Origin of the sequence: Nocardia rosealba (genome assembly GCF_020216065.1) — a bacterium.
GTDB lineage: Bacteria > Actinomycetota > Actinomycetes > Mycobacteriales > Mycobacteriaceae > Nocardia > Nocardia rosealba.
Window position 1 is genome coordinate 1 of sequence record NZ_JAIWNA010000008.1, and the last position, 57,671, is coordinate 57,671.

General features: G+C 66.1%; 49 protein-coding genes (1 of these 49 running past the window's edge). 23 read left to right on the plus strand and 26 right to left on the minus strand.

All coding sequences use genetic code 11. The features are described from left to right. From LDL21_RS24535 to LDL21_RS24550, 4 genes are all read right to left on the minus strand, one after another. A partial coding sequence (locus LDL21_RS24535) for a WXG100-like domain-containing protein (RefSeq protein ID WP_443678055.1) occupies positions 1 to 236 on the minus strand: 236 nt, incomplete at its 3' end. Between the two features lie 279 nt (positions 237 to 515). Next, positions 516 to 3,494 (minus strand): hypothetical protein, encoded by a 2,979-nt coding sequence (locus LDL21_RS24540; RefSeq protein ID WP_225281938.1) that lies wholly within the window; start codon positions 3,492 to 3,494, stop codon positions 516 to 518. Between the two features lie 187 nt (positions 3,495 to 3,681). Further along, positions 3,682 to 4,275 (minus strand): GNAT family N-acetyltransferase, encoded by a 594-nt coding sequence (locus tag LDL21_RS24545; RefSeq protein WP_181701399.1) that lies wholly within the window; start codon positions 4,273 to 4,275, stop codon positions 3,682 to 3,684. Continuing rightward, positions 4,272 to 5,081, minus strand: a complete 810-nt coding sequence (locus LDL21_RS24550; RefSeq protein ID WP_225281939.1) for a GntR family transcriptional regulator — start codon at positions 5,079 to 5,081, stop codon at positions 4,272 to 4,274. The genes LDL21_RS24545 and LDL21_RS24550 overlap by 4 nt, the downstream gene beginning before the upstream one ends. Before the next feature lie 281 nt (positions 5,082 to 5,362). Between LDL21_RS24550 and LDL21_RS24555 the strand changes: the two genes are divergently transcribed. Further along, positions 5,363 to 5,755, plus strand: coding sequence for a DUF4254 domain-containing protein (locus LDL21_RS24555; protein WP_084457280.1), 393 nt, complete (start codon positions 5,363 to 5,365; stop codon positions 5,753 to 5,755). A 4-nt stretch (positions 5,756 to 5,759) separates the two neighbouring features. Here LDL21_RS24555 and LDL21_RS24560 read toward each other — a convergent pair whose 3' ends face one another. Next, positions 5,760 to 7,463, minus strand: a complete 1,704-nt coding sequence (locus LDL21_RS24560) for a MinD/ParA family ATP-binding protein (RefSeq protein WP_225281940.1) — start codon at positions 7,461 to 7,463, stop codon at positions 5,760 to 5,762. A gap of 442 nt (positions 7,464 to 7,905) precedes the next feature. On the opposite strand from LDL21_RS24560, the gene LDL21_RS24565 reads away from it, so the two are divergent. From LDL21_RS24565 to LDL21_RS24625, 13 genes are all read left to right on the plus strand, one after another. Beyond that, positions 7,906 to 8,379, plus strand: a complete 474-nt coding sequence (locus LDL21_RS24565; RefSeq protein WP_225281941.1) for a hypothetical protein — start codon at positions 7,906 to 7,908, stop codon at positions 8,377 to 8,379. Between the two features lie 1,083 nt (positions 8,380 to 9,462). After that, positions 9,463 to 9,684 (plus strand): translation initiation factor IF-1, encoded by a 222-nt coding sequence (gene infA, locus LDL21_RS24570; RefSeq protein WP_003418601.1) that lies wholly within the window; start codon positions 9,463 to 9,465, stop codon positions 9,682 to 9,684. 148 nt (positions 9,685 to 9,832) lie between these two features. Beyond that, a complete protein-coding gene (gene rpmJ / locus LDL21_RS24575; protein ID WP_011207363.1) occupies positions 9,833 to 9,946 on the plus strand; it encodes a 50S ribosomal protein L36 in 114 nt (37 codons plus the stop codon). 179 nt (positions 9,947 to 10,125) lie between these two features. Further along, positions 10,126 to 10,497, plus strand: coding sequence for a 30S ribosomal protein S13 (gene rpsM, locus LDL21_RS24580; protein ID WP_067491000.1), 372 nt, complete (start codon positions 10,126 to 10,128; stop codon positions 10,495 to 10,497). Positions 10,498 to 10,506: 9 nt separating this feature from the next. Next, complete coding sequence (gene rpsK, locus LDL21_RS24585) at positions 10,507 to 10,920, plus strand: 30S ribosomal protein S11 (protein WP_019045110.1); 414 nt, start codon at positions 10,507 to 10,509, stop codon at positions 10,918 to 10,920. Between the two features lie 22 nt (positions 10,921 to 10,942). After that, positions 10,943 to 11,548 (plus strand): 30S ribosomal protein S4, encoded by a 606-nt coding sequence (gene rpsD / locus LDL21_RS24590; RefSeq protein ID WP_181700707.1) that lies wholly within the window; start codon positions 10,943 to 10,945, stop codon positions 11,546 to 11,548. A 91-nt stretch (positions 11,549 to 11,639) separates the two neighbouring features. Further along, complete coding sequence (locus LDL21_RS24595) at positions 11,640 to 12,698, plus strand: DNA-directed RNA polymerase subunit alpha (RefSeq protein ID WP_022567324.1); 1,059 nt, start codon at positions 11,640 to 11,642, stop codon at positions 12,696 to 12,698. Positions 12,699 to 12,743: 45 nt separating this feature from the next. Then, positions 12,744 to 13,250: a 50S ribosomal protein L17 gene (gene rplQ / locus LDL21_RS24600; RefSeq protein WP_181700705.1), complete on the plus strand. Its 507-nt coding sequence runs from the start codon at positions 12,744 to 12,746 to the stop codon at positions 13,248 to 13,250. Positions 13,251 to 13,335: 85 nt separating this feature from the next. Continuing rightward, complete coding sequence (gene truA / locus LDL21_RS24605; protein WP_225281942.1) at positions 13,336 to 14,175, plus strand: tRNA pseudouridine(38-40) synthase TruA; 840 nt, start codon at positions 13,336 to 13,338, stop codon at positions 14,173 to 14,175. Between the two features lie 130 nt (positions 14,176 to 14,305). Beyond that, positions 14,306 to 14,947 carry an AraC family transcriptional regulator gene (locus LDL21_RS24610; protein WP_225281943.1) on the plus strand — a complete coding sequence of 214 codons (642 nt, stop codon included), beginning with the start codon at positions 14,306 to 14,308 and terminating at the stop codon, positions 14,945 to 14,947. Between the two features lie 83 nt (positions 14,948 to 15,030). Beyond that, positions 15,031 to 16,014, plus strand: a complete 984-nt coding sequence (locus LDL21_RS24615) for a helix-turn-helix domain-containing protein (RefSeq protein ID WP_225281944.1) — start codon at positions 15,031 to 15,033, stop codon at positions 16,012 to 16,014. Between the two features lies 1 nt (position 16,015). Next, positions 16,016 to 17,026, plus strand: coding sequence for a helix-turn-helix domain-containing protein (locus tag LDL21_RS24620; protein ID WP_225281945.1), 1,011 nt, complete (start codon positions 16,016 to 16,018; stop codon positions 17,024 to 17,026). A 72-nt stretch (positions 17,027 to 17,098) separates the two neighbouring features. Then, positions 17,099 to 18,349 carry a cytochrome P450 family protein gene (locus LDL21_RS24625; RefSeq protein ID WP_225281946.1) on the plus strand — a complete coding sequence of 417 codons (1,251 nt, stop codon included), beginning with the start codon at positions 17,099 to 17,101 and terminating at the stop codon, positions 18,347 to 18,349. Positions 18,350 to 18,356: 7 nt separating this feature from the next. Here LDL21_RS24625 and LDL21_RS24630 read toward each other — a convergent pair whose 3' ends face one another. After that, the gene (locus tag LDL21_RS24630; protein ID WP_225281947.1) at positions 18,357 to 20,036 is read right to left on the minus strand and encodes an acyl-CoA dehydrogenase family protein; all 1,680 of its coding nucleotides are present in this window, start codon (positions 20,034 to 20,036) and stop codon (positions 18,357 to 18,359) included. A 220-nt stretch (positions 20,037 to 20,256) separates the two neighbouring features. Further along, on the minus strand, positions 20,257 to 20,592 hold the full coding sequence (locus tag LDL21_RS24635) for a metal-sensitive transcriptional regulator (protein ID WP_067641208.1): 336 nt from the start codon (positions 20,590 to 20,592) through the stop codon (positions 20,257 to 20,259). Between the two features lie 130 nt (positions 20,593 to 20,722). On the opposite strand from LDL21_RS24635, the gene LDL21_RS24640 reads away from it, so the two are divergent. Further along, the gene (locus LDL21_RS24640; protein WP_225281948.1) at positions 20,723 to 21,535 is read left to right on the plus strand and encodes an S-methyl-5'-thioadenosine phosphorylase; all 813 of its coding nucleotides are present in this window, start codon (positions 20,723 to 20,725) and stop codon (positions 21,533 to 21,535) included. A 17-nt stretch (positions 21,536 to 21,552) separates the two neighbouring features. On the opposite strand, the gene LDL21_RS24645 is transcribed toward LDL21_RS24640, so the two are convergent. After that, entirely contained in the window at positions 21,553 to 22,536 is a 984-nt protein-coding gene (locus tag LDL21_RS24645; protein ID WP_225281949.1) for a GAF domain-containing protein, read from the minus strand. Between the two features lie 107 nt (positions 22,537 to 22,643). Between LDL21_RS24645 and LDL21_RS24650 the strand changes: the two genes are divergently transcribed. Then, complete coding sequence (locus tag LDL21_RS24650; protein WP_181700692.1) at positions 22,644 to 23,186, plus strand: NADPH-dependent FMN reductase; 543 nt, start codon at positions 22,644 to 22,646, stop codon at positions 23,184 to 23,186. On the opposite strand, the gene eccE is transcribed toward LDL21_RS24650, so the two are convergent. Then, on the minus strand, positions 23,174 to 24,823 hold the full coding sequence (gene eccE / locus LDL21_RS24655) for a type VII secretion protein EccE (RefSeq protein ID WP_181700690.1): 1,650 nt from the start codon (positions 24,821 to 24,823) through the stop codon (positions 23,174 to 23,176). The genes LDL21_RS24650 and eccE overlap by 13 nt on opposite strands. 113 nt (positions 24,824 to 24,936) lie before the next feature. Between eccE and eccB the strand changes: the two genes are divergently transcribed. Beyond that, positions 24,937 to 26,415, plus strand: coding sequence for a type VII secretion protein EccB (gene eccB, locus LDL21_RS24660; protein ID WP_225281950.1), 1,479 nt, complete (start codon positions 24,937 to 24,939; stop codon positions 26,413 to 26,415). Here the strand turns inward: eccB and LDL21_RS24665 are convergent. Then, positions 26,412 to 27,167 carry a potassium channel family protein gene (locus tag LDL21_RS24665; protein WP_225281951.1) on the minus strand — a complete coding sequence of 252 codons (756 nt, stop codon included), beginning with the start codon at positions 27,165 to 27,167 and terminating at the stop codon, positions 26,412 to 26,414. The genes eccB and LDL21_RS24665 overlap by 4 nt on opposite strands. Positions 27,168 to 27,311: 144 nt before the next feature. Then, the gene (gene eccD / locus LDL21_RS24670; protein ID WP_181700682.1) at positions 27,312 to 28,778 is read right to left on the minus strand and encodes a type VII secretion integral membrane protein EccD; all 1,467 of its coding nucleotides are present in this window, start codon (positions 28,776 to 28,778) and stop codon (positions 27,312 to 27,314) included. 184 nt (positions 28,779 to 28,962) lie between these two features. Between eccD and eccCa the strand changes: the two genes are divergently transcribed. The 4 genes from eccCa to LDL21_RS24690 all read left to right on the plus strand — a co-directional run bounded on the left by eccCa (position 28,963) and on the right by LDL21_RS24690 (position 35,431). After that, positions 28,963 to 33,000, plus strand: coding sequence for a type VII secretion protein EccCa (eccCa, locus tag LDL21_RS24675; RefSeq protein WP_225281952.1), 4,038 nt, complete (start codon positions 28,963 to 28,965; stop codon positions 32,998 to 33,000). Further along, on the plus strand, positions 32,997 to 34,442 hold the full coding sequence (locus LDL21_RS24680) for a type VII secretion-associated protein (RefSeq protein WP_225281953.1): 1,446 nt from the start codon (positions 32,997 to 32,999) through the stop codon (positions 34,440 to 34,442). Before eccCa ends, LDL21_RS24680 begins: the two co-directional genes overlap by 4 nt. A gap of 350 nt (positions 34,443 to 34,792) precedes the next feature. After that, positions 34,793 to 35,110: a WXG100 family type VII secretion target gene (locus LDL21_RS24685; RefSeq protein WP_067490968.1), complete on the plus strand. Its 318-nt coding sequence runs from the start codon at positions 34,793 to 34,795 to the stop codon at positions 35,108 to 35,110. Positions 35,111 to 35,143: 33 nt separating this feature from the next. After that, entirely contained in the window at positions 35,144 to 35,431 is a 288-nt protein-coding gene (locus tag LDL21_RS24690) for a hypothetical protein (RefSeq protein ID WP_133733972.1), read from the plus strand. Between the two features lie 73 nt (positions 35,432 to 35,504). On the opposite strand, the gene LDL21_RS24695 is transcribed toward LDL21_RS24690, so the two are convergent. The 14 genes from LDL21_RS24695 to LDL21_RS24760 all read right to left on the minus strand — a co-directional run bounded on the left by LDL21_RS24695 (position 35,505) and on the right by LDL21_RS24760 (position 53,668). Beyond that, complete coding sequence (locus LDL21_RS24695) at positions 35,505 to 36,659, minus strand: DUF7373 family lipoprotein (RefSeq protein WP_225281954.1); 1,155 nt, start codon at positions 36,657 to 36,659, stop codon at positions 35,505 to 35,507. Continuing rightward, positions 36,656 to 37,909 carry a DUF7373 family lipoprotein gene (locus LDL21_RS24700; RefSeq protein WP_225281955.1) on the minus strand — a complete coding sequence of 418 codons (1,254 nt, stop codon included), beginning with the start codon at positions 37,907 to 37,909 and terminating at the stop codon, positions 36,656 to 36,658. The genes LDL21_RS24695 and LDL21_RS24700 overlap by 4 nt, the downstream gene beginning before the upstream one ends. Before the next feature lie 10 nt (positions 37,910 to 37,919). Then, complete coding sequence (locus tag LDL21_RS24705) at positions 37,920 to 39,119, minus strand: DUF7373 family lipoprotein (RefSeq protein ID WP_225281956.1); 1,200 nt, start codon at positions 39,117 to 39,119, stop codon at positions 37,920 to 37,922. A gap of 10 nt (positions 39,120 to 39,129) precedes the next feature. Further along, a complete protein-coding gene (locus tag LDL21_RS24710) occupies positions 39,130 to 40,335 on the minus strand; it encodes a DUF7373 family lipoprotein (RefSeq protein ID WP_225281957.1) in 1,206 nt (401 codons plus the stop codon). A gap of 96 nt (positions 40,336 to 40,431) precedes the next feature. Further along, positions 40,432 to 41,994: a serine/threonine-protein kinase gene (locus LDL21_RS24715; RefSeq protein WP_372462222.1), complete on the minus strand. Its 1,563-nt coding sequence runs from the start codon at positions 41,992 to 41,994 to the stop codon at positions 40,432 to 40,434. 131 nt (positions 41,995 to 42,125) lie between these two features. Next, positions 42,126 to 43,322 (minus strand): DUF7373 family lipoprotein, encoded by a 1,197-nt coding sequence (locus LDL21_RS24720; RefSeq protein WP_225281958.1) that lies wholly within the window; start codon positions 43,320 to 43,322, stop codon positions 42,126 to 42,128. Positions 43,323 to 43,328: 6 nt separating this feature from the next. Further along, on the minus strand, positions 43,329 to 44,552 hold the full coding sequence (locus tag LDL21_RS24725) for a DUF7373 family lipoprotein (protein WP_225281959.1): 1,224 nt from the start codon (positions 44,550 to 44,552) through the stop codon (positions 43,329 to 43,331). A gap of 10 nt (positions 44,553 to 44,562) precedes the next feature. Next, complete coding sequence (locus LDL21_RS24730; RefSeq protein ID WP_220139712.1) at positions 44,563 to 45,702, minus strand: DUF7373 family lipoprotein; 1,140 nt, start codon at positions 45,700 to 45,702, stop codon at positions 44,563 to 44,565. 220 nt (positions 45,703 to 45,922) lie between these two features. After that, positions 45,923 to 47,119 carry a DUF7373 family lipoprotein gene (locus LDL21_RS24735; protein WP_225281960.1) on the minus strand — a complete coding sequence of 399 codons (1,197 nt, stop codon included), beginning with the start codon at positions 47,117 to 47,119 and terminating at the stop codon, positions 45,923 to 45,925. Further along, positions 47,119 to 48,336 (minus strand): DUF7373 family lipoprotein, encoded by a 1,218-nt coding sequence (locus LDL21_RS24740; protein WP_225281961.1) that lies wholly within the window; start codon positions 48,334 to 48,336, stop codon positions 47,119 to 47,121. The genes LDL21_RS24735 and LDL21_RS24740 overlap by 1 nt, the downstream gene beginning before the upstream one ends. 74 nt (positions 48,337 to 48,410) lie before the next feature. After that, on the minus strand, positions 48,411 to 49,922 hold the full coding sequence (locus LDL21_RS24745) for a serine/threonine-protein kinase (RefSeq protein WP_225281962.1): 1,512 nt from the start codon (positions 49,920 to 49,922) through the stop codon (positions 48,411 to 48,413). A gap of 76 nt (positions 49,923 to 49,998) precedes the next feature. Further along, entirely contained in the window at positions 49,999 to 51,234 is a 1,236-nt protein-coding gene (locus tag LDL21_RS24750) for a DUF7373 family lipoprotein (protein ID WP_225281963.1), read from the minus strand. Beyond that, positions 51,231 to 52,430, minus strand: coding sequence for a DUF7373 family lipoprotein (locus LDL21_RS24755; protein ID WP_372462223.1), 1,200 nt, complete (start codon positions 52,428 to 52,430; stop codon positions 51,231 to 51,233). Before LDL21_RS24755 ends, LDL21_RS24750 begins: the two co-directional genes overlap by 4 nt. 47 nt (positions 52,431 to 52,477) lie before the next feature. Next, positions 52,478 to 53,668, minus strand: coding sequence for a DUF7373 family lipoprotein (locus tag LDL21_RS24760; protein WP_225281965.1), 1,191 nt, complete (start codon positions 53,666 to 53,668; stop codon positions 52,478 to 52,480). A 167-nt stretch (positions 53,669 to 53,835) separates the two neighbouring features. Here LDL21_RS24760 and LDL21_RS24765 point away from each other — a divergent pair, with 167 nt between their 5' ends. Next, positions 53,836 to 55,113: an FHA domain-containing protein gene (locus tag LDL21_RS24765; protein ID WP_225281966.1), complete on the plus strand. Its 1,278-nt coding sequence runs from the start codon at positions 53,836 to 53,838 to the stop codon at positions 55,111 to 55,113. A gap of 1 nt (position 55,114) precedes the next feature. Here LDL21_RS24765 and LDL21_RS24770 read toward each other — a convergent pair whose 3' ends face one another. Beyond that, positions 55,115 to 56,560 (minus strand): neutral zinc metallopeptidase, encoded by a 1,446-nt coding sequence (locus tag LDL21_RS24770; protein WP_225281967.1) that lies wholly within the window; start codon positions 56,558 to 56,560, stop codon positions 55,115 to 55,117. Between the two features lie 107 nt (positions 56,561 to 56,667). Here LDL21_RS24770 and LDL21_RS24775 point away from each other — a divergent pair, with 107 nt between their 5' ends. Then, positions 56,668 to 57,671, plus strand: the start of a protein-coding gene (locus LDL21_RS24775; protein ID WP_225281968.1) for an FHA domain-containing protein. Its footprint extends 1,534 nt past the window's final position; 1,004 of the gene's 2,538 nt are visible here — the first part of the coding sequence; its start codon is at positions 56,668 to 56,670; the stop codon falls past the right edge of the window.

The window sequence follows — 57,671 nt, forward strand, 5'->3', positions numbered from 1 at the left end:
CCGTCGATGAGGGGTTGGATCCATTCGAGGATGGATTCGCCGCCGCGGCCTTGGGGGTAGGCGGCGTTGACGGTGCCGACAACGGCTTCGAGTTCGGGAACGAGGGCCTTGGCGTCATCGGCGGCGGCTTGGAGGTCTTTGCCCATTCGCCACATGAGGTCTTCGTTGCCGTGTGGCCAGTCGGCTCCGACGAGCCATTCCACGGGTTCGAGCCAGGACGGGAATCCGAGTGCCACAGCGGGTTACCGGTACTCGATGCGGGCAACACACCGATCGACCGGTCTGTCCCACCCGGGATACAGGTCGGCAACAGCCTTTGACATCCGAGCCCCCCACGGCTGATGTAGCGAATGTTCACGTTGCCGACGCCAACACGTCGTCACCGCCCCCACAATTGCCTTTCGGCTTGCTGCGCCGCAGCTCAAAAATCCTCTGCCACAACCGATTCAGCCTCAGTAGAGGGTTTTACAACGCCATGTCTTTCGGCCGAAACATACGATAATGGGAGGTGAACACTACGGAACGAGATCCTGTGCGGCCCAGTGTTCGGGGCTCGGGTCGAGTTCACCGGCCCATTCCCATGCACCGAATTCAGGTAGCGCACACCAGTACTGGGTGACATCCACCGAATCGATTCTTTCGCTGACGACTCCACGCCCATGTGGCTCCACGACGACGGCCCGAGCCAAGCCGTCGAGCCTGACCTCGAAAGTCGCGAGCAGCGTGTACTCCGGTGTTTCCCGTGGTGACGGACCGGCATAGATCAGCCGTTGCTGGGCTTGATGCAGAAAGCGATCCTCGACCCACCGGAAAGTGTGGATCGCACGGAAGCGCTTGGCATCGTCGAAGAAGTGAACGGCGAAGGCGTTGTCGTTGCGGCAGACGGTGATGAGAACCCGCGGATCGTCTTGCGGTCCGAGGATCACACAGTATTGCAGGCCCTCGGCATCACGTCGGTGCGCCTGACCGGCGGAGATCACGGCTCGCGGTGTCGCTCGGACCGGGTCCCAGGCGAGGCTGTAGTGCACCTGTGGTCGGTCGGCGGCGCGCGGCCAGGTGAGCGGATTCAGATCGCGTAGCGGTTCCCAGTCGCCGAACTGGGGGGCGGTCAGCCAAAGCCGTTCCATCCTGGTGATTTCCGCTACCGATTCTTCCCGCGTCGACCGGCCGGCTTCCACGGTGACCCGCGTTGCGGTGCCGCCCGGTTCGAAGCTGTATTGCTCGGCGCGCACACCGCCGAGCCCGTCGCCGTCGTATCGATACAGGGTCAGCTGCGCCAAGAACAGCTTGGTCGGACTCTTACGCTCGAACTCGAACGACAGTCGTGGTCGCCCCTGCTCGTCGACCTTCGTGACTCGCAGTTCTTCGGCTGCCCGATACATATCGATGATGGTGTCGGGGGAGTGGGCTTCGCCGAACACCACGCTGTAAGGCGCACCGGCACGATCGCGTTCGCGGGCCTCGGCTTCGCTGAGGTGGCCGCGCGGGCCTGGCTGCTCGGACTCCCGATCCCAGCTGCGGTAGTAGCCGACCAAGGCACGCGCGAGGATGCGTCGTCCGAGTTGTGCCGTGATCGCCGCGAGCGGTTCGACGTCATCGGATTGCCGCGCGGCGCCGGCGCCCTTCAATCGAGTGGCGAGCTCGCCGAGTGCTTTGCCCACATAGGGGGCGAGGTTGTCCGGCACAAGGATCGGATCGGGATCGGTGTCCGCCCCGCGCAACAACCTGGCGATATCGGCTGCTTCGGCGGTGAGCTCGACCGGACCGGCAGTCGCATTGCCGGACTGCCGGCGAAGGTGTCGAGCGGGGTCGCGAACGGGGGGTGTCGGGGTGCGCGCGGGCCGGTCTTGCGCGAGCAGATAAAGGTTGATGGTCGCGTCGCGCCATACCGGGTCGCTGGGAACTCGCCAGCCGTCGCGGCCGTCGGCAACGATGTCGAGCCAGTGGATCGCCGCGTCCCGCAATCGCCCGAGCTTGGTCCGGGAATTCGACGTCGTCGCGGCGATGGCCGACCGCCTTGTACTCGATAGATCCCGCAGGCGGGCAGCCATTTCCGTGTACTCGCCACTCGATTCGGCCAGGTCACCGCTAGGACCGAAGGCCGCGTCGGGGCCGATGCGGGTGGCGAGTTCGTCGAGCAGATCGGCGGCGATCACGACCTCCGCGTGGGAAAGCTCCACAGCGCGCCACTGCTGGTGGACTACCTCGGCCGGCTGATTCTTCGGTTCGGCAATCGAATCCTCGGGTGTGCCCATGATCGCCGAATGCAGCTGCCGCGCCACCTGGGCAAAGTGATCGTCTCGAGCGGTCTTGTCGTCGAGTAGGCGGCTCAGATCGAGCGCTGCCGCGCGGATCCGCTCGTACTCGCCGAAAGTCTCGCCCTTCGAGGAATCCACGGTGGGGATCAGGAGCTCGGCGGGCATGAGATGGTCGACCGGGTCGATGACGTCGGGTGCGGTGCCATCCGACTGCAACCGGTCGCTCGCGGTTATCCACATCCGTGTCGGACCCGGGTAGAAGAACGGACGGCCGTAACGGGTTTGCGCCAACAGCTCGGCCGCGAGGTCGTCGGCGAGGATGCCGAGATCGGAACGGACGCCGAGCAGCCCGTACGAGATACCCGGTAGCAACCGCGAGGCCAATTCGCGCAGCAGTAATCCGGTGACGATGGCGGTCTCGGCACCGATGGTGACCAATGGTGGCTCGGGCGACGAGACGGCTTCCGCTGCCAGCAGTTCGCGCAGCGCGTTGGCCTCGTCGAAAATCGGGCGCCCGTCGACCGACCGAAGGAAAAGGCCGGGGTCGTCCGGTCCTACGACGGCCGGTGCAGGCCCACCGTGGGTTGCCCGTGCCAAAGCCGCCATCGCGGCTTGACCCGCGCCGGATCCGAGTACGTCCGACAACGGCGGCGGATTCGCAGGTTGCCCGGCATGGGCGATTCCCACTACATCGAGGACACGGATGACAGCATTACGCAGGTCGGGTCGATACACGGACATGGCATGGGTGAGCCATTCGGCACGCTCGACCGGATCGAACTCGCGCGCAAGCGGGCGGCGGACCGGAGTCGACTCGGTCAGGGTGTCGGCGAGCTTTCGGGTCCGCTCGCCCAGGGCGAGACCGTTGGTGCCGACACCGAACGCCGCACCCGGCCGCAGGCGGGCGGCGAGCTCGCGCAACAGGTCGGCGACCAGCACCACCTGCAGGCCGGTCATTGTCACCTCGCCTGCTGAGCCATCGGCGAAACGAGACAGGAGATCGCTGTCGAGTCCGAGCGGGGAGCCCCCGTGCGCCGTGCTCAACAGATAGAGCTCCGGGTCGGGTACGCCGTCGACGCGAGGTTTGGCGAACATCACCTTGCCGCGGAATTTCTGGGCAAGAGCGGTTACCGCCCCGTCGAGCAGATCCTGATTCGAATCAGGTGCGGACGCGGCATCGACGAGTGCGGTCGCCGCCCGCAGAATTCCTGGCGTGGCCAACTCGTCGTCGGTCATGACCAATGCCTCATCCCCCGCTCGAACCTCGGATCACGCCTGCACATCGACCCCCGATTGTCGTGAATGCTACCCCCGCGGCCGTGCTGGTGAATATCTCAGCCGTACCGATCTCCGCAGGTAGACCCTGTGTGAATATTTGCCGAATACGTTGTCGTCCAAGAGATATCGCACCATCGAAGACCATCTAATCGAGGGTCGTGGTGGTCGACAGTCGCCGCTGCGCATCGGCGACGACGGGCCGGGTTCCCGATCGGATCGCCCAGGCGCTGGTTCGGCGTTGGAACAGGGCACATGACGGTCCACTTGTCGTCTGCGCGATGCGTGCGAGGCGGAAACCTGCACGCCGGTAGTAGTCGTGCAGGCCCAGGTTGGTGGTCCACGCGTCCAGGCGGACCCAGTCCCGGCGGTCCAGTTCGGCGAGTTCGGCCGCGTGCGCGAGCATGTGGTGGCCGACGCGGCGTCCGGCGAAGTTCAGGTCCACGATCATGAAATGCACGATCATCGACTCGGCAAGCTCCCAGGGCGACCACAGGCCGGGATCGGAACGCTGATTCACCGTGATCGTGCCCGCGGGTCGGTCTTCGACCTCGGCGATCCAGGTCTGGCCGGCGTCCAAGGCGCGCCCGACGGCGTCGGCGAAGATCTCGATCGGGCGGCCACGGCCCGCGACGGTCCATTGGTCCGAACCGCGCGCGGTGAGCCAGGCAGTGCGTTGCACGCGCAGGCGGCAGATCAGCGACAGGTCGCCCAGGGTGGCCCGGCGCATCCGTACCGTCATGGCAACGGCACGGCAGGCCCGGGTGCGATGCCGAGGGTTCGGGCGATGACGTCGGTGCCCGCCGCGTCGCCGAATTGGTAGGCCAGCCGGTTGCGTCCGGCCAGGGAACGGTGGCGGGTGGCGCGGGTGACCCGCTCGTGATTGGCGCCGATGCGAAGATGGTCGAGCAGGATGGTGCCGGTGGCGACGCCGAGCACGGCGGCCTCCTCCGCCGTGGCCGCGCGGGCGAGCACGGTGTCGCGATGCGCGGTCTCGCCGTGGCCACGGTCGGCGAGCCGGCGCGTAGTGCCCTCGGGGATGTCGTGCGGGGAGTCGATACCCGCCGACTCGGCCAGATCGCGCGGGTAGAAGCTCACCTCCCACGACCACGGCTCGTTGTCCAGATACTGCACCACGGTGCGGGCCAGCACCCACGAGTCGACCGGCACGCCGAGCCAGAGCGCCACTTGTTCGTCGGCCGGCTCCATCCTGGTGCTGAATTCCTTGGCGGGTTCCCGGTTCGCCGCGCGCGCGATCTCCTCGAAGATGTCGTGCGCCGAGCGCGGACGATCACGCCGGATGTGGTCGGTGACCACGGATTCGAGCACTTCCTGGTTTCGAACGATGGTTCCGCGGGAAGTCGCTGTATAGACCAGGTTTTCGGCGACGAGTACCTGGATGGCGTTGCGCGCGGTGGTGATCGAGACCTGCATCTGCTCGGCCAGCTCGGAATGACTGGGCAGCCGGTCGCCCGGTTTCCAGGTACCCGCGCGGATCTCCTCGCGGAGGAGGTTCGCGATCCGCAGATAGGTCGGACCGTCCGCCATCATGCTCCTCGGTAGGTCGTGCAGGTAACGAAGTGTACTCGTCTGGGTTACCTACGGCCGAGTAATGCTTGACAGTGAGCTTGCGAGGTTTATTGTAATGAACGTCCTGATCCGGTGCTGTGCGGCGACGACGGCGAGGCAACGTGGCTGGTGCGGAGAGTTCTACGGTTGTAATGGCTTTCCCCGACACATTGCGATGTGTCGATTCCGCAGGTTCTCAGGCTGATACCGGTTTACTGCCCTTTTCCGACCTACTGGTCCGGGCATGTCGCGGGCACCGGGTGGTCGGTGGGCCGCTGCTGTGGTTCGCGCGCGACCTCGCGGTGCTGCACGAGAAGCGGGTGGTCGGCCGTGGCGGCCGCGTCGAGACCGACGCCGTGGTGTTGCGTGAGATCGATTGCCGACGAAGCGAATTGGTCCTCGCCATCGACGACTGGGTGTTGCGCGGCGTGCCGCAACACCGACTGGGCGCCACGCTGCACACCGAAACCATCGGCGCGGTCATCGACCGGTTGGCGGAGTCCTCGGTGCGGGCTCACCACGCGCTGATGACGCTGGACGCCAACGACGAGCTGCTGCACAGCGCCTGGCACCACCTGGCCGAATTGGCCGACGCCTACGACGATCTGGTGCGCGATGTGCTCGCCGGGCGGCGTCGGCTGCCCGAATGGTGACCGCTCAGCGGTAGCGGTTGTGTTCGGCGCCGAACTCGTCGGCGACCGTCGCGGCCAGCTCCACATACGCGCGCTTGGTGGACTTGTGCAGGCGGTGCAGGTCGATCTCGGCGCCCTCGGACAGGTGCTCGTCGAACGGGATGATGTGCACGGCACGGCAGCGCGACAGGAAGTACTCCCGCAACTGCTGCACACCGACATTCGGGGAACCCTCACGCGGGAGGTTGATCACGACCACCGCATTGCGCACGAGGTGGTCGTGCCCGTGCAGCGACAGCCAGTCGAGCGTGGCGGCGGCGCTGCGGGCACCGTCGATGGCCGCCGACGAGATCAGCACCAGCGAATGCGCCAGGTCGAGCACGCCGTTCATCGCCGAGTGCATCAGGCCGGTGCCGCAGTCGGTGAGGATGATGTTGTAGAACCGCTGCAGGATGCGGGCGACGGCCCGGTACTCCTCGTCGTTGAACGACTCCGAGGCTGCCGGATCGCGTTCGCTGGCAAGCACTTCCAGCCTGCTCGAACTCTGCGAGGTGTGCCTGCGCACATCCGAGTACCGTTCGATCGCCGGATCGAGCAGCAGGTCGCGCACGGTCGAGCGGGTCTGGATGGCTACGCGCTGGGACAGGGTGCCGAAGTCCGGGTTGGCGTCGACCGCGATCACTCGGTCACCACGGATCGACGCGAAGATCGACCCGAGACCGGTGGTGGTCGTCGTCTTGCCGACACCACCCTTGAGCGAGAGCACCGCGATCCGGTAATCACCACGCACCGGCTGCCGGATACGGGCGACCAGTTCCTGCAGGCGCCGCTCCTCGGCCGACATTCCCGGGTTGATCGCACCACCGGAAACATGGTGCACGGCCTTACGCCATCCACTGCCCGGTGCCTTCTTGACCCGCTTGACCGGCACATTGTCCAGTGACGGAGGTTGGTAGCCGGGGTTACCCCAGCCCGGCTGACCGTAGGCGGGCTGCTGGTACTGCGGTGCCACATGCTGCGGGGCAACGTTGTTCGGGGCTTGGTACGGCTGCGCCGGTCCGCCGTGCGGGGCGCCGTCCGGCGCGTGGAAGGGCTGAACCGGGGCACTGTTGGGTGCTTGGGACCAGGTGCCGTCCGGCGCCTGGAACTGCTGGGGCGCCGCCGCCTGGTACGGCTGGGCCGGTGCGCCATCGGGTGCGTGGAGCGGCCCCGGGTACGGCTGCGCCTGGGAGCCGTCGGGCGCCTGGTACGGCTGAACCGGCGCGGCAGTGCCCTGTGAGTACTGCTGGGTCTGAGCAGCATTCGGGCCCGCCTGCGCGGCGTTTCCGTGGGGATAGGTGCCGTCCGGCTGCACTCGCATGCCGTCAGGGCGGTACTGGGGGAGCCCATCGCTCTGGTTGGGATGGGCAACGGCCGTGTCGGGTGTCTGCGGGTAGCCGCCGTGCATGGGGTGCTGTGCCGGATAGGCGGTCGCACCACCGCTCTGCGCGGTCGGGGCGGGGATCGCCTGCTGCGCGACGTCGGGCTGTGCGGGCGCGGCGTCGGGCGTCAGTTGATGCCGTGGAGGTGTTCCCTCGGGGCGGGAAGGCGGCCCGGGCTGTGCGAATTCGCCTGAGCGGTAAGCAGTTTCAGACGGGCCGCCCTGCGCGACGCCGGCGCTGGGCAACCCGCCCTGCAGTCGAGGGTCGTCGGCCCGGAACATCTCGGTCTGCGCATCAGGTGCGTGCACGGAAGTGCCGTGCGACAGATCTCCGGGAATCGAATCGTATTGCGACGCAGAGAAAGCCGGTCCCTGCGGTACCTCGCCGGACGCATAGGGCGAAACAGGCGCCGCTGAAGCCGCGACGTCACCAGCGCTGTACGGCGACCCCTGCGCGACCCCACCTTGTTCGGCCTGGGCTTGGTCGGCGCCGCCCTCGTTCCGTGTCGACGAAGGGTTGGCCGAATATCCGGCGTCGGCCGACTCGGCTGCGACGGAAGCCGCCGATGCGCCAGTGGTCGATCCGGATGCCGGTGCACTCGATGTGTTGTGAGAGGACGCGTCCGGCCCGGAAACGCTGGGCTGCGGCGCTTCCGGTTGTGCGTTCTGGATCGCCGGATCCGGCTGGCCGCTGGTGGGCGGCGCAGGTTCGCCTATCGGGCGCGAAGGCGTCGAGAGCGCCTCGAGCGGAGTGGCCGATGACAACGGGTCGACACCCGACGAAACCGCTTCGCCGACCGACGCCTGCGGCTGCGCGGGGGAAGGCGACGAGACCGGCACGGCGGGCGGTGCGAGCGGGTCTGCGGGTGAAGGCGACGACGTCGGATCAGCGGGCGGTGCCGGCGGGTCCGCGGGTGAAGGCGACGACACCGGCACGGCGGGCGACGCCAACGAGTCCGCGGGTGAAGACGACGACACCGGAACGGCGGGCGACGCCAGCGGGTCCGAGGGAGACGGCGGGGTGGGTGCGAGCAAGCGTGGCGGCGCCTGGGTCGGGCGCGCCGGGGGATCGGGCAGCGGGGGAGGCGGCGGGAGGTCGGGCAGGCTGCGCTGGTTCGAGGGCCCGAGCGGTGTGAAGCCCTCGGACGGGGGAGCGGGGGTCCGCGTCGGGAGGGCCGCCGCGGCCTGCTCGGCAGGTGTCGGGGGCAGTGAAGGGCCCGAATGAGCTGGCGGAACGGCCGTATTCGGGACCGAGTGCGACGGCGAACTGGTGTGCGCCGGCGCGGCCGGGAACCGGGCCGGTGTAGAGGGCTGCCCGGTGTTCCACGGGGAGAATGCATCCGGCCCGGTCTGCGGCGGCATGAGCCGGTCAGGTGCGCCCTGTTCCTGGGGTCGAGCGGCGCCGGCCGAGGACCGCGAACCGGCGGCATGCTGGGCGGAGTCGCCCGCCGCGCCGGAGTCGAGCCTCGGTGGAGCGAGTGGGTCGGGGCCTTGCTCCCACGCGCCTGCCTGGGCTTGCTGGGCGGAGTCGCCCGAGGCCGACCGCGGTGGCGGAGCGAGTGGGTTCGGGGCGCCCTGAGCCTGCGGCCAAGGCGCGCCGGTCGAGGCCGGTGGCCAGGAGGAGTCGGCGCCCTGAGTCGGTGCGGGCGCGCTCGATGTCGACGGATTCGGACCGGGCATCAGCGGGCTCGCGGTCGACGGCGCATGCGGATCGTGGAAAGCAGGGCCGTGGCCCGCGGTGCCGGTGACCTGGCTCGGCGGTGCGGTCTGTTCGGGCTCGCGCTCCTTGCGGCGGCGGCCGCCCTTCTTCTCCTTGCGCGCGCTGTCGTCACCGCGCAGGAAACGGCGACGCTTGGGTGCCTCGTCGATCGGTTCGTCCTGTGGCAGGTTCTCGACCGGTGCCTCGTACCCGACCTGGGTGACTTCGCTCTCCGACAGCCATGGCGGCAACATGGGGAGGCTGTCGTTGTTGCGGCTCACCGGTGCGCTCCGCTCACCAGGGTCCCCCGATCTGATCGACCCACTACTTGCGACGCCGGTGAGTTTACGCGACAACCCGATCGGCGTGGCGGGCGCCTCATGCCTGCCCGCGTGCCCACCGTCGACGCCTCCATTGTGCGACGTGCGCCACGTTCAGGGTGTACCGTCGGGGTCTTTTTGCCTCAGCGCACACGGCCCGGTAAGCTTGAGCGGCGGTGCACCTAGGCGCCGACTGTTCGCGTGCAAACCCGGGAAGTTCGTCGGGCCTGTGGGTGAGCAGCTACGAGGTAACCACTCAAGGTTGAGCATAACCGGGATCGCGGAGGATATGGCGAAGAAAGACGGGGCCATCGAGGTCGAGGGTCGAGTTGTCGAGCCGCTGCCCAATGCGATGTTCCGGATCGAGCTCGAGAACGGTCACAAGGTTCTCGCGCACATCAGCGGAAAGATGCGGCAGCACTACATTCGCATCCTTCCGGAAGACCGCGTGGTCGTCGAGCTCTCGCCGTACGACCTGTCCCGCGGCCGGATCGTCTACCGCTACAAGTGATGCCTGCCTGACGCCGCGAGCCTGAGGCACGCGGCGTCACACGGTGTTCCGGTCCAGGCCGGAACACGACAAGAGACTTCCCCAGTCGTCGGCTGGGGAAAAACTGTGTTCACAGACCCTTGTGAACCCACGAAAAGATTGGACGGACGTGAAGGTTCAGCCGAGCGTCAAGAAGATCTGCGAGAAGTGCAAGGTGATCCGCCGTCACGGTCGGGTCATGGTGATCTGCGACAACCTGCGCCACAAGCAGCGTCAGGGCTGATCCAGCCTCACCGCCGGGCACCGATCGTCTGATCGGACTGACCGAAAAGAAGAACTCCCAGCTCCAGCGCGTACGCACGTGTGCGCGCCAACCACCGGTACGGAGGCCGGTGCCCCCATTTGCAAAGACGGGGGGACGGACAGGGAGCAGACCTCCGCAACCATTAAGGAACCTGCCACATGGCACGTCTGATGGGCGTTGATCTCCCGCGCGAAAAGCGCATGGAGATCGCGCTGACCTACATTTTCGGAATCGGGCGCACCCGCGCCACCGAGATCCTGGCTCAGACCGGCGTCAGCCCGGACCTGCGCTCGAAGGATCTCAGCGACGACGACCTGAGCAAGCTGCGCGACTACATCGAAGCGTCGGAGTTCAAGGTCGAAGGTGACCTGCGCCGCGAGGTCCAGGCCGATATTCGCCGCAAGATCGAGATCGGCTGCTACCAGGGCATCCGCCACCGTCGTGGCCTGCCTGTGCGTGGTCAGCGCACCAAGACCAACGCGCGTACGCGCAAGGGTCCGAAGAAGACCGTCGCCGGCAAGAAGAAGTAGGGATAGCGTATGCCTCCGAAGAGCCGGGCCGCTGGCCCGAAGAAGACTCAGAAGTCGCGTCGCCGGGATAAGAAGAACATCCCGCACGGCCACGCGCACATCAAGAGCACGTTCAACAACACCATCGTCTCGATCACCGACCCCGAGGGCAATGTCATCTCGTGGGCGTCGTCGGGCCACGTCGGTTTCAAGGGTTCGCGTAAGAGCACCCCGTTCGCCGCGCAGCTCGCTGCCGAGAACGCTGCCCGCAAGGCGCAGGAGAACGGCGTCAAGAAGGTCGACGTGTTCGTGAAGGGCCCGGGTTCGGGCCGCGAGACCGCGATCCGTTCGCTTCAGGCCGCTGGCCTCGAGGTCGGCTCGATCTCCGATGTCACTCCTCAGCCGCACAACGGCTGCCGGCCGCCCAAGCGCCGTCGCGTCTAGCGGGAAAGGAAACAGCTAAAAAATGGCTCGTTATACAGGCCCCATCACCCGCAAGTCGCGTCGTCTGCGCGTCGACCTCGTCGGAGGCGACCAGGCGTTCGAGCGTCGTCCTTACCCGCCCGGCCAGCACGGCCGCGCGCGGATCAAGGAATCCGAGTACCTGATGCAGCTGCAGGAGAAGCAGAAGGCTCGCTTCTCCTACGGCGTCATGGAAAAGCAGTTCCGTCGCTACTACGAAGAGGCCAACCGCCTCAAGGGCAAGACCGGCGACAACCTGCTGCGTCTGCTCGAGTCGCGTCTGGACAACGTCGTGTACCGCGCCGGTCTGGCTCGTACCCGTCGTCAGGCCCGTCAGCTCGTCAGCCACGGCCACTTCCTGGTCAACGGCGTCAAGGTCGACGTGCCCAGCTACCAGGTCTCCCAGTACGACATCATCGATGTCAAGGAGAAGTCGCTGCCGACCCTGCCGTTCCAGGTGGCGCGTGAGACCGTCGGCGACCGTCAGGTCCCGGGCTGGCTGCAGGTCGTCCCCGGCCGCCTGCGCATCCTGGTGCACCAGCTCCCCGAGCGTGCCCAGATCGATGTGCCGCTGCAGGAACAGCTCATCGTCGAGTACTACTCGAAGTAAGCGCTTTTGGTGGGGGCCGTTCCTACGACGGCCCCCGCAATCACTGATTAGGCGTCAAATAGCGGACGCCCTGAACAGGAAGTAGATCCTCATGCTGATTTCCCAGCGTCCGACACTGACCGAAGAGGTTGTGGCGGAGAACCGCTCGAAGTTCACCATCGAACCCCTCGAGCCGGGCTTCGGTTACACCCTCGGCAACTCGCTGCGTCGTACCCTGCTGTCCTCCATCCCGGGGGCCGCGGTCACGAGCATCCGCATCGACGGTGTCCTGCACGAGTTCACCACCGTTCCCGGTGTGAAGGAAGACGTCACCGACATCATCCTGAACCTCAAGGGTCTGGTCGTGTCCTCCGAAGAGGACGAGCCGGTCACCATGTACGTGCGTAAGCAGGGCCCGGGCACCGTCACCGCCGGTGACATCGTCCCGCCGGCCGGCGTCGTCGTGCACAACCCGGACATGCACATCGCCACCCTGAACGACAAGGGCAAGCTCGAGATCGAGCTCGTCGTCGAGCGGGGCCGCGGTTACGTGCCCGCCGTGCAGAACAAGGCGACCGGCGCGGAAATCGGCCGGATCCCCGTGGATTCGATCTACTCCCCGGTGCTCAAGGTGACCTACAAGGTCGAGGCCACCCGTGTCGAGCAGCGCACCGACTTCGACCGTCTCATCCTCGACGTGGAGACCAAGAACTCCATCACGGCCCGGGACGCGCTGGCTTCGGCCGGTAAGACCCTGGTCGAGCTCTTCGGCCTGGCCCGTGAGCTCAACGTCGAAGCCGAGGGCATCGAGATCGGCCCCAGCCCGGCCGAGGCGGACCACATCGCCTCGTTCGGTCTGCCGATCGAGGACCTGGACCTCACCGTCCGGTCCTACAACTGCCTCAAGCGCGAGGGTGTGCACACGGTGGGCGAGCTCGTCGCCCGCACCGAGTCGGACCTGCTCGATATCCGCAACTTCGGCCAGAAGTCCATCGACGAGGTGAAGGTCAAGCTGCACGCGCTCGGCCTCTCGCTGAAGGACTCGCCCGCTTCGTTCGACCCGTCCTCCGTGGTGGGTTACGACGCGAGCACCGGCACCTGGAGCGATTCCGGCACCTTCAGTGACACCGACGGCGGCGAGCAGGACTACGCCGAGACCGAACAGCTCTAGGCCATCGGGGGGCACCCCGGCTGCGCCTTTCACAAGGAGAATCCAATGCCCAAGCCCAAGAAGGGTGCCCGCTTCGGCGGGTCGGCGTCGCACCAGAAGGCGATCTTCGCCAACCTGGCCACGGCGCTTTTCGAGCACGGTCGGATCACGACCACCGAGTCGAAGGCCAAGGCGGTCCGCCCCTACGCCGAGAAGCTCATCACCCGCGCGAAGGCCGGCACCCTTGCCGACCGTCGCGAGGTCATGAAGGTCATCCGCAACAAGGACATCGTGCACGCGCTGTTCGCGGAGATCGGCCCCTCGTTCGAGGGTCGCGAGGGTGGCTACACCCGCATCACCAAGGCGCTGCCGCGCAAGGGTGACAACGCGCCGATGGCCATCATCGAGCTGGTCCGCGAGAAGACCGTCACCAACGAGGCCGACCGCGCCCGTCGCGTCGCCGCTTCGCAGAAGACCGAGGCGCCCGCCGCCGAGGCTGCCGAAGCCAAGGCCGACGAGGTCGTCGAGGCTCCGGCCGCCGACGAGGCCGCTGAGGACAAGAAGGACGCCTGATTCTCAGGAGTTCGACCGAGCCCGTCACCCCTTCGAGGGTGGCGGGCTCGTTCTTTTGCCAGTGTTGGTGAGGCAGGGAGGTTCGATGGACGAGATCGGGCAAGGTCGGTCGCGCGTGCGGCTCGGAATCAGTTACGACGGCACCGATTTCATCGGCTGGGCGCGTCAGCCCGGGTTGCGCACCGTGCAGGGCGTGCTGGAGGAATCGCTGTCGAAGGTGTTCCGTGAGCCGATCGTGCTCACCGTCGCCGGGCGGACCGACGCGGGTGTGCACGCCGAGGGGCAGGTGGCGCATTTCGACACCTCCGGCGAATTCGATGCCGGCAAGCTGATGTACCGGATGGCCCGTTTCCTGCCCAAGGACGTCCGCATCACCGATATCCGGACGGCGCCACCGGAATTCGACGCGCGGTTCTCGGCGATGCGTCGCCACTACGCCTACCGCCTCACCACCGCCCCCTACGGTGCCGAGCCGTTGCGCGCGCGCAGCGTGGTCGCGTGTAAGCCGGGTGTGGATCTGGAAGCCATGCGCGCCGCCTCCGGAAAGTTGTTGGGACTGCACGACTTCGCCGCCTTCTGCCGTCGCCGCGAGGGCGCGACCACCGTGCGCGAACTGCAGCGTTTCGACTGGGAGCGTGAGGGCGACCTGCTCACCGCGTACGTGAGCGCTGATGCGTTCTGCTGGTCGATGGTTCGCAGCTTGGTCGGCGCGGTGCTCGCCGTCGGTGAGGGACGACGGACACCGGAATGGGTCGGGTCGCTGCTGTCGGAAACGGGACGCTCCAGCTCCGTGACCGTCGCTCCCGCACACGGCCTGAGCCTGATCGCCGTCGACTATCCCGCCGACGCCGACCTGGCCGCCCGCAACGCCCAGACCCGCGAGACCCGCACCGTCCCCGCCGCCGAGGGCTGCTGCGGCGACTGACTGCCGAAGAGGTTTGCACAGCGAGGTTTTCGCAGGTCATTCGCTACGTGATCCACAGATCCTGTGACTGAGCCGGGCTATTCTCGGGTTGGAGCCGTAGAGGCGGATATGCGTGTGCCGGAGGCAACCCATGGTGAACGGACCGACGACAATCGAATTCTCGACGCCGGAATCGCGCGGCGAGGAAGTCGACCGGTGGGCCGCGCTGATGGAGCAAACCTACTTCCCGCTCGCCTTCGGCCCCATCCGCGACGCACCTGTTTACGGCAAGGTGACCAGTGGTGCGCTGCCCGGCGCGGCCGACTTCTCCCTCACCGTGCTGGCCGGCCATAACCATCAGTACCTCCGGACGAAGACGCATGTGGCTCGCGCTGCCGAGGAGTACGTGCTGGTCAGCCAGGTGGCCGGTGAAGCCCGCCTCACCCAAAGCGGCCGTTCCGTGTTGCTCGAACCCGGGCAGATGACGATCCTCGACGGCTCGCTGCCCTCGCTGTGGGACGAAGCCGTGGCCTTCGAGCAGGTGCTCGTCCAGATTCCGGTAGGGACGCTGCGGGAGCGGCCGGGACTGAGCGCAGTGCCCATCCCCGCCGCCGTCGCGATCGAACCGGACAGCCCGGCAGGCGTTGTCGCCACCTACCCCGCCCGCTCCTGCGCCGCGATCGCCTTCGAATCCGGTTTCGCCTCCGAACGCCACTTCTATCGGGTATTCGCCCGGGAAACCGGTATGACACCGGGCGAATACCGCCTCGCCTATGGCCCGGCTCGCCATTGACAGAGACGGCGCCGGGTTTCCGGTGTCCAGGGCCTTGCCGACAGGGAATTCATCGTCGTTACCAGACACTCGGAGGCTGACGGATGTCCATCGAACCGATCACGTTCGAGTACTCCTCGGCGACGCCGCGCGGTGGTGCGCGCGAGGAATGGGAAGCGTTGCTGTCACAGAACTATGCGCCCGTCGCCTGCGACGCCCATCCCGAACTGCCCTTCTACGGGCGGGTGACGGCAAGCTCGCTGTCCGGCCACCACGACTTCACCTTGGCGACCATGGCGGGCAGCTACCAGACGTTCCGGCATTCCCGGACCCACGTCGCCCGTTCCGAGGCATATCTGCTGGTGAGCATCCACATCGAGGGCGACCTGGTGATGAACCAAGGTGGCCGTTCCGCGCAGATCACCGCGGGCGACATGGTCTTCTTCGACACCTCAGCGCCCTACCACTGGACCAACGGCTCGGATCACTGGACCGGCGGGTCGGGGTTCGAGCAGGTCGTCGTGCAGGTGCCGATGGACCTGCTGCGCGCCCAACCCGGCCTCCGGCAACTGGCGATGCCCACCGCGGTGACCGTGCCCGGCGCCGGCGCGGCAGGCGTGGTGGCGCGCTTCTTCCGTGACCTGGCAGCCATCCAGCGCAAGGACCCGGCACACGCCGCCGTACTCGCGGACAACGCACTCGGCTTGATCGCGTCCGCCGTACTGCTCACAGCGGGTGAGCGCCCGGTCGACACCCCCGCCGAGACATTGCGACGCGAACACGTCATGACCTTCCTGCGCGACAACTACACCGCCCCCGACCTCACCGCCGACGACATCGCCGCCGCCTGCCACATCTCCCGCCGCACCCTCTTCCGCCTCTTCGCCGGACCAGGCGACAGCCTGAACACCACACTGCGCACCCTCCGCCTACGTCACGCCACCCACCTGCTCACGAACAACCACCACCTCCCCACCGCCGCAGTAGCATTCGCCTCGGGCTTTTCCTCTGAACGCCACTTCTACCGCGTCTTCCACCACGAAACCGGAACAACACCAGGTGAATACCGCCACTTATGCAACCCCTGACATGAGGGCCTACGAGCCGGTCGCCTTCCAGTTCGCGGCACCGAAACCACGCAGCCCCGAATTCGAGGAGTGGCGGGCGCGATGGGCCCGCACGTCGTTTCCGCTGAATCTCGAGCCGCTACGTGATGCACCCGCCTTCGGTCGGCTGAGCACCAGCCCGCTACCGGGTGCCAACGACTTCTGGCTGTCGAGCTTCGTGGGGAGCAATCAGCAGTTCCGGCGGACGAGGACGCACGCGGCCCTTGACACCGACGAGTATTCGGTGGCCGTCGTCCAGCTTTCCGGTCGAACTTCTCTGACCCAGGGTGATCGTTCGGTGACCCTGCGGCCAGGCCAGATGACCTTCATCGACAGCGTCGCTCCGTCGCTGTGGATCGACAGTTCACCACGCGCCACGCTGTTCGAGCAGGTACTGGTGCGCGTGCGGACCGACTTGCTTCGCAGCCGATCGGGTCTGCGGACCGTCCCGACGGTCACTCCCTTCGGCAGTGACACTGCCGTCGGCGTAGTCGCGAACTACTTCGGAAACCTCGCCCGGGTGCGTGAACGTGCCCCTCGCCAGGTCGAAATCCTGGGGCGCAGTGCGCTCGAACTGCTGAGTTCCGCGGTGCTGCTCGCTGCGGGATCCACCGGGGCAGCGGAGTCCGGCGACGCCTTGCGCGGCGAACAGGTCATGGCCTACCTGCGAAAGAACTTCGCGGAACCCACATTGAGTGTGGACGAGGTCGCGGGGGCTTGTCATATGTCGCGGCGGACGTTGTTCCGGGTATTCGACGGCGACGGGGAGAGTTTCGGCACAGCGTTGCGACAGCTGCGGGTACGACAGGCACAGAAGTTGTTGGTGAGCAACAGCGCCCGGCCGATCGCCGGGGTGGCATTCGAGGTGGGGTTCGCTTCGGAACGGCAGTTCTATCGCGCGTTTCAGGAGGTTGTCGGGATGTCGCCGGGGCATTTCCGGCGATCGCATCGGCAACTCGGGAACTGGCGGGCGCGGGGGCATACGCGCTGGTAGGCTCTGGCCGGTTACGAGTCGAGCGGTCCGTCTGGACTACCATTGCGCCGCAGTCGATTTCAGGGAGTTATTGTGAATCCGCAGGACACGAATCAGGGTGCCATCCGCAACTCGCCGTTGTCCGCGGCGGTGCCCGAGCACCGGATTCCGCTCTACGACGAGGCGTTCGCGGCCGATCCGCACGGTGCCTACCGCCGGATGCGTGACCAGTACGAATCGCTGGTGCCCGTCGAGCTGTGGCCGGGCGTGCCCGCCACGCTGGTCATCAAATTCAGTACCGCGGTGCGAATTCTCAACGACCCCGCGAACTTCTCCGCCGATCCGCGGGCGTGGCAGGCGACCGTGCCACGCGATATCCCGATCATGCCGATGATCGAGTACCGGCCGAACGCGCTGCGTACCACCGGCAAAGGGCACACCCGCTACCGCGACGCCGTGAACGACGCGCTCGCCGGGATGGACCTCAATGTCATGCGCACCAGCGTTGAGCGATCGGCCATCCCGATCATCAACTCGTTCTGCACGGACGGGCACGCGGATGTGCTGCACCAGTACATCTTCCCGATGGTGTTCTCGGTGCTGTGCGAATTCCTCGGCTGCCCGCCCGAGATCGGCGCGGAGGTCGCCAGGGCCAATGCCGCGATGTTCGACGGCGTGGACACCGACAAGGTGAACACCATCATGACCAACGCCCTGCTCGACCTCACCGCACTGAAGCGGTCGCAGCCGGGCGACGACATCACCACCCGCCTCGTCCAGCATCCGGCGCGGCTGACCGACGACGAGATGGTGCATCAGCTGGTGCTGCTGTTCGCGGCAGGCGTCGAGCCGCCGATGAACCTCATCGCCAACACTCTGCTGCTGATGCTGACCGATCCCCGCTTCACCGGCGAAGGCAACTCGATGCCGTTGTCGACCAAGATGGCGATCGACGAGCGCCTCGCCACCGACCCGCCGATGGCGAACTACTGCATCACCTACCCGCGCCAGTCCGTGCCGATCGACGGTGTACTGCTGCCCGCTCAGCAGCCGGTCATCATCAGCATGGCCGCCTGCAATACCGATCCGACGATCAACACCGGCGATTTCCTCGGCAACGGCTGGAATCTGGCGTTCAGTGCGGGCGAACACGCCTGCCCCGCGCATGCGCGCCCGTATGGCGTGCTCCTGGCGCAGGACGTCATCGACCAGCTCTTCGATGTCCTGCCGGAGCTGAAGCTCGGAGTGGCCCAGGACGACCTCGTGTGGCGTCCCGGGCCATTCCACCGAGCGTTGTCAGCGTTGCCGGTCGTGTTCCCACGAACGGCACCGCTGTCGCTGTAACCGCATATCAGCCGTTGATGCGGCTCTCCCACGCGCCGGGTAGATCGTCGAACAGCACCGGCGCGCCGAGGATCTCGTCGTCGAAGCCGAAGGAATCGAGCAGGGCCGGAACGTTGTCGGCGAGAGTGTCGATGGCTTCCCGGAGCTGCTGCTTGACGCCTTCGACAGCGGCAACGTCCAGGTAACCGCGGGTGAGGTACCACGCGGCATTCTGATCGAGGTAGTGCAGCGCGAAAACGTCACGCACGGCGGCGATTTCGGGCAGGTGCTCGTACCGGTGGAGCAGCTGCAACGCTTCCTCCGCGCTGTAGGCCTCGGCGAGTTCGAGTGCTTCCGGAATGACGGCGAGCCGATCCGCGAGTTCTCCCGATTCCAGATGCCGCTGAGCTTCCTGCACGATCGTGAGGGTGCGCGCGGTGAACAGACCGAGGCGGTCGGTGGTGACGGCGGGATCGTGCAGACCGGTCTGCGGCGGTACCTTGCCCGCGAGATGCCTGGCCAGGACGCGACCGGCGACCGAGCCGAGCACATGGCAGTCGCCTTCGCCGGTGATGGCCGCGTGGCAGACGCCGATGTAGTCGGCGACCCGGTTGGCGCTGAACATGCCCTGCGCACCCATCTTGATGCGACAGTGGGTCACCGTGTCCAGGGCGTGTAGCTGGATGAAGTGCTTGGCCAGCATCACCGAGACGACGGTGTCGCGATCGGTGAGGTCGCTGTTGGCGAGGGAGGTCTTGACCGCGTTGCCGAAGATGGTGCGCGCGACCGTGCCGGCCAGATCGGTGAGCAGGGTGTTGCGCACGTGCGGGATGTCGGCCATCACCGTCGTGGCGGTCGGCGTCAACGGCACCCCGCGCTTGGCGGCGTAGCGCAGCGCGATGTAGAGCGAGGCTCGCGCGGTGGCGTTCAGGCAGGACGCGAGGGCCAGGCGGCCGACCGTCAGCTGGCTGATCGCGGAGGCGAACGAGCGGCGCTGGCTGTCCTCGTCGTTCCAGGTCAGGACACCGTTGTCGTCGATGGTCGCCAGGTTTCCACCCAGCCAGGCGCTGCGGTCGACGCGGAGATTGTCGAAGCTGATGACCGAGTTGTCCATGATGACCAGCGGCTGCCGGTCGAGCTGGGTGATCGTGACACCGGGTGCTGCCGTGCCGTCGGCCACCCGCAGACGCGCGGTGAACAGGTGCACACCCTGATCGACACCCGCTGAGTCGATGAAGCGGGCACCGACGACGCACACGCGCGAGACCGGGATTCCGACGCTCGGCATGAACTTGCGGGCCCTCGGGTTCGGGGTGTTGATGACGAACCCGCCGTCTTCCCAGGTCGCGGTGGTCTGCATGAAGCCGATGTTGGAGCCGCAACCGTACTCGGTGAGCAGCATGACGCCGATCGCGGTGGCGTCGTCGAGGTCGTGCAGGTACGGCGCCGCCGAGTCGGAGTCGGTGAGTGTGGACAGCGAGCCCGACGCAAGGTTGAAGTGGCCCGAGATCAACGGGATGAGGTCGGTTGCCAGCACCGCGGACCAGTCGAACAAGGCGAACAGCTGGGGGAGGTTGGTCGCGACATCGCTGGCCTTACCGAGTTCCTTGACCAGGTCACGCAGCTGGGCGTAGGCGTTCTCGCGCCGCTGCGCTTGGCCCTGGTGCACGGTGATGGCGTAGTCCGGGTCGATCAGCAGTTGCTGCAACCGTTCCTGAAAATCTCGTTCACCGTGGCGGAGAAGTTCCGAAAGAGGGGTGTCTGCCGTGTTGCTTTGCGCCGTCATCATCGATCCTGCTCTCGCGTGGGCGCCACGACGAACAGGTTCACGGCGCCCCTGAATACCGAAAATGCATTGTTGCACAGCGGATTACGCCAATTCTGTGAATCGTCACTTCACAACGGTCGGTGCAGGCAGACGCGGTCTTTCAGGATCGGACGAGTCGCGCGATGGCGTCGGTGGCTTCCTTGATCTTCGCCTCGGCTTCGGGTCCGCCCGCGACGGCGGCGTCGACGACGCAGTGGCTGATGTGGTCTTCGAGCAGCCCCATCGCGACGGCCTGCAGGGCCTTGGTCATGGCCGAGACCTGGGTGAGGATGTCGATGCAGTACTTCTCCTCCTCGACCATGCGCTGCAGGCCGCGGGCCTGGCCCTCGATGCGGCGCAGGCGCTTGAGGTAGTCGTCCTTGGCGGTGATGTAGCCGTGGCCGTGGTGGCCGGCGTGCTCGTCGGCGGGCGCGGTGTCGGGGGTGGGTGTGGTCACCGTGGTCTCCTCTTGCGTCGTGCCCGCCGGGGTGCGAGCTGATACCCCCCTAGGGTACAGTTTCGCGCCGGACTTGTCAGATATGGTCCCGGTGCTCCTCGCTACCAGGCCGGACGGGAGAATCAGCGGTATGAGTTCGCATCCCCGGCCCGCCCTCGCCGTCATCGGCGGCAGCGGTTTCTATGACTTCTTCGACAACGACGCGGTGCACGTCGACGTCGACACACCGTACGGCACGCCGAGCGCCCCGGTCGCGATCGGCGAGGTGGAAGGCCGCCACGTCGCCTTCCTCCCGCGCCACGGCAAGCAGCACGAATACGCCCCGCACACCCTGCCCTACCAGGCCAACATGTGGGCGCTGCGCTCGCTCGGCGTGCGCCGGGTGTTCGCGCCGTGCGCGGTCGGCAGCCTGCGCGCCGACTGGGGGCCGGGGACCGTCGCGGTACCGGATCAGCTCGTCGACCGGACCTCGGGCCGTCCGCAGACCTACTTCGACGGCGGCGGTATCCACGTCTCCTTCGCCGACCCCTACTGCGACGACCTGCGCGGCGCGGCGGTGAAGGCGGCCGGTGCAGGCCAGTTGCGCGTCGAACCCTCGGGCACGATGGTGGTGGTGCAGGGCCCGCGCTTCTCGACAAGGGCCGAGAGCCGCTGGTTCGCCGGGCAGGGCTGGGACCTGGTGAATATGACCGGCCACCCCGAGGCCGTCCTGGCTCGGGAACTCGAAATGTGCTACGCCGCAGTCGCTCTGGTCACCGATCTGGACGCGGGCCTGGAGGAGGGGCAGGGCGTGCACGCGGTCGACGTGTTCGCGGAGTTCAAGAAGAACCTCGGCCCGTTCAAGGATCTCATGCGCAGCGCCGTGGCGGCCGTCGACGGCACCGACACCTGCGAGCGCTGCCAGGTGCACGCCGGGGTGTCACTGCCCTTCGAACTGCCCTGAGAACAACCGGCTCAGCCTTAGAACTGCCCGGGGGTGAGCCGCACCTGAGCCAGGACGAACAACGGCGTGCCGTCACCCGGCGCGCCGGGCAGGGGTGACACCTCGACGTCGGCCACCAGCCACTCACCCGACTCGGTGGCCAGCCGCAACCCCGGCAGTGTCGCGTTCGTCGCCCCCGCCAGGATCTGCTCGCGCACCTCGAGGATCCTTACCCGGTCCTCGGGGTGCGGGATGTCGCGGTCGTCGACCAGGTGCCAGCGCACTCCGGGCAGCGGCTCGGTCACCCACCGCACCGGACGCGCCTGTACGGTGTCGATGACGGCCAGATACAGCCCGGGCTGGGTGTCGCGCAGCAATTCGAGGGTGGTCGCCTCGAGTGACTTCGGTTGTGGCGCAATACTGTCGGTGACATCGATCGATACACCACGCCACTGGAACCGGTCTTCGGTCTCGTTGCGGGTGGCGATCAGCATCGACCGAGGCCCGATCCCGGAACGTATCGTGGCGATTCCCGACCAGCGACTGCCCGGCTCCGAGCGATTCAGCGCGGCAACGAGATCGAGCGCGGCGTCGAAGCGCTCCACCAGCTGGTACGGCTCGGCGCCACGGTATTCCCTGGGTTCGGCACCGAAATGGGCGCCGAGGCCGCCGGGCCTGCTGCTCACCCGCCGGGTGCGCGCATCGATGCGGAACGGCGAGACACCCAGTTCCTCGGTGGGCGCCTGTCTGCCCACCCACACTTTCACCGCATGCGGCGCCGAGCCCGGCCATACCACGGGGACCGCGCGAAACCGGTGCTCCGACCACGGTTTCCGCGATTTCGGCAGCACCTTGTCGACCGGTTCGCCCGTGTCGTAGGCGGCCACAACCAAGGGCCGCAACTGCGCCGAGATCGCCCGCTCGTAGGACGTCCACTCGCGCGGCGTCGTGCCCGAAGTGAGCATCGACCAGGTATGCGCTTCCCCCAGGGTTTCCACCAACTGCCAGCGGTCGAGAATCATGAGCGTCCCCCTTCGTCACACGTCGCCGGAACATGAACGAACGGTGACCATCGTGCCTGATCCGCCCGCCCGCATCGGCGCCGGGGCAGCATCGATAGGCTCAGGGTATGGATGAACCACTGCGGTTGGAGGTCATCGTCGCCAGCACCCGGCCGGGCCGGTTCGCGCCCGTGGTGGCCGACTGGTTCCTCGGGGCGCTGGCCGACCGGCCCGAATTCGAGCTGGGGGTGCTGGATCTGATCGATCACCCGATGCCGACCGAGCTCACCGAAACCCCGCAGGTCGCGGCATTCCGGGAACGGCTCGGCGCCGCCGATGCCTTCGTGGTCGTCACCTCCGAGTACAACCACGGCTATCCGGCCTCGCTCAAGGCCGCGCTCGACAGCGCCAAACACGAATGGCGGGCCAAGCCGATCGGTTTCGTGTCCTACGGCGGGCTGTCGGGCGGATTGCGCGCGGTCGAGCAGTTGCGGCAGGTGGTCGCCGAACTGCACATGGTCTCGGTGCGCGAATCGGTGAGCTTCGCCCAGGCCAAACGTCACTTCGACCCGACCGACGGCGCGGCGGTCGATGCCCGCGAGCGCATGCTTCGCCAATTGGCCTGGTGGGGAACGGTGCTGCGGGAAGCGCGGCCGACCTATCCCGGCTGAGACGCCATCGCCCGCTGACCGCGCGGCTGACCGATGTAGGTCGACTCGCGCGGAATGGAGACCAGCGTGAGGTTCACCCTTGTCGTGCCCGTACGCAGCACCACCCGGTTACCGACCGCACCCGGCTGGTAGATCTCCAGGTCGGGGCGGGAAGCGGGCCAGCCGTTGGGGTCGGCGGTGAGGTAGATCGTGGTGACACCGGCGTGCGGGGCGGGCGCGAGCACACCGTCGACGATGGTCGCGGTGAATCCCGCGTCGGACTGGTGTGTTTCGACCGCGATCGTCAACCGCTCGGGGTTGCCGACGGTGGTCACCAGCTGCTCCCAGGCCTGGGCCCGATCGGTGCGGATCAGCACCCGCTCACCGACGGCGAGCGCACGGAATACCAGCTGCTGGGCCAGGTACAGCTCACCGGCGACGTAGACGGTGGAGATACCGGCGCCGATGATGCGCGTCGCCACACCGTTGCCCTCCTCGTCGGAACCGAGCAGCTGCCCGCACCCGGCTGAGGGCAGGTGCAGCGCGCCGATCACATCGATCGGGTACTCGGTGGTCGGCACCGTGTCGTCGACGCCGGGCACCGCGATCGGCAGGTGCGCGAGCAGCGCGTCGCGGTGGCGCCCGTTCATCGAGATCATGCCCTTGGTCTTGGCCTTCTCGGGCAGCTCACGCGCGGTCAGGCGCCAGGCCGCGCCCACGCTCACCGATTCGGCATCGCTACCCGGGCGCAGCCGCACGGCGACGGTCGTGCCGCGCGACGGCGCCACCCACAGCTGGGCGAGCAGGTCCGAACCGAGCTGCGCGGGGTCGACGGCGCTGCCGATATTGACCGCGTTGCCGATCTCGGCGTACTTCCAGCGCTGGGTGAGGGTGCGCGGATCGAGCCCGACGGTGATCTGCTGCACGGCTTTCCGGATTTCGGGAGCGGTGAGGATGCGGGCGTTGCAGTCGGCGTCTTCCAGCGTGCGCATGATGCGCTGGGTGGCGATGGTGACCGCGCGGGAGGCGCCTTCGGTGCCGCCGCCGCGTCGTGCCGCGGCCTCGGGACACTGCACCGCGTCGAAGCTGATCGCCAGCCACACCGTGCGATGCGCAGTGGCGGGCAGCGGGCCGAGCAGCGACTCGTAGATGGCGCCCGCGGGTGTGCCGGAGCGGCTGCGGTGGCCGTGGCTGATGATGTCGATGCCGCTGAGCAGGATGTCGTGCTGGGTGAGGCAGGCGGCGAGTTCGGGCAGCGGCAGCAGGTGCGAGGCGTGCACAGCGGTGCGCGCGATCCGGGTGAGTCCGCCCTTGGGCGGCAGGACCTCGACCACGGTGACCACCCGGCTGCCGTCCCAGTACAGTCCGAGCGAACGGCCGTCGGCGCCACGGAAATCCACGGTGTCGCCGAGGGTGTAATCCCGCTTGCTCGCATAACCGCGGATGGTGGAGAGCCAGTCGAGGATCGTGCGCTTGCCGATCGGGATCAGCGGAACGAGCATCACCGCAACCGCCACCCCGAGCGACGGCAACGCGCCGAGGCCGACCACCAGCGCGACAAGCCCCGCGATCAGACCGAGGACCTGCGCGATGAGCAGATGCGGCAGCGAAATCCGACCGAACAGCGGACGCGGACCCGCACCGGTGAAGTCGGCCATTCGTTCCTCCCCCAAGTACCCGATTACCGATCGACCGATGGCCGAATGCGAACAAGTGCTGCCGGGAACTGTACTGTGTTGCCCGGACAAGAGCACTGTTCGGGGGAGGAACCATGCCTTCAAAACCCACTACGCGCTGGCAGGTCAGCGGTTACCGCTTCCTGGTGCGGCGGATGGAGCACGCCCTTGTACGGCGCGACGTGCGCATGCTGCACGATCCGATGCGCGCCCAAACCCGTGCCTACGTGGTCGGATTGGTTCTCGGCATCGTCGTCCTGGCCGGTTGCGGCGTGCTCGCCCTGCTCAAACCGCAGGACAAGATCGGCGACAACAAGATCCTGATCGGTAAGGAATCCGGCGGCGTCTACGTGGTGATCGACAATGTCGTCCACCCCGCGCTCAATCTGGCCTCCGCCCGCCTGGCCGCGGGTGAGGCGGCCAAAGCGGTGATCGTCAAGGAGTCCGAACTCGGCAAGAAGCCGCGCGGTCAGCTCGTCGGTATCCCCGGCGCCCCCTCGTCGATCCAGTACGACAAGGACGGCAAGGGCAGGCCCTGGTCGGTGTGCGACCGGCTCAAGGCCGACGGCAGCACCGACCTCACCACCTCCGTCCTCGCCGGCACACCCGAACTCGGCGACAAGGCGTCCAAGGTCGACACCGGTAAGGCGATGCTCGTCAAGGGCAAGGACGCCACCTACCTGATCTACGACGGCAAGCGGGCCCGCGTGAAGATGGACGACCCACCGGTCACCCAGGCGCTCGGCATCAGCGGTGAAACGCCGCGCCCGATCAGCGAGGGACTGCTCAACGCGATTCCCGAGATGCTGCCGATCATCACCCCGGTCATCGACAACCCGGGCGGCACCCCGCCTTACAAAGTCGGCGGCCACCGGATCGGTGACGTCGTCCAGGTCTTCAATGAGCCCAACCAGAACTATGTCGTGCTCCACGAGGGACTGCAGGCGGTCTCGGCGTTGACCGCCCAGATCATCCGCAACTTCTACCCGACGGACATGCCGGGCACCACGATTCAGGCGACGGACAAGACCTTCGCCCCGCACGTGCAGACCCTGCGGGTTCAGGACTACCCCGCCGAGCGGCCGACCCTGATCACCGCCAAGGACCAGCCGGTCAGCTGCATCTCCTGGAAGCCGATCGCCGGTGCCACCGACAACGACGACAGCACCGCTCGCGCCGAACTTTCCCTGATCACGGGAATCGACATGCCGATCCCGAACAAGGCCAAACTCGTCGACCTGGCTCAGGCCGACGGTGTCGGCCCGAACGCCGACTCCGTCTACATCCCGCCGGGCGTCGGCGCCTACGTGCAGTCCACCGGCATCGAGTCCGACAGCCGCCGCAAGGACAGCCTGTTCTACATCGCCGACACCGGCGTGCGCTTCGGCATCAAGAACGCCGAAGCGGTGAAGGCGCTCGGCCTCGAGAACGTCACCGCCGAACCGGCGCCCTGGGCGATCATCGGGCTGCTCGCCGGCGGCCCGAGCCTCGGCCGCGAGGACGCGATGGTCGCGCACGACGGTGTGTCGCCCGATCCCTCACCCGCGAAACAGCCTGTCGCGTCGGTGAATTAGCCGCCAGGGGTTTGTCGGTCGGTGGTCAGCTCGGCCACCTCGGCGCGCAGCGAACGCACCTCCTCGACCAGTTCGGCGAGGGTGCGTTCGGTGCGGTCGGCGGCCTCGTCGACGGTTTTGAGCTGCTCGACCACCCAGCTGGTCATGGTGCCGATGGCGAAGGAGATCAGGCCGATACCGAGCGTCATCAGGACCAGCGACACCAGGCGGCCCTCGGGCGTCACCGGGTAGACGTCGCCGTAGCCGACGGTGGTCACCGAGACCGCCGACCACCACAGTGCGTCGGCGAAGGACTTGATCTTGCTGTCCGGTGCGCCGTACTCGGCGTCGAAGAACGCCAGGCTGCACAGCAGCAGGATGAGCAGCGAGCTCGTCGCGACGAAGGTCATCAGCCGGGTGCGCGGTTTGGTCGCGCGATTGAGGCTGTCGAGCAGCAGTAGTGCCACGCGCAGCAGTCGCAGCGGCCGGAACGGTGGGACCAGGACTACGAGCAGGTCGAGCGGGTGTTTGCGGACGAACCGGCCACGATCGGTCGACAGGTACAGCCGCACCGCGAAGTCGATCGCGAATGCCGCCCATATCGCGAGATCGGCCCAGATGAGCGTGATATCGAGGGTGGGGGAGGCCTGGGTGTCGAGCACCCGCCAGGCGTAGATGAGCAGGAACGCGATCGCGAGCATCATCAACGGCAGGTTGGTGCGCTGCTCCCAGCGTTGCCGCCGGGTGAGCGGGCGCTCGGTCGTCGTTGTCATCGCTACCTGCTTCGCTGGACTACACGTCTGAGCAGGACAGTAGCGCGCCCGGCGCACCGGCGAGGACAGTGCCGGACCCACGATAAAGGGGCCGCCTGCCCACCGGTCGAATCCCGTTGGGAGGCAGCCCCGTCCGTGCGAAAGCTACAGACCGCGCACCAGCGAGTAGAGATCGGCGACCCAGAACACCAGCGGAAGCACCGCGGCGACGAAGCCGTACTCGATGAGTTCGGCGGCCCGGCGCATCGGCGGGGTGGCGGACTGGTTGGGCACGATCAGGCCGATGACCAGCGCGGCGACCAGGATCACCAGCGCGGCCCCGAACACGACGAGCGGCTGTTCCATCCCGACCGCGACACCGATCAGCATCAGCAGCACGATCGCCGCACCACCCGCGATCAGCACAACGGCCTGCTCGGCGCCCGCGTACGTGCGGCTGCGGAACATCAGCACCACCGCGCACACCAGCGCAAGCGCGATGCCTGGCCAGTACGGGTCGTCGGCGGACGGGTTGGTCGCGAGCAGCGCGCCGACGACGGTGACCAGCGTGGTCGCGCTGACGAGGCCGGCGAGGTAGTTGCGGGCGCGCTCCGAACGGGCGCGCAGGTTGTCGAGGGTCGGCAGCGCGCGGTGGTCGTCCGGGTCGTCCTCGGTGGGGTCGATCGGGGTGCCGGGGGAGGGGACCGGCGGCAGCGGCAGCTTGGCCAGCAGCATCGAAACACGCGGCGAGAGTGAAAGACCCGCGAGCGCCAGCGCCGCGACGACGGCGCCGATGGCCTTCACCGGCTGATCGGTGAGCAGACCGACCAGCGCGGCGGGAACGACGAACACCGAAATCGCGGCGGCACCGATGAACAGCGCGAGCCCCACCCCGGTCACCCGCCACGCGAGCACCGCAGTCGCACCGAACAGCGCGGCGCCGAGCAACAGGTTCGCCCAGCCGTAGTGGTCGGGCACCAGCATCATGCCGCCGGTGAACGCGGTCGGCAGGGCACACCCGCCGAGGACCAACGCGGCGGAGGTGTCGCCGTACATGCGGCTGAGCACCGTCCCGGCGATCACGCACAGCACCGCGACGAACAGGGCGAGCGACCCGCTCACCCAGAACGGCACACCGTCGGGGGCGGCGAGCAGGCCGAAGCAGCCGACCAGCATCGTGAGCGCGGCGAGCACCGAACCGGTGATGCGCGCGGTCTTGGGGGTCCAGCTGCGGTAGTGCTCGGCGTCGGCGATCGCGACGTTGTACATGATGTCGTCGAACAGCGGCGTCGGCGCGGTGTGCGAGGCGCTCTCGAGCATCAGCAGCTCACCGTCGCGCACGCCGTGTTCACCGAGGCTCAGCGAGTTCGAGAAGGGCGGGTGGCCGATGCGGGCCAGGACCCATTCGGCGGGTTCGTAGCGTTCGCCGTCGTTGTCGAAGTCGTTGGAGCGGCTGTGCGCGGCGACCATGTCGACCACACTCGGGATGACGAGCGCGACCGGAACGTCCACCGGAATCGCCATGTCGACCTGTGTGTGCTTGGCCAGAATCGTCACCCGGGCAAGGTCGGGTGCGCGAACGATTCCGCGCGCGGAATCCTCTTCCACATGATCGAGTCGCGCGTGCGTCAAAACTCCCCCAACTCCGTCTCTACCTCGCGTTTCCGCTCGACCGGTCAGCGGCCGACAGTTTGCGGAACCCACCGTTCGGACAGCAGAATGCCTGACGAACCATACGACATGTCGGCCGCGACCTCTACACTGAGCCCGTCGCGAGGACAGACAGCGAGTAGTCAAGCAGGGGGAGTCTTCGACCATGAGCACAGTCCGGTTCCAGCGCCGTGCCCGGCGCGAGATGCCGCGCACGCCCGGTGGCGAAGTCACCCTCCAGCCGCCGCCCGAGATCCCACGCATCACCCCCGGAAATCTGCTGATGAAGCTGATGCCCGTGGTCATGGTGGTCGGCATGGTCGGCATGATGGCGCTGATGTTCACTCAGGGCAGCGGCATGCTGTCCAACCCGATGTCGATGATGTTCCCGCTGATGATGATCATGTCGATGGTCACCATGTTCGGCCAGGGAAACGGCAAGGGCGCCAAGGCCGCCGAGGCCAACGAGGATCGTAAAGACTACTTGCGCTATCTCGATCAGGTCCGCAAGGACGTCGACGAGACCGCCAAGCAGCAGCGCGCCGCCGTCGAGTGGAGTCACCCCGAGCCCGGCCTGATCTGGATGCTCGCCGGCACCAGCCGCATGTGGGAGCGACGCTCCGGCGACAAGGACTTCTGCCACGCCCGCATCGGCCTGGGCGGTCAGCGCCTCGCGACCCGCCTCGTGGCCCCCGAGACCGGTCCGGTCGAAGAGCTCGAGCCGATCGCGGCGGTCTCCCTCCGTCGTTTCGTCCGCGCCCATTCCACCGTCCCCGATCTGCCGACGGCGATCGCGGTGAAGGGCTTCGGCACCATCGCCCTCGACGGCGACCGCGCCCAGGCCCGCGACATGACGCGCGCGATGTTGTTGCAGCTGTGCATGTTCCAGGCTCCCGACCAGGTGTTGGTCGCGGTGGTGTGTGGGCCCGACACCGCCCGTGAATGGGAATGGACCAAGTGGCTGCCGCACACCCAGCACCCCGAGGTGACCGACGGTGTCGGCACCCAGCGCATGTTCTACGGCTCCATCCGCGAGGCGATGTCGGGCCTGCACCCGCTGCTCGGCAACCGGGTGCGTTACTCGCGTAACCAGCCGAACAACCCGAACATGGTGCACGTGGTCATCGTGGTCGACGGCGGTCTGCTCGAAGCCGAGGACGACCAGCTGCGCGAGTCCGGTTTCGAGGGCGTCACCATCATCGACCTGTGCAATTACGCACCGCGCCTTGCCGTTTCGCGCGGCATCAAGATGGTCGTCGAGAACGGCGAATGCCTCGGCCGCGGTGCCACCGGCAACCAGGAACGCTTCGCCACCATCGACCGCGTCAGCGCCGAGCAGGCCCAGCAGGCCGCCCGCCGCCTCGCCCCCTACCGCGCCGCCACCCAGCGCAGCAGCGATGTGGAGACCGACGAGTCCGAGGCCATCACCAGCTGGGCGCAGCTGATGAACCTCGGCGACATCGGCAACTTCAACCCCGCCAGCGCTTGGCGTCCCCGCTACGGCCGCGAACGACTGCGCGTGCCCTTCGGTCTCGGCGCCGACGGTGCCCCCGTGGAACTCGACATCAAGGAAGCCGCCGAGAACGGCATGGGCCCGCACGGCCTCTGCATCGGCGCCACCGGTTCCGGCAAGTCCGAGTTCCTGCGCACCCTCGTGCTCAGCCTGCTCGCCACCCACTCACCCGACCAGCTCAATCTCGTCCTGGTCGACTTCAAGGGTGGCGCAACCTTCCTCGGCCTCGACGGTGTCCCGCACGTCGCCGCCGTCATCACCAACCTCGAAGACGAGGCCGACCTCGTCGACCGCATGAAGGACGCCCTGGCCGGCGAGATGAACCGCCGCCAGGAAGTCCTGCGTCAGGCGGGCAACTTCGCCAACGTCTCCGAATACGAGAAGGCCCGCGCCGCGGGCGCCGACCTCGACCCACTGCCCGCCCTGTTCGTCGTGCTCGACGAGTTCTCCGAACTCCTCACCCAGCACCCCGATTTCGCCGAACTGTTCGTGATGATCGGCCGCCTCGGCCGCTCGCTGCACGTGCACCTGCTGCTCGCCTCCCAGCGCCTGGAAGAGGGCAAGCTCAAGGGCCTCGAGTCCCACCTGTCCTACCGCATCGGCCTGAAAACCTTCTCCGCCAACGAGTCCCGCCAGGTCCTCGGCGTCCCCGACGCCTACAATCTGCCCAACTCACCCGGTGGCGGTTACCTCAAAGCCGACTCCGGCGAGATCCAGCGCTTCCAGGCCTCCTACGTCTCCGGCCCCTACGTCGGCGGCGGCTCCCAGCGCGAGGTCACCAGCGCGGGCATCGTCGGCGGCGAGATCGACGTCAACGCCCGCCCCTTCAGCGCCACCCACGTCGACTTCCGCACCTCCGACCGCATCCCGCTGCCGGTCGAGGCCGAGTACGAGCCGGAGCCGACGGGCGACGAGAACGACCAGGTATCGAACCTGAACATGCTCGTCTCCCGCATCCAGGGTCATGGGCGGCCCGCCCACGAGATCTGGTTGCCGCCGCTGGACGAGGCGCCGACGTTGGATCAGTTGATTCCGCGGTCGATTCTCACGGGGGAATACTCCGCCGTCGCCACCCTGCGCGCACCCATGGGCCTGGTCGACCGCCCCTACGACCAGCGTCGCGACCCGTTCGTCGTCGACCTGTCGGGTTCGCGCGGCAACGTGGCCGTGGTCGGTGGTCCGCAGTCGGGTAAGTCGACCGCGCTGCGTTCGATGATCATGGCGATGGCGTTGACTCACACCGCGGAGCAGGTGCAGTTCTACTGCCTCGATTTCGGTGGTGGCACGCTGACCGGTCTTACCGGGCTGCCGCACGTGGGCTCGGTCGCCAGCCGTCTCGACGAGAACCTGGTGCGGCGCACGGTTTCGGAGATGACCACCATCGTCCGCACGCGTGAGGCCCGTTTCCGTCAGCTCGGTATCGAGTCGATGGTCGAGTTCCGCCGATTGCGTTCTGTCGACCCGTCGTCGAGCCCTGCCGCCGCGGGCGCGCACGAAGACCCCTTCGGCGATGTCTTCCTGGTGATCGACGGTTTCGGCTCGATCCGCCAGGACTTCGACGCCCTCGAACAGACCATCATGAACATCGCCGTGCAGGGCCTTTCCTACGGTGTGCACGTGGTGATCGCGCTGAACCGCTGGGCCGAGGCCCGTCCCGCGCTCAAGGACCAGATCGGTACCCGCATCGAACTTCGCCTCGGCGACCCGATGGACTCCGACCTCGGGCGCAAGTTCGCTTCCCTGGTGCCTCAGGGCCGTCCGGGCCGAGGAATGACCGCCGAATGCCTGCACATGCTGACCGCGCTGCCGCGCATCGACGGTTCCTCCGATCCTGGGAACCTGGGTCAGGCGGTCGCGGGCGCGGTCGAGACGATCGGCCGGATGACTCCCGGTCGGCGTGCGCCGCAGGTGCGGATGCTGCCCGAGCAGCTGCCGCGCGAACAACTGCTGTACCTGGCGGGCGATTGGCCGTCGCGGGTCGATCGCAGCACCAAGTGCACGCGGATCCCGATCGGCATCAACGAGGCCGAGCTCGCGCCGGTGTTCATCGATTTCGCGGAGAGCCCGCACTTCATCATCATCGGCGACTCCGAGTCGGGTAAGACGACGCTGCTGCGTTCGATCATCGACGGCATCGCCGCGTCCAACACCCCGAACGAGGCCCGATTCATCGTCGGTGACTACCGCCGCTCGATGCTGGGCCTTATCCCGGAGGGCTACCAGGCCGGATACGGTTCCACCGCACCACAATTCACCCAGAACATGGCCGATCTGGCCGCGTATGTCGCCAAACGGACCCCTGGTCCCGAGGTCACACCGCAGCAGTTGCGTGAGCGTTCCTGGTGGAGCGGGCCCGAGCTGTATGTGATCGTCGACGACTACGACCTGGTCGCCACGTCACAGGGCAACCCGGTATCGGCGCTCGTCGAGCACCTGCCGCACGCCCGCGACCTCGGCTTCCACCTCATCATCGCCCGTCGTTCCGGTGGCGCGGGCCGCGCCATGTACGAGGCAACGCTGGCACGGATGAAGGACCTGGGTTCGACCGCGCTCATCATGAGCTGCAGCCGTGACGAAGGCGTCCTGGTCGGTACCACTCGGCCGAGCCCCAAGCCGCCGGGCCGGGGCATGTTCGTCACCCGTAACGGCGAGGGGCTGATCCAGACAGCCTGGATGCCGCAGCCGGAATGACCGTCGTCGAGCTGGTCGTCAGCGAAGCCAAGGTATGGGCGCGTGGTGCCACCACCCACTGGGATGTCGTCCCGTCGATCGTGTTGGGCAGCAACAATTCCGAACTGGTCGTCGGCGAACCGCTGACCCCACCCACCCAGGTGGTGTCGGCGGTGCAGTACCTCGCCTGCGACCGGATCGCTTTGCCGCCGCGTATGCCCTCCGCGGTGCAGGGGTTGTCGGCAGTGCTCGCCGCGATAGTCGACGCCTTGCGGATCCCGGCGGCATGCGATCGTTTCGTCGTCGTTCACCCGACCGCGTGGGGTCAACGCACCCTCGATCTGTTCGCCTCCGCAGCACGGCAGTTCGCGCACGAAGTCGTCTTCGAGTCCTGCGCGGTCCACGCTTCCGCTGTCGATCCGGCAGCCCGTCGTAGTCGCCGCACCGCCGTCGTCGAGTTCGGGCTGTTGTCGACGACGGCATCCACGGTGGGTTACGACGTGAACGGCACCCACGTCGAGGCCGTCGAAGCCGAACCGAACCTCGCCGCTGCGGAATTGGATTCTGAGGAAGGTCGCCGACAGCTTGTCGAGCTGCTGACTCGATTGCTTGCCGACCGGCCCGTCGATGTGGTTCAGGTCTTCGGCGCCACGGGTCCGGCGGTTCGCGACGCGGTGGCGGACGCCGTCGAAAGTGTATGCGGTACAAAGGTTCCGCTGAGCCACTTGACGGGCGCCGATCTCGCCCGGCCCATTCCCACCGGCCCCACCTACACCCCTCGTATCCCACCCGACCCCGCCGCCGAGTGGATGCAACCCCTGCGGGCCAGGGCCGCTGCCACCAACCCGGTCGACCGTCGTCCCTTGTACTTCGGTGCTGCCGCACTGGCCGCCGTCATCGCGGCCGCATCGATCGGCGGTTTCTTCCTTCTCGGCAGCTCAACCGATCAACCAGCCGCCGCCGCTGTCGACCCCACCACGACAACCGTCGTCAGTTCATCGGCCCCGGTCCGTCCCGCAACGACGACGAAGGCGCCCGTGCCTGCCACCGAACAGCTCGGCCGCGTCGAACTGCAAGTCCCGGTCGGTTGGCACCGCGCTCCAGGCACCGACCCCACCCGCGCCGACCTGAGCCCCGACTCTGGCCTCCGTCAACGCATCACGGTCATCCAGAAGCCCCTCACCGCGGGTGCCGGGTATAACGAGGTCGCCGCCGACCTCGAGGCGTTGATCAAGAAGAAGCCCGCCGGGACGGTCTCGGAAGTAAGGCGCGACGTGGTCTTCGCCGGCCGGCCGGGCCTGTCGTACGAAGAACGTCCCGTCGACGGATCCACGGTCCGTTGGCAAGTTCTCGTGGAGCACGGTGTCCAGGTCAGCATCGGCTGCCAGTACACGGCAGGCGGTTGGGAAGGTGTGACGGCGCCTTGCGAGCAGGTGGTCAGTGCCCTCCACATTCGGCCGTGAGTTGGCAGCCGACCGGCACGAACAGCCACGAGGAAGCCGCTACACCTTGGGATACGGGATAAAGGCCGAGGCTGGCGCAAGCGAGTGGGGTTCGGTATCGTGCAAGGCGCAAGCTCATGCCATGGCGGATGAGCAGGGGAGGGGGGTTACCATCATCTCAGTGGGGGCCATCGTTCGCGCACCGGAGAAGGTGCACCGCGGCATGCGTGTTGCCACGAGCCCGTGGCCGTCCTGCTCGTCGCCGCGGATCGAAGAATCTTTGCATCTGATGGAACCGATCCGGCATGGGCGGCGTCTAACCAAGTAGCAGGGTGCAGAGTGCGCCTTGGAGGGAACGTAAGGAGACGTAGGTGAGCACAACAAACGTTGACGTCCTTGGAATCGATAAACAGTCACAGAATTTCGAGCAGGTACACGGCGTCCTGCAGGCTGCGATCAACAATATCGATGACGAGGTTCGCGCGCTGGTTCCCTCCCTCTGGGAAGGTGATGCCGCGAACGCTTTTGTGCGGCTGATGGATCGCTACCAGGAGAAGGCAGCCCGTCAGCAGGCGCTCCTGATGGAGGCCTCGGGTCTGTTGAACTCCTCGTCGAAGAAGTTCGCCGCGAACGACGAAGACGGCTCCTCGAAGCTGTCCGCTGCCGGTAGTTCTCTGGACCTGCCCTGACGACTGGCAATTCAAAACCTTAGGAGTATGGATATGAGCGTCAAGAAGGTTCTGCCGGGAGCAGACACGGCGTCCGAGAACATCCTGGTCAAGGCCAGGGCCATCGAAGCCGACCTCAAGGATTTCAAGGCGGACTTCGACGGCTTTTTCAAGAGCCAAGAGGGTGACATGTCCGGGGCGGCAATGGCTCGCCAGAACGAATGGGACACCATTTCCACGGAGCTCACCAGCATCTTGCAGCAGGCCACCCAGATGGCTCAGGAATGCCACACCGATCTGCGTGCGCTCGACAAGGCGCTGGCCGCGCAGATCGCCGGCTGAGTCGAGCACTCGGTCAGATATCGATGGTGCGATGCCCTTCCGCAATTCTGCGGAAGGGCATCGGCTTTTGTGCTTACTCGGCCAGTAGGCGATATTGCGCTGCAGCGCGCTGATGGGCATCCTGCAGGTTCGTGCCCGGAACTCGGACAACGTACCGTCCCACGGTGAAGCGGCAGTTCGGCGAGATGTTCATGTCCGGATCACCGGTGAAGCAGACGGCGGACGGAAGACCGGGTGGGGGATCGGCCTTCGGGGTTTGATTGGGAGAGATCGCTGTGTCGTCGAAGGCGGACGAGAGTCGTTCTGCCGCTTCTGGATCGCGAGTGCGGTAGACGAAAGCGTCGGCGACTACGACCAGGTCGACTCCGGCATCGGTGTACGCCAGTGCTGTCCGCGCGGGTGTTCGGGACAGCGAGAGCGCAACGTGCGCGGGGTAGATCGTGTGACGGGTCAGGGGCTTGTCGGCGGGGAGGGTTCGGCTGAGGAGACCGTCGATGTCGATTGGTTGTGTCGCTACTTCGCCGACCGGTGTACGTTTGTAGTCTCTGAGGCCTTCTATCTGTGTATCGAAGAATCTCTCGACTATAGCCAGATTATCGGATTCGACGAACGGGCGACTCACATGATCAGTCACCCGGATGTAGAGGACCATATCCTCGTGCGGCAGCCATGTCCGCAACTTCGACGTTTCACCGACCGTCATTTTGGTATACGAGCCTGGATAGTTTTGGACCGTCCGTGTTTCCCCTGCGGACAATCGCGACATCTTTTCCGCAACGCCGCGTGCCTGATCGGGCGTTTCGAACCGTAGGGTGTATGTGTCGATAATCCGACCCATGTTCATTTGGGGTCGACGGGTCGCGAAGTTGTGCCAGCCGGCGACGAGGCCAGGAAACTCGGTATGGAAGTCGGCCCGTTCCAGGCCGAATTCATCGATATATGGCGGTTCCTGAGGGGTGATGATCTGGAATCGTGGGTAGTCCGGCCCGTATGCGAATCGGTCGTCGTATTCGAATGGAATCGGAGAATGCTCGCCTATTCTCACCGATTCGCGGATAGCGCCCGCTGAAGGGGATCGTACTGCTTCCACATCGCGCGGCGAGGTCGGATAGTTTCCCGAGTCGAGCACGCCCGTGTCGACTGTTGTCGAATGTGCCGCGTCCTCGCCGCAACCTGAAATCATGCAGATGGCGGCGAGTGCTGCCGATACGAATGCATGTCGCTTCATTCGAGTCCACACTTCTGTAGAATGATGTATTGCGCTGCCGCGCGCTCCTGTAGATCGCCATCGAAGTTTGCGAACCCGATCGACTTCGCCGTCACAACAGCGACGTACCGGCCGTATACGACTGCGCACATGGAGTTGTGGTCACGGCCGTCGGTGGAATCGAATCGTACGCATTGCGCGTCCGCGATTCCGAGCGGAGGGTCCAATGCCGTGTCGTCCTTGCCTTTCGACGCAAGGTAGGTCTGGAGGAGGAATGCCGCAGCCGTATCCCGAGTTCGGTAGACGGTACTCGCCCGGCGACCGATGAGGTCCACTCCCGCCCGTTCGAACACGGCAGCTGCTTCCGCGGGATTCCGTTCGAAGTGCCGGATCCCCGCAGGTCGGTAGGTGCCATACGTGTCGGAGTACTCAGTGCCGTAGCCCTCGTAGGGCACACTGTCGCGGGCATCGTGATCCATCGCGCGTCGCAGGATGTTCTCGCCGTCGACGGGAACATCGAGAACCTCGTCCAGTGGAACCTGCTTGTGCGCATCGAGGGATCGCTTCTGCGCATTTATGGCACCATCCGAGAGTCGCGAAAGTTCCTCGAGTGATGGTGTGGGAATGCGTGCACTGACCAGGATGGCATAGGGTCCGTGTGCAAACCATGTGTCCCGTCGGGTGCCATCAGTTTCCGTGACAAAAGCATCTGCGGTTTCCCGGACCTGAATGTTCGTCCCGGCACCCAGGCCCGCACTGATCAAATGGAGCTCTCGTGCCGCACGACGGCTCTCCGTCGCGGAATCGAAATGGAATACGGCCAGCGTCATTTCTCGTGGAGTTCGAACGCTGCCGTTTCGCTGGTTCGCGGCAGCCCCTGCTATGAACTTGTAATTGTCGGCGAGGACGGCTCGATGAGATTCGTGTAGCCCCTGGAGCGTCGGCACGCCGTACTCGTCGGCGAAGACCGCCGGCTTTCCCGGTATACGCAGCTCTGGATCTATGTCCACGGGGTTGACGAGATAATTGATCAGGCGGCGGCCTTCTACCAGCCGGACTTGCCTCGGCTCGTCCAGACCTTCTTTGAGCTCGAATGCAGCGGGCTCAGTCTGGAATGGACCGGTCCGCAATGCGCTGACATCGACGGCAGAAGTTCCGGGCTGTGGTGTCCCCGAGACGACCGACCCACATCCGGCACACAGCATGATGGCACCGAGAAGCGCAATCATCCGTCTCTCGCGCCGATAGCTGTAGTTGCTCTGGAAACGCATGTGGCATCAGCTACCTTTCACGGCCGACTGCCAATAGCCTGTACTGGGCAGCGGTCCGCTGGTATAGGTCTTGAATATTGTAGGAGGTGGTGCGCGCGAGATAGCGGTCAAAAGTCACGTAGCATACGGGCGGATGGCTGGTTGCGCTCGCCTTTGGATCTCTTCGGTCGAAGCATTTGGCGCCCGGAAGACTACGTGGCCCTTCGACAGCTTTGAGGACGTCGGTCTGTGGTTCGGTCAGGGCAATCAAGAGGCGCTGGGCGGCATCCGAATCCTTTGCACGGTACACGCGAGCTACCGATCCTTCGTTGGAAACCAAGTCGACGCCGGCGTCGATGAAAGCAGGCTTGGTCGTTCCGGGTCGCTTGTCCCTGATAAGCGAAGCCTGCGCCGGCTCGACCGCACCCTCGGGAAGCGGGCCGACCCAATTGTCGCGGCTGCTTGGCAAGGTTCGGCTCAGCATTTCATCGGTGTCTATCGGCAGCTCGGCCATTTTTTCTTCAGGGGTAGGCGTATAGCTGTCGAGCATTTCGTCTATTTTGATATAGGCCTTCTTTATGAACTCGATCGCTGCAATCGCATCCGGTGGCTCCGTCATCGGATCCTCCAGTCGCACGCCGTACACCATCGCGTCCTGCGACAGCCATGAATCCACGGCATATCCCGCCCAATTGCTGCGCGCACCGGGGAATCCGGGGATTTCTACGCTGCTTCCCGGGTTCTTCTCTTGCTGCTTTTCGGAGATCTGTCGGGCTGCGGTCGCAGCCTCGTCCGCGGTTCCGAAGCGGTACACGTAGATCCACGCCTGGCGTCCGAGGAAGGGCTGGATGCGACGTTCGCCGCTGGTTTTCCAACCCACGATGAGTCCCTTTGTGACTTCGGAGAAGGCTTCTTCGTCGATCTTGGTCATCGAGCCGGGGATTTTCGACGTCGTTCTGACCTGTGGCGTGTTCAACCGTTGGAAGCCGTAGCTCGGGTCGACATCATAGGGGAGCGGCACGGCCGCGCCGAGGCGGATCGCTTCGAGCGCCTCCCCGGTGTCGTCTGCTCTCGCGACGCCAGGGTCGCGGGGTGTCGACTGGTAGTTTCCGGTGTCGAGCTGGTTCAAATCAACTGTGGGTACAGGTTGAACGACGGTGTCGCTCCCGCATGCCGTGACGACAGTGCCGACCGCGACAACGGCTGCGAAGAGGCGGACGTTGAGACGCATACTTCTTCCTCTATTCGCTATTCGTGAGGACGGCGTATTGCGCCGATGCGCGCTCGTGAAGTGCTGGATCAACTGTCAGACCAAGTTTGGACCTCGACACGACGACACCGACATAGCGACCGCGAACTACTGCACAGAGCAGGTCGTACTTGCGAATCGGGTCTGCCTCGTACAGTTGAATACAGCGAGCGTCGGCCAAGCCTGGAGGCCCAGAGATTTCTTTATCGTTCTTGTCGAGACCGACCAGCGCGTTCTGGAGGCGAAACGCGCTCGATAGGTCTTTTGTACGGTAAACGATCCCAGCCCGTCTACCGATCAAATCGACCTCTGCGTCGGCGAAAGCCTGTTGGAGAAGTACGGGATGTCGTTCATAATGCAGGTGGCCAGACGGCTGGTAAACGGAAAAGTCCAGGTTGGAAGAGAACGGGTCGGAGTAGTCCTGGGCTGCAGGAATGGCGCGGCGCATAATGCCGTCTTGGTCGACAGGTCGATCGAGAATATCTTCGAATGGTGTGGGTTTCAGGTCGGCCAATTTTGCGAGCTGCAAATCCAGTGTCTTCTTGAGATCAGCCTTCAACTGGGACTCATTCGGTTTGGGGCCGCCATAGTTCGCGATCAGTAGCAACGGCCCCATCGGGACCGTGGCGATCCCTGCCGACCAGTCTTTCGAGGAAGCACGAGCGGATGGATGCCCGTCGATCGTGAAGATATTGGTCTGCTCTTTCCGGGCGATATCGTTCATCTGCTCAGACGCCTTTTGCGCAGCCTCGTCGGTTGGAAACCTCAGTACGAACAGAAGGATCTTCTCGAGGCTTCGAGGTGTGTCGTTTGTTCTGGCAACGTACGCGCCGGCGAGCAGCTGGTTTTCGATCATTGCCGGACGATATGACTCCGGCATCACCGCCAACGTGAACGGATCATCGGCTGTGGCAAAAGTGTAGACGCCGACGAGCTTACTTATCTCCGGGTTCACATCTGTTGGAGAGACGATGTAATTCAGCATCCGCTTGGATTCGAGCCTGCGTACGTCTGCGGGCGTCGAGAAGTCATCGAAGCGATAGGCTGTAGCGTCCGGTGAGAAAGCGCCTAACTCGAGCTTTGTGATGTCGACAACCGACATACCGGGCAGCGCAGTTCCGGCTGTCTCCGACCCACAGCTGGTAGCGGCGACGATACCGGCTGCCGCCACCGCCAGCAGTCGTGCTTTCAACCTCATAGAACCCCCCTACGCTCTGAGACCACCTAATAGAGTGGCGTGGCGGCGATGTTCAGATTTCTCGCAATCGCTGCCCTGGAATTATGAATTGGCATGCTAGCCGATCGCCTTGTCAATTTCTGGGACCAGCTTATCGATGAGAATCTTTTGTGACTGGGCGCTCCAGACCTGGAAGGCTTGGACGGTGGCCGGATCATCGATGATGACAGTTTTTCCGTTGCCGCTGGTGAGCGAATACGGCAGACCCCGGAACCCGCCGTTTCCGGCTTGACTGTCGGTGCGGAAAATCAGCACGATGTCGGTGCTGTTCTTCACGTTGTAGTCGCCCACGGAGAGGGCCCTCGGCGACTTTTCGTCGCCGACGGCTTTGAACTCCGAGTTGTAATCGAAGTCCAGGTCCCGCAGGAACTTCCACTGGTCACTCGGGTTGAGAACGACCGAGAGACTGGAGTTGCCGAAGTTGTAGGCCGTGATGGTTTTTCCGCTGAACTCGGGGTTCTGGGCCCTGGCTTCGCTCATCGGATCGCCGGCGGTCTGTGTGCCGTCCGGTCGGGTCAGCACGAACACGCCGGTTCCGACCAGTGCCGCGACGATTAGCGCAATCAAGCCGGGCAGCAAGAACTTTCGCGCTCGATTCGGAGAGCGCAATGATTGCGGGTTGCGTGCGGTGACGATGTCGCTTTCCGGGACACTGCCGTGGTAGCCGGTGCTCGTAGCGATAGGGCGGCTGGGATCGGTGGCCCACCGTTGCTGGCCGACCGGTTCGGTGGCGATGGTCCTGGGCCCGGTGGTGTGAGCAGTAGGCATGCTCGGCGTCGTGAGGAAGCCTTGCGAGGCAGGGGCCTGCATAGGGGCGCCGAAGAGGGCGGTGTGGGCGTCCTGGACGAATTCGCGGCAAGTGTTGTAGCGCTGGGCGGGGTCCTTGGCCATCACCTTGGCGATGACGTGGTCGATCGCGGGCGGGAGGTCGGGGCGGACGGCGGTCGGCCGGGGCGGTGGTTCGTGCAGGTGGCCCATCATGACCATGGCCGACACTGTTGCCGGGTAAGGGTTTTGGCCGGTGAGGAGTTTGTAGAGGGAGCAGCCGAGGCTGTAGATGTCGGCGCGGTGGTCGAGTTTGGAACCCATCAGCTGCTCGGGGGGAGCGTAGGCGATGGTGGCCATGATGTTGCCGGTGGACGTGAGTTCCTGGCCGTCGTCCGACGACTTCGCGACGCCGAAATCGGTGAGCAGCACACGCTCCTCGTCACCGTCCTCGGCGGCGGCGATGAGGAAGTTGGCCGGCTTGATGTCGCGGTGCAGTAGCCCGCGGCGGTGGGCGTAGTCCAGACCCTTGCCGACTTCGCCGATGATGCGCAGCGCGCGGTGGGCGGGCATCCGCGCCGGGCCCTTCGCGACCTCGGCCGAGGCGTCGGTTCCGTCGATGTACTGCATGGCGATCCATAGCTGACCGTCCTCGTCACCGCGGTTGTACACCGCGACGATATTGGGATGGTCCAGGCCGGCCGCCAGGTTCGCCTCACGTTCGAAGCGGGCGCGGAACTCGGAGTCGGTCGACAAGTCGCCGCTGAGCACCTTGAGGGCGTCGCGGCGTGGCAGGCTGGGGTTCTGGGCGAGGTAGACGGTGCCCATGCCACCGGCACCGAGGACCTTGATCACTCGGTAGCCACCTACAATTGCGCCGGGCCGCAAGGCCATTCGCATCTCCTCATCCTTCGCGCGCCCCGCAGTGCACGTGCCAACCAGGGCAATCTAACAGGTGTCGCGTTACCGCACCGTCCACGCATTCATCAGCTGAAACCGTGCAGGAGCTTGTACTGGGCGGCCAGCTGTTGCTGGGCGTCCTGCAGATTCATGCTCTCGGATTTGATGACATACCGACCGATGGTCGTGATGCACATCGGCGGTGCGTCGGAGGCATATTTCACCTCGGGCTTGGCGTTGTAGCACTCCGCGCCTGGCATATCGGCCGGCCCGTCCACCTTCATGTGGTCCTCGGTCGTCGAATCGGTTGCTTCGGCGACCATGTACCTGATGGCGGCATCGGCGTCACGCGCACGGAACACCGATCCGCCGGCGAAGCCGGCGTAATCGATACCCGCATCGGTGATGGCGGCTATCAGCTTGTCGCGGCGCGAGCCAGCCAGATGCAGGACTGCCTGTACCGGGAATGCCGCGCCCTCGCTTTCTTTCGTTTTCGCCGGAAGAGTGTGGGCGAGGAGGCCGTCGACATCGAGCGGTAGTTTCCCGAAATCGGCTACCGGCGTGGGTGTGTACGACTCGAGCAGTTCGAGTTGCTTGTCGAAGAAGCGTTTCACGATGTCAGCATCGGCCGCCGGGTCGAACGGAACGCTGATGGGGTCGGACAGACTCGCGTGGATGAGCAGGTCACCCCGGAGTAGCCAAGCGCGCAGGTACTGGGTCGTGTACGCACCCTTGTTGATATCGACACGGGTCTGGACTTCTGGATGATCGGGAATCACGGGTCCCGGCGCGCCCTTGGTTCGCTTGGCGATTTCATCGGCGGCGAAGCGGGCCTGATCGGTGGTTTCATAACGCACGACCATGGTGTCGATCTCGCGACCGGCGCTGAACTCTTCGCGTCGTTGCCCGGCGGTCTCCCATCCCGCGACCACACCGGGAATGGCGGCCAAAGTGTCTTTGCCGTTCTCGAAATCGGTACCGGGATACCAAGGCGGAGCTTCGACCGTAATGGCGTGGCCGGGGCGCGCGGCATAGACGAATCGCTGATCGTAGTCGTAGGGCGTCGGCGAGGCGGCGGCGATCCGGATGGATTCACGCAGTGCGCCGGACTGTGCGGTGCGGGTGGTCTCGACATCCAGGGGTGCGGTCGGGTAATTGCCGGAATCCAGCTTCGCCACATCCACCTGGGGTGCGGCCGGTGCGGTCGGTTCCGGATCGTCACCACAGCCGCTGAGGACGAGAGCGAGGGCGACAAAAGTACTGTAGGCGCGGATCTTTCGCATAGTCGTCTACTCGCTCTTCTCGAAGATCAGATACTGCGCGGCGGTCCGCTCCTGCAACACCGGATCGGCCTGCAGTGCGGTGCGAGACGCAGTCGCCATCGCCATCACCACCGCGACGTAACGGCCGTGTACCAGCACACAGAAGCCGTTGTAGCCACGGTTGGGGTCGGTATCCGAGAGCCGCACGCACTGGGCGTCGGCAATGCCGGGCGGCGGATCCAGCACGGCGTCCTCTTTGCCACGTCGGGCCAGCGCGGTCTGTAGCAGGAACGCGGACTCGACGTCGCGCGTGCGGTAAACGGTGCTGTAGCGGCGGCCGACCAAATCGACACCCGCCGCTTCGAATGCCTTGCGGGTCTCGAGAGTATGGCGTTCGTAGTGCAAGATGCCCGAGGGTTGGAAGGTGCCGAAATCTTCCTGATGGAAACTCATGCCGAACGGGTCACCGGCCGGCGATTTGCCCATGGTCCGGCGCATGATGCCGTCTTGATCCAACGGTAGGTCGAGCAGGTCGTCGGCAGGAACCGGCTTGTAGGAGTCCAGCGCTTTGATCTGGGCGTCCAGCACCTTCTGGATCTTCTGCGGCAAGGCGGTGCGGTCCGGTTGGGGCTGCTGGATCGAGGTGACAACCACGAACGGGCCGTGCGCCTGGAACGCATTGACGCTTGCCGTCCCGATGGTGCCGTTGGCCTGGGGGTAGCCCGGAATTTCGATCGGCTGGCGGGGTGGCTCCCCTCGCGTACTCACTTCGAACATCCCGGTGGAGACGTTCTTGGCATTCTCGGCTGTACCGAAATGCAGCACGCCCACATACATCGACTCGGTGGCGCGAGCACTGCCGTTGGTCCGAACTGTCGACACCCCGGACACCAGGTCGTTCTGGTCGACGATCGCGTTGAAAGTGCTCGGCAGTCCGCCGGTCTTCGACATCTCGGACGAATCGGCGAAGATCCGGGTGTGGTCCAGTTCGGTGAGGCTCGGCATGAAATCGATCGGGTGGACGAGAAGATTCAGCAGCTGCCGACCCTCGATCAACCTGATGCGTTGTGCCGTATGCGAGCTGAAATTGAGTTCGAAGGGAGTGGGCTCGACGACCTGGGCGCCGGTCTTCAACGCGGCTATGTCGACGGGGGTGACGCCTGGCTTGGCCTGACCGGAAACCGTTGAAGCACAACCTGATCCAAGAGTCAGTACGGTGAGCAGCCCGATAAGCCGCAGGGAATTCTTCATCGCGGATTCCTTATCGAGCGGCCAGCAGAATGTACTGCGCGGTCGTCTGCTGGTGCAGGTCCTGCAGGTTCTTGTTGCGAACCTGCACGGCGTAGCGGTCCACCTGCAGGTAGCAGATGTGGTCGACGGGTTTCACCTGGCCCTCGGAGTCTTTGTAGGTATTGGCGAAACACTTGACGGGCACGGGAAGCTTTTCGGGCGTTTCGACCTCTTGCTTGTCGTCCGCCGGGGCAATCGCCTCCTGGTACATGCCATTCGCGCCTGCCGCTGTGGTCGAACGGAAGATGACGGCCTCGCCGAAGGTGATGAGGTCGATCTGATGCTCGGCAAAATCGGCCAGCACATCCGGTGACGGTTCGGCGAACAAGCTCAATGCGCCGCGGCCGGTGGAATACCCGTCGGGCTGCGCGCGTACGGGTGCGCCGGGATCCGAGGGCAGGGTGCGGCCGAGCAGTCCGGTGGGGTCGAGCGGGACGTGCTCTAGTTTGTCCGAGGGCGTCGGCACGAACTTGTCGAGCAGGGGGATCTGCACCTCGAGTGTCTTCTCCACCTGGCTCGTGAGCCACGGCAGGTCCGGTGCCCGCGTCTCGTCGTCGATCTTCATGAAGATGACGTAGCGGTCGTGCACGGTCCACGAACCGATCGAGGACACCGACGGGCGCCAATGCGCGAAAGTCTTGGGGTACTTGGTGATCGGCACCTTCACGTTCTCGGCGTTGAAGGTGAAGTCGTCGTGCTCGAGCGTCGGTCCCACGGACTCCGCGGTTTTCGCGTCGGGGAACATCAGCACCGAGAGATGCAGCTTGCGCGACTTGTTCTCGGCGTCGAGTGCGGTGGCCCACGAGTTCAGCCAGCCGGCGACGAGGTCTTCGGCGACCTCGTCGAAGGTGTCGTTGACGATGAGCCCGCCGAGACCCTTGCGGTTCAGCACGATTTGAGTGCTGGGAACGAACGAATCGAATCGCGCGTCACGGACGTACGCGGGATCGACCTCGAACGGGACTGCCACGTAGTCCGCTAGACGCTGAGCCTCCCACGCGCGTGCCTGGGTCAGACTCTTGGCGTTGCCGACCACCCGAGGTTCGGTCTGGTAGTTGCCGAAGTCGAGACCCGAGGTGTCAGGCGCCTCGCGTGTCGCTGAGCCGGACACCTGCCCGCCGCACCCGGCGACGGTGGCAGTGATGACGCCGGCGACTGCCGCCTGAACTGCGAAACGGGTTATCGATGCGCCACGGCAGAACCTCACGCCTCCCCCTCCAACTAACTCTTCGATCCGATCGTGAGCTCGTCGGCCCACCTCGTCCCCGGTGATCTGGTTCGCGGGCATAGTAGCGCACCGACGGTTATGACTTCCTTGTCAGACGCTGGGCTCACTGGTATCCGGCAAGAAGCTTGTACTGAGCGGCGAGGCGCTGATGAGCGTCCTGTGGATTCGCTCCGACCGACCCGATAACGTATCGGCCCACTGTGGTCAGACAAGTCGGCGGCAGAGCAATGGCCATCGCTTTACCAGGTTTGGCTTTGTAACACCGCGCGCCGGGCATTTCGGCAGGTGCGTCCATCGGTTCGTACCTGGCGTCGATGTCGGCGGCCTCTGCCGCCAGGTACCGGACCGCTGCGGCCGCGTCACGTGTGCGATACACCGAGCCGCCTGCGGCAGCGGCGTAGTCGACGCCGGCGTCATCGAAGGCAGGCATCATTCTGTCGGGTCGATTTGCCAGGTGCAGCAGGGCCTGCCTGGGATATACGCGGCCGACTGCGAGTCCATTCTCGGCGGGCAGGGTACGGGTGAGCAAACCGTCCACGTCCAAGGGGGCCTTGTCGATCTCGGCCACGGGGGTGGGGGAGTAGGACTCGAGCATGGCCAATTGCTTGTCGAAGAAGCGTTTGACGATGTCGGCGTTGGCTGCCGCGTCGAAGGGCACACTGACCGGGTCGCTCAGAGCGGCGTGGATGAGCAGGTCGCCGCGAACCAGCCACGCGCGCATGTATTGAGTACTGAACGAGTCCTTCGTGATCGCGACCCGTACCTGCGCATCCGGGTAGCCGGGCACTTCTCCTGGGACACCGTTCGTGCGCTTGGCCAATTCCTCGTAGGCGAACCGCGCGTGGTCGTCGTCGGTGTACCGGACCACCATCGTGTCGATTTCGCGGCCGGTATAGATGTGGGCACGGCGGGAGGCGGCGGTCTGCCAGCCCGCTACCACACCGGGGATGGCGTCGAGTGTTTCCTCGGCGCCCTTGAAGTCGGTCCCCGGGTACCACGGTGGTTTGCCTGTGGTGATTTCGCGGCTCACCCGCAGCCGGTTGTAGACGAATCGGTGGTCGTAGTCGTATGGCATCGGCGACGCGGCACCGATCATGATGGATTCTCGAACGGCCCCTGAAAGGGGCTGTCTCGTCGCCTCCACATCGACCGGCGTCGTCGGATAGTTCCCGGAGTTCAGCTTGCTGATATCCACTTCGGGTGCGGTCGGAGCAAGGGGCTCCGATGAGCCTCCACAGGCGCTCGAGAGGATAATCAGGGCCGAAAAGGCGCTGTACGCGCGGAGCTTTCGCATATTCATCACTCGCTCTTCGCCAGAATCGCGTACTGCGCGGCTGTGCGTTCCTGCAATGTCGGATCTAACGGCTGCGTGCTGTTCAACTGGGATGCCTGAGACATCACCACGGCGACATACCGTTCGTACACCAGGACGCAGAAACCGTTGTAGTTGCGATTCTTGTCGGGTTCGGCCAATCGCACGCATTGAGCATCTGCGATGCCAGGCGGCGGCTCGAGAACGGTGTCGTGCTTGCCGCGCCGAGCGAGCGCGGTTTGCAGCAAGAAGGCGGATTCGACATCCCTGGCTCGGTAGACCGTGCTGTAGCGGCGTCCGATGAGATCGACCCCCGCGTCTTCCAGCGCTTTGCGGGTTTCGTGGGGGTTGCGCTCGTAATGCAGGATCCCGGACGGGAGGAATATGCCGAAATCCTCGTTGTGGAAGCCCATCTGAAAAGGGTCTCCCACCGGGGACTTGCTCATCGTGCGCCGAACCATGCCATCCTGGTCGAGTGGCAGATCGAGCAGGTCGTCCGCAGCGACGGCCTGGAACTTGTCCAGCGCCTCGATCTGCTTGTCGAGCACGTTCTTGATCATGTCGGCCGTTGAGTTGCGGTCTGCTACCGGCTGCATCGCGGTGACGATCACGAATCGGCCGTGCGGCTGGAAGGCGTTGACGCTGCTGTCCGAAGCAGAGCCGTGCGCGCCCGGGTAGCTCGGAATCGCCACCGGCTGCCGAGAGTCCTCCTGCGTGAGTCCAACGGCGTACATCGCGGCGGCGGCCGCGACGGCGTTCTGCTCTGTGCCGAATTCCAGGATCCCGACGAACAGGGATTCGAAGTCACGGCTGCTGCCGTTCGTTCGTGTTGTGCAGACGCCGGCGACCAGATCATTGGTGGTGACAGCATCTTTGAACTTCTCTGGAAGTCCACCGGTCTTGGTCATCTCTTCGGCGTCGGCGAAGATCTTGGTGTAGCTCAACTCGGTCAGGGTCGGCACGAAGTCGGTCGGGTGGACCAGGACGTTGAGGAGCCGCCGCCCTTCGATCAGCCTGACCCGCTGTGCGGCGTGCGAGCTGAAGTTCAGTTCGAAGTCGGTCGGTTCGGTGACCATCGCGCCCGTTTGCAGGGCCGCGAGGTCGACCGGTGTCATCCTCGGCGTGGCTTGGCCGGATACTGTTGCCGCGCAACCGGATCCGAGCACCAGGACCGCCGTCAACGCAGCGAATCGCTTGAGCCGCATGCTCCCCCTCCAACCGATCACCGCGTATCGCGGCGTACAACCGGTCGACAGGCTACCGCGTCTGCGGCCGACAGCTACTTCACCCGGTTTTTCAGGATGGGGACGAGGCGGGAGAGGAGGGTTTGGTCGGAGGTGGTGGTCCAGGAGCGGATGGCGGTGACGGTGAGGGGGTCGTCGATGGGGATGACGGTGGCTCGGGAGCCGGTGAGTTGGTAGGGGAGGCCGAGGAGGCCGCCGCCGCCTGCTTTTTCGTCGCTGCGGACCGCGAGGATGTAGCTGTCGTCGGGGGTGTCGAAGCGGGCGGTGGTGCTGGTGACTGGGCGGGGGGAGGGTTCTTCGCCGGTTTTCGTGTAGTTGAAGTTGTAGACGAAGCCGAGGTCTTCGAAGAATTTCGTGGGGAGGGTGCCGCCGAGGTAGGTGGCGAGTTTGCCGTCGGCGGCCACGTCGACCATGAGGACGGTTTTGCCTGTGAAGGCGGGGTTGTCCTTGCGGGCTTGTTCCAGCGGGGTCAGGGCGGCGGTGGTGCTGGGCGCGGGGCCGGGCGGGGTGGATTCGCCGCTCGAGGCCCAGATACCGATGCCGGCGGCGACCGCGATGACGGCCACTACCGACGCGCCCGCGAGCAGCAGTTTGTTCTTGGATTTCGCGGGGGCGGGAGCGACGGCGCCGGTCGGCGTGGGTGACCACTGTTGCGGCACCTGCACGGGGTAGGTGGGGGCGGTGTGGTGGCCGGTGGGGTGCGAACCGGGGACCAGGGCGGCGGTCGCGGCGTCGGTGAATTCGCGGCAGGTGCCGAACCGCTCGTTCGGGTTCTTGGCCATGGCGCGGGCGATGACGTGGTCGATCGCGGGCGGCAGACCGGGGCGCACCGCGGTCGGCCGCGGCGGCGGTTCGTGCAGGTGACCCATCATCACCATGGCCGGTTGCGTTGCGGGGAACGGGTTTCGGCCGGTGAGGAGCTTGAAGAACGAGCAGGCGAGACTGTAGACGTCGGCGCGGTGATCGAGGTGCGCACCCGACAGCTGCTCCGGTGGCGCGTAGGCGATGGTGGCGAGGAAGTTGCCGGTCTGGGTGAGTTCGGAGGCGTCGTCGGTCGACTTCGCGACGCCGAAGTCGGTGAGCAGGACGCGCTCTTCGTCGCCGTAGCTGCTCGACAGCAGGAAGTTCGCGGGTTTGACATCGCGATGGAGCAGGCCGCGCCGGTGCGCGAAATCCAGGCCCTTGCCGACCTCGGTGGTGATACGCAGGGCGCGCAGCGGGGTCATGGCCTGCGGGTCGCGGGCGAGTTCGGCGGCGGCGTCGGTGCCCTCGACGAATTGCATGGCGATCCACAGCTGGCCGTGTTCCTCGCCGCGGTTGAAGACCGAGACGATATTCGGATGATCCAGTCCGGCAGCCAGATTCGCCTCCCGCTCGAAGCGGGCACGGAACTCGGGGTCGTTGCTGAGTTCGGCGCTGAGAATCTTCAGGGCGTCGGTGCGGGGCAGGCTGGGGTGGGCCGCGAGATAGACCGAGCCCATCCCGCCCGCGCCGAGCTTCCGGATGATCCGGTACCCGCCGACGATGGTGCCGGGGCTCATCGCCATATCTCACGATCTCCTGACTCGGTGCATCCTGTCCCGCTCGGGCCGGAGCATAGCGAAACGGGCGTGGGCGGGGCGGTCATCGGGTATTGGCGAACAGCGCGTACTGCGCCGCCGCGCGCTGGTGCGCGTCGAGCAACTGGTTGCCGCCGACGACACCCACGTACTGCTTGTACGCCACCACACAGCTGAAACGCTTGGCCCCGTCGAGGGTTCGGTTCTCGGTGCAGGCCGCGTGCGGCAGATTGGGTGGTGGCGCCGCGTCGGCTTTGGCGTGGTTGGGGAGGAGCTTGTCGGTGACCGCACGCAGGGCCGAGGCCTGGTCGGCGGTGCGGATGGCCATCGAACCGTGCGAGAAGGCGACCTGTTCGGCGTTCATCGCGGCGAATTGCTCGGCGAGGCGGTCGCGTTCGGGGGAGAGCGGGACGCCGGGGGCGCCGGCGAAGTGGAGGGCGCCGGCCCTGGTGGTGACCGTGTGGGTGCCGTCGCCTTCGGGGAAGGTGAACTGGTCGGGGTTGAGGGTGCGGACCAGCAGGTGATCGGGGTCGAACGGGAGGGTGTAGACCTCTTCGTCGGTGAGGACGGGGACATCGGCCAGCGCGCCGATCTGCTTGTCGTAGGCGGTGGCGGCCCGGGTGGTGAGGGCGTCGAGGTCGGGTTTGTCGACCGAGAGCAGGAACGCGAGCACGTACGGGCCGTGGGGGAGCAGGGTACGCAGGAACGGCGAGTCGGGGCGCCAGTGGGAGCGGGCGGCGGGGTAGCCGGGGATGCTGACCGGCTGGTTGCGGCCCTCGTGGGAGGCGAGGTCGGCGTCGTGGAATTCCTGGGCCGCGGCGGTGGCACGGGCGGCGTCGGGGAATTGCAGCACCATGGTGGCGGCGGTGAATCTGTTCGTCGGTTCCTTGAACGGCCACCCGGTCGAGCTCACGGTGGAGTCGGTCGAGGCGCCGGTGGACAGGAATCCGTAGAGCATTTTGTGCTTTTCGGCGATCGGTTCGACGACGTCGTAATCGCCGAGCTCCCACGGGGTTGTGCCGTCGGAGAAGGCGCGGGCGCCGGTGCCGTACTTCATCTGCGGATCGATGGCCGCGGCGTCGATGACGTGACTCGCGATACGCATACCGGCCACGTTGTACATCTCGTAGAAGTCGGGGACGGGATCGTCGTCGTGGGCGTTCACCGGTTCGGTGGGGAAGCTGCCGACATCCAAGGTGCGGATATCGATCTCGCCGGGCAGCGCGGTACCGGTGACCTCGGAACCACAGCCCGCGAGGACGACGGCGAACACGGCGATCGCGAAACGGCGGATCCTCATGACGCGTTCACCAGCAGGGCGTACTGGGCGGCGGCGCGTTGTTGCACGTCGAGGAGCTGGTTGGACCACACGTACGCGGCGTAGCGGTCGAAGGAGACCGCGCAATAGAAGCGGATCGCGAAGCGCTGATTTCGACCGATGTATTCCTTGCATTTGGCGCTCGGGAGATTCTTCGGTGGGTCGGCGGCGGTGAATTTGCGGGTGAGACCGCCCAATTCGTCGCGCACGGCCTGCGCGCCCGCGATATCGCGCGCCCGGTAGACGTCGGCGCCGTCACTGGCGTACAGGTCGACGCCATTGTCGGCGATCATCGCGGTCGTGCTCACCGGGTCGGAGGTGAAATGGCGGGCGGTGCGGCCCGCGTAGACGCCGGGCGGGTTGAGCCAGGAATCCTCGCGCGGGCGGGGCGCGGTGCGGCCGAGCATGCCTTCGCGGTCACGCTGCAGAGTCATCAGATCGGCGGTGGGAGTGAAGTTCGCGACCGATGCCACGATGGTGTCGAGACTCTTGCGGGTCAGTTCGAGCAAGGCCTGCTTGTCGACCTTGCCGAGCCAGATCTTCAGATAGTCGTAGAACCAGGTGTAGATCACCAGATGCCCGGTGGCGAACCACGATCCGATCGACTGCTGGTCGGGCTGCCAATGTGCCTTCGCCGCAGGGTATCCCGGTATCTCGATCGGCTGATTGTTGGGCGCGTAGCCGAAGTCGAGTTGCTCGAGCGCGGTCGCGGCGGCAGTGGCCTTCTGCGCGTCGGGGAAGATCATGACGGCGTTGACCATGTCGATGCCGTGGTTGTCGGGCGCGGTCTGGGCCGAACTCACGAATCCGCCGATGAAGTCGGGAGCGACCTCGCCGAACCGGTCGACGGCCATGATCTTGCCGAGCGCGGCCCCGGGATCGATGAACACCGAGGCGATCGACGGGTTGGTGTGAATGAACCGGGGATCGATATCGGCGGGGGCGGGGACGTGATCGCCGAGGCGTTCGGCCTCGATGAACCGGGCCTGATCCATGCTCGCGACGGCGCCGACCACCCGTGGCTGCGTCGGGTAGTTGCCCACATCGAGGGTGGCCAGGTCGACCGGCGGATCACTGGCCGAGGCCGGTTCCTCCCCGGAACCGCACGCCAGCAGGCCGGTGAGCAGGACGGTCGCCAGTGCGGCGCAGGACGGTTTCCTCGACGGCACGGCGATCATTCCTCCCCGAAACGATGGTCGGCGGAATAGTAACCCGTTCTGCCGACCTACAAACTGTTGGCCAGCAGTGCGTATTGGGCGGCCACTTTCTGCCGGATCTCGGATTCCTGCTCGGCACCGACAATGGCCAGGTACCGCTTGTACGGAACGTAGCAGCGGTATTCGGAATCGACGTCGGAGTCGCCCTTCGAATTGAGTTCGAAGCATTTGGCGCCGGGCACATCGGTGGGCGCGGGCACGGAATCATAGTGCTCGGCCGAGTCGATGAAGCCCTGCATCAGCGCTTCGGCCCCCGCCTGATCGCGGACGCGGGCGATGGCGCCGCCTTCGACCAGGGCGTACCGGTCGGCGCCCGCGGCTTCGAGGAGGCGTTCGCGGGCGGTCTCGTCATCGACCCGGCTCACGATGTGTTCGGGGCTGTACACGGCGAACGTGCTCTGGTCGGGCTCGGTCTCGGTGGTGTCCTCGACGACGGCGCGGGCCAGCAGGCCGTCGGGGTCGACGGGCAGGTCGGCGAGCTTGTCGTAGGGGGTCGGGGTGAACTTCGCGAGCTGAGCCAGGCTCGCTTCCAGTGACATATCGATCCAGGACACGAGGTCGTCGGCGTCGGCGCGCGGCCGCTGCACGAACAGCGAGATCACGAATTCCTTGTGCGCGTGGAATGCGCCGACGGTCGGGATGCCGGGACGCCAATGCACATATGCCTCGGGATATTTGGTCGAGGCGAGCTTGCGGTTGTCCGGGGAGACGGCGAGATCGACGTCCTCGAGTTCGCGGGCGGCCAGCGTGGCCGAGGCGCTGTCGGGGAAACGCAGCACCGCGGTGGTGATGGCGGTGGCGTCGGCACCGGGGCGTTTGCTGCCGTCGGGATCGGCACGGTCGGCACCGAGCGTCACATAGCCGGTGACGAACTTGCGGTTCTCGAGCACCGGACGCGACACATTGGCGATGAAGTCGAGTGCGCGTTCCACCGACGGGATCACGGTCGACCCGCGCCCGTACGACATCGACGGATCGATCCGGACCGTCGGCGGCACGGCGCCCGACATCCGCATTCCCTCCACGAGCGGACCTGCGCTACCGGCCTTTTCATCGTGGGAACGCTTCTCGACGGCGAAGGTCCCCACCTCGAGTTTGCGCACATCGATCTCACCTGCGACGGGGGTGCCACTCACCGCGCAGCCCGTGAGGGCGATCGTGACTGCCGACAATGCGAACGCGACGCGGATCCTGATCATGGCTGCCCCTCGGTGTTCCTCCCACTGTAGGTGTGAAGTTACCGGAACAAGCCCGCCCAGGGGGCCCTAAGTGTGGTGCTTTGCCATAGTCTGGATGTCATGTCGACGACCCTGCTGCGTGGTTCCGGTGGAGGCCGATACCTGTGAGGGATCGGCAGGTCGAAATCGTGCCGGGCACTCATGCCGTGGCGCACGTGGCGGGAGCGGTGATCGCGGTGGCGCACCGGCAGCCCGGACGCCTCACCCCGGAATCCACCGCCGCCGTCGCACTGGAATCGCTGGCCGAGCTCGTCCGCACCGCGGTGGAGGCGGAACCGGGCGGGCCGGGCGCCTCGGTCGCGCGGGAGGCCACCCGGTGGCTGATGAAGCATGCCGAGCAGATCTCGCCGGGCGTGCCGATCGACTTCGGGGTGCTCTCGGCCGCCGACAACGGCGGTGTCGCGATCTTCCTGCACGGCGCGGTGACCGCCGTGCTCGCAGGCGATCGGGGCCCCGAGTACTACCGGGGTAGTGACGCGGCGTTCACCGTCGACCGGGTGGCCTCCGAACCCGCCAAAGGCGTGGCGCTGTTCGTCGACGACGCCAAGGGCCGCATCCCCGACCTGCCCACCGAACGCGGCATCGGCTGGCTGGTCGAAGGCATCGCGCAGGCGGCCGGGGCCGTGGTGTGGGCCAACGATGTGCGAAGCCGGGTGCGCACCGCCGACCCCGACGCCCGACGGCTGCCGCCGCCCACTGCCCGCATCGACCGGGAACCACGCCCACCGCAACAGGATTCGCGCCCGGCCGAGGCGCCTGCGACGGGGATGCAGCCCGCGACCTCGATGCTGGACGCGGTGACCGGAACCAACCACGACCTCGTCGACCCGCACAACGCGGAAACCCGCACCGCCGGGACCAATCCCGCCCCCGAGCCCGACCCCGATCTGCAGCGCAGGCTCGAGGCGACGGCCCGTTCGACGGTGCTGACGGTGAAGGTGATGGGATTCAAGTGCGCGCGTGCGCATCCCAGCGATCCGCGCTCGGCGTTCTGCACGGTGTGCGGCATGCCGGTCGACCAGACCCAGGCACTGGCCGAAGTGGTCCGCCCGCCGCTCGGCATGCTCGTCCTCGACGACGGCATGACCTACCTGCTGGCAGCCGACGCGGTGATCGGGCGCGATCCGGAGAATTCCGAAGCGGCGCAACGTGGCCTGATCCCGTTGCGCATCGACGACACGTCCGGCGGCATGTCACGCGCGCATGCCGAAGTGCACCTGGTGAATTGGGACGTGCAACTGCTGGATCGCGGTTCCACCAACGGAACTCGCAGCCGACCGCCCGGCTACCGCGACTGGATCCGGCTCACCCCGAACCAGCCGCTGGTGCTCGTCCCCGGCACCGAGATCATGATCGGTAACCGGGTCCTGCGCTACGAACCCGCCGCCCCGCCGCCCTTCGGCTGAGTCAGCTGTAGCGCGACTCGCAGGTCGTGGCGCCATTGAGGACGCCCGCGCGGAAGGCGTCGACGCGGGAGAAGCCGCTGGGGACGGTGTTGCCTTCGGCGTCGCTGGCGGCGAGGCCGTCGGTGAGCAGGCCGGAGACCGCCTCGTCGAGGTCGCCCGCCGAGAGCTGGATGTCGCCCTGGCTGACCGGACGGCCGGGCTCGGCGAGTTTGCCGGTGACCACTCCCGACAGGCAGGCCGCGCGCAGGCCTGTCTTCGCGCCGGTGAGCGCTTGGCCGTTGCTGCGCTGCACGGCGAGGGTGTAGCGGGAGATGAACAGGACGTAGCCGTTGTAGTCGCCGCTCACCTTCACCGGGAGCGGGCCGTCGTCGCTGTCGTCGGCGGAACCGCGTTCGGCCAGGCCGGGCACGTCGGTGGCGATCACGTTCTTGGTGGGGCAGTAGGTGACCGGGTCGGTGACGGCACCGTCGTCGCACTCCACCTGCGATCCCGAGTAGTCGTAGGAGGGTGATTGCTGGACCGGCAGAATCGCCTGCAGTGCCTTGCTCAGCTCCACCAGATTGCTCTGGGTGATCGGGTACTCGCCGCGTCCCTGGTCGCCGGAGAAACTCTGCGGCAGATTGCCACGGCGCGATTCGATCTCGTCCTCGTCGATGCCTTTGCAGCCGCGCGCACCGTCGGTGAAACCGATCTGCACCGCCGTGACCCGCTCGAACGCCGAACCGTGCACGCTCTCCGGATCGTCGGGATCGGAATCGCGAATCGAAACCGTCGCGGCCAGCACGGAATTGAGGCCGTCGGAGGTGTTGATCGTGAAGTGCTTCGACTTGCCCTCGGCGACATGGCGCATGAACGCGCCGGCGAAACAGTCGGCCTGCTGTTCCTTCACCAGTACCGGGGTCTTCTTGGTGACCATCTTGGCCATGGTCTGGATGGCGTGCCCGTATTCGTGGGCGAGCACCATCACCACCGACATCGGGCCGAAGGTCTCGCTCATCGTGGGCAGCAGCATCGCGCGGTCCCAGCCGATGGAGTTGTCGCTGCGGCAGTAGGCGGCGTTCACCAGGTGGTAGGTGGTTTCCTTGCAGAACTCGACCGCCGAGTTTCGTGGGGCGCGCGCGTCCCAGGAGATGAGGGTGGTGACCGGGTCGAACGTCTCACCACGGAACTCGGACCCGAACACCGACTCCCAGTAGGTCTGGATGTCCTCGATGGCGTTGAGGGCAAGGGCGTCGACCTCGCCGCCGTCACCGTTGGACGCCGTGAGCGAGGAATCCGCGACGCCCGGTCGTGGGCCGTTCGGGCCGCCGGTGGTCGGCAAACCGGCCACCCGGAAGGGGTCGTCGTAGATCGAGACCGCGCGGCCGTCGACCGCCCGTGTGCAGCCCACACTCAGCAGTGCGCATAGCACGGCGGTGATGGCAACGAGCACTTGGCCTTTCGGCATCGGTCCCCCTGGTCGGCCGGATACACGTGCAGGTCGGTCGCCGGATCGGGTGTGAAGCCGTCTCGGGGGCACCGCCGATGTCCGGGCGATGGCATAGTATCCGCTCCATGTCTTCACCGGGGGCGCAGACCATCACCGTGCGCCATGATGGAACCGAACGAGTCTTCGAAGCGAGCCAGCAGATCACCATGGGCCGTGCGCCCGAGGTCACCCTGTTCGTGGACAGTCCGCTGGTCTCGCGCGTGCACGCCACTCTGCGCTTCAGCAACGGCGCCTGGGTACTCGCCGACAACGGCAGCACCAACGGCGTTTTCGTCGACGCACGCAGGCTGAGTCAGCCGGTCTCGATCGACCGGCCGACCCAGGTACGCCTGGGCGACGCGATCAGCGGGCCACTGTTGCACCTCGTGCCCGCGGCGCCGGGGGCGGGATCGCGGCACGCGGCGACCATGGTGGCGCCGCCTTCGCAGCAACAACCGCAGCACCGTCCGCCGCAGCGTCCCGCCTTCCAGCCACCGTCACATCCGACGCCTCAACAGCAGCAACCACCCGCCCGGCCGCAGTACGTGCCGACCTCGCAGCTGCCGTCGCAGCCGGTCGCGCCGCAGGACAACATCAATATGACCCGCCGCGCCGACTCCTCGATGCTGCCGCCGGTGCGCAAGGCGGCCTCGACCGAACCGGTGGCGCGCGGTGACCGCATCCCGCCCGGCGGCCTGAGCATCGGCCGCACCTCCGACAACCAGATCGTGGTGAACGACCCGCTGGCCTCGCGCAAGCACGCACGGCTGGTTTCCTCACCGGAGGGGCTGGTCGTCGAGGACCTCGGGTCGGCCAACGGCACCTTCGTCAACGGTCACCGTCAGCAGCGCACCGTGCTGCGCGAACGCGACATCGTCACCATCGGCAACATCGACTTCGTCGTCGCGCAGGGTGCGCTGGTGCACCGGCAGAAGCCGGTCGCCGAGCTGGGGCTCACGGTGCACGGGGTCGGGTTCACCGTCGAGGGCAACAAGCAGCTGCTCGTCGATGTGAACATGCAGGCGGGGCGTGGCACGCTCACTGCGCTGATCGGCCCATCGGGCGCGGGCAAGTCGACGCTGTCGAAGCT

What these genes read in the sequence shown, in the direction of transcription:
- LDL21_RS24540 (WP_225281938.1), bottom strand. Translation starts at nt 3,494, where the DNA reads ATGACCGACGACGAGTTGGCCACGCCAGGAATTCTGCGGGCGGCGACC.
- LDL21_RS24545 (WP_181701399.1), bottom strand. Translation starts at nt 4,275, where the DNA reads ATGACGGTACGGATGCGCCGGGCCACCCTGGGCGACCTGTCGCTGATC.
- LDL21_RS24550 (WP_225281939.1), bottom strand. Translation starts at nt 5,081, where the DNA reads ATGGCGGACGGTCCGACCTATCTGCGGATCGCGAACCTCCTCCGCGAG.
- infA (WP_003418601.1), top strand. Translation starts at nt 9,463, where the DNA reads ATGGCGAAGAAAGACGGGGCCATCGAGGTCGAGGGTCGAGTTGTCGAG.
- rpsM (WP_067491000.1), top strand. Translation starts at nt 10,126, where the DNA reads ATGGCACGTCTGATGGGCGTTGATCTCCCGCGCGAAAAGCGCATGGAG.
- rpsK (WP_019045110.1), top strand. Translation starts at nt 10,507, where the DNA reads ATGCCTCCGAAGAGCCGGGCCGCTGGCCCGAAGAAGACTCAGAAGTCG.
- rpsD (WP_181700707.1), top strand. Translation starts at nt 10,943, where the DNA reads ATGGCTCGTTATACAGGCCCCATCACCCGCAAGTCGCGTCGTCTGCGC.
- LDL21_RS24595 (WP_022567324.1), top strand. Translation starts at nt 11,640, where the DNA reads ATGCTGATTTCCCAGCGTCCGACACTGACCGAAGAGGTTGTGGCGGAG.
- rplQ (WP_181700705.1), top strand. Translation starts at nt 12,744, where the DNA reads ATGCCCAAGCCCAAGAAGGGTGCCCGCTTCGGCGGGTCGGCGTCGCAC.
- truA (WP_225281942.1), top strand. Translation starts at nt 13,336, where the DNA reads ATGGACGAGATCGGGCAAGGTCGGTCGCGCGTGCGGCTCGGAATCAGT.
- LDL21_RS24610 (WP_225281943.1), top strand. Translation starts at nt 14,306, where the DNA reads ATGGTGAACGGACCGACGACAATCGAATTCTCGACGCCGGAATCGCGC.
- LDL21_RS24615 (WP_225281944.1), top strand. Translation starts at nt 15,031, where the DNA reads ATGTCCATCGAACCGATCACGTTCGAGTACTCCTCGGCGACGCCGCGC.
- LDL21_RS24620 (WP_225281945.1), top strand. Translation starts at nt 16,016, where the DNA reads ATGAGGGCCTACGAGCCGGTCGCCTTCCAGTTCGCGGCACCGAAACCA.
- LDL21_RS24640 (WP_225281948.1), top strand. Translation starts at nt 20,723, where the DNA reads ATGAGTTCGCATCCCCGGCCCGCCCTCGCCGTCATCGGCGGCAGCGGT.
- LDL21_RS24645 (WP_225281949.1), bottom strand. Translation starts at nt 22,536, where the DNA reads ATGATTCTCGACCGCTGGCAGTTGGTGGAAACCCTGGGGGAAGCGCAT.
- LDL21_RS24650 (WP_181700692.1), top strand. Translation starts at nt 22,644, where the DNA reads ATGGATGAACCACTGCGGTTGGAGGTCATCGTCGCCAGCACCCGGCCG.
- eccE (WP_181700690.1), bottom strand. Translation starts at nt 24,823, where the DNA reads ATGGCCGACTTCACCGGTGCGGGTCCGCGTCCGCTGTTCGGTCGGATT.
- eccB (WP_225281950.1), top strand. Translation starts at nt 24,937, where the DNA reads ATGCCTTCAAAACCCACTACGCGCTGGCAGGTCAGCGGTTACCGCTTC.
- LDL21_RS24665 (WP_225281951.1), bottom strand. Translation starts at nt 27,167, where the DNA reads ATGACAACGACGACCGAGCGCCCGCTCACCCGGCGGCAACGCTGGGAG.
- eccCa (WP_225281952.1), top strand. Translation starts at nt 28,963, where the DNA reads ATGAGCACAGTCCGGTTCCAGCGCCGTGCCCGGCGCGAGATGCCGCGC.
- LDL21_RS24680 (WP_225281953.1), top strand. Translation starts at nt 32,997, where the DNA reads ATGACCGTCGTCGAGCTGGTCGTCAGCGAAGCCAAGGTATGGGCGCGT.
- LDL21_RS24690 (WP_133733972.1), top strand. Translation starts at nt 35,144, where the DNA reads ATGAGCGTCAAGAAGGTTCTGCCGGGAGCAGACACGGCGTCCGAGAAC.
- LDL21_RS24695 (WP_225281954.1), bottom strand. Translation starts at nt 36,659, where the DNA reads ATGAAGCGACATGCATTCGTATCGGCAGCACTCGCCGCCATCTGCATG.
- LDL21_RS24700 (WP_225281955.1), bottom strand. Translation starts at nt 37,909, where the DNA reads ATGCGTTTCCAGAGCAACTACAGCTATCGGCGCGAGAGACGGATGATT.
- LDL21_RS24705 (WP_225281956.1), bottom strand. Translation starts at nt 39,119, where the DNA reads ATGCGTCTCAACGTCCGCCTCTTCGCAGCCGTTGTCGCGGTCGGCACT.
- LDL21_RS24710 (WP_225281957.1), bottom strand. Translation starts at nt 40,335, where the DNA reads ATGAGGTTGAAAGCACGACTGCTGGCGGTGGCGGCAGCCGGTATCGTC.
- LDL21_RS24720 (WP_225281958.1), bottom strand. Translation starts at nt 43,322, where the DNA reads ATGCGAAAGATCCGCGCCTACAGTACTTTTGTCGCCCTCGCTCTCGTC.
- LDL21_RS24725 (WP_225281959.1), bottom strand. Translation starts at nt 44,552, where the DNA reads ATGAAGAATTCCCTGCGGCTTATCGGGCTGCTCACCGTACTGACTCTT.
- LDL21_RS24735 (WP_225281960.1), bottom strand. Translation starts at nt 47,119, where the DNA reads ATGAATATGCGAAAGCTCCGCGCGTACAGCGCCTTTTCGGCCCTGATT.
- LDL21_RS24740 (WP_225281961.1), bottom strand. Translation starts at nt 48,336, where the DNA reads ATGCGGCTCAAGCGATTCGCTGCGTTGACGGCGGTCCTGGTGCTCGGA.
- LDL21_RS24745 (WP_225281962.1), bottom strand. Translation starts at nt 49,922, where the DNA reads ATGGCGATGAGCCCCGGCACCATCGTCGGCGGGTACCGGATCATCCGG.
- LDL21_RS24750 (WP_225281963.1), bottom strand. Translation starts at nt 51,234, where the DNA reads ATGAGGATCCGCCGTTTCGCGATCGCCGTGTTCGCCGTCGTCCTCGCG.
- LDL21_RS24755 (WP_372462223.1), bottom strand. Translation starts at nt 52,430, where the DNA reads ATGATCGCCGTGCCGTCGAGGAAACCGTCCTGCGCCGCACTGGCGACC.
- LDL21_RS24760 (WP_225281965.1), bottom strand. Translation starts at nt 53,668, where the DNA reads ATGATCAGGATCCGCGTCGCGTTCGCATTGTCGGCAGTCACGATCGCC.
- LDL21_RS24770 (WP_225281967.1), bottom strand. Translation starts at nt 56,560, where the DNA reads ATGCCGAAAGGCCAAGTGCTCGTTGCCATCACCGCCGTGCTATGCGCA.